Annotated in this window: 57 protein-coding genes (2 of these 57 running past the window's edge); 18 read left to right on the top strand and 39 right to left on the bottom strand. The window is 69.2% G+C overall.

The window, feature by feature from the left end; all coding sequences use genetic code 11:
* From infB to rimP, 4 genes are all read right to left on the bottom strand, one after another.
* Positions 1-2,084, bottom strand: partial view of a translation initiation factor IF-2 gene (infB, locus tag MLGJGCBP_RS26020; RefSeq protein ID WP_160098973.1) — the 5' portion only. The gene continues 841 nt to the left of window position 1, outside the view; 2,084 of the gene's 2,925 nt are visible here — the first part of the coding sequence; its start codon is at positions 2,082-2,084; its stop codon lies beyond the left edge, outside the window.
* A 105-nt stretch (positions 2,085-2,189) separates the two neighbouring features.
* Complete coding sequence (locus tag MLGJGCBP_RS26015; RefSeq protein WP_072937877.1) at positions 2,190-2,543, bottom strand: YlxR family protein; 354 nt, start codon at positions 2,541-2,543, stop codon at positions 2,190-2,192.
* 44 nt (positions 2,544-2,587) lie between these two features.
* Complete coding sequence (nusA, locus tag MLGJGCBP_RS26010) at positions 2,588-3,619, bottom strand: transcription termination factor NusA (RefSeq protein ID WP_072937876.1); 1,032 nt, start codon at positions 3,617-3,619, stop codon at positions 2,588-2,590.
* Positions 3,616-4,188: a ribosome maturation factor RimP gene (gene rimP, locus MLGJGCBP_RS26005; protein ID WP_160098971.1), complete on the bottom strand. Its 573-nt coding sequence runs from the start codon at positions 4,186-4,188 to the stop codon at positions 3,616-3,618. Before rimP ends, nusA begins: the two co-directional genes overlap by 4 nt.
* Positions 4,189-4,385: 197 nt before the next feature.
* Here rimP and MLGJGCBP_RS26000 point away from each other — a divergent pair, with 197 nt between their 5' ends.
* From MLGJGCBP_RS26000 to MLGJGCBP_RS25985, 4 genes are all read left to right on the top strand, one after another.
* Entirely contained in the window at positions 4,386-4,913 is a 528-nt protein-coding gene (locus MLGJGCBP_RS26000) for a hypothetical protein (protein WP_160098969.1), read from the top strand.
* Positions 4,910-5,353 carry a ferritin-like domain-containing protein gene (locus MLGJGCBP_RS25995; protein WP_160098967.1) on the top strand — a complete coding sequence of 148 codons (444 nt, stop codon included), beginning with the start codon at positions 4,910-4,912 and terminating at the stop codon, positions 5,351-5,353. The genes MLGJGCBP_RS26000 and MLGJGCBP_RS25995 overlap by 4 nt, the downstream gene beginning before the upstream one ends.
* Before the next feature lie 98 nt (positions 5,354-5,451).
* The gene (locus MLGJGCBP_RS25990) at positions 5,452-5,937 is read left to right on the top strand and encodes a nuclear transport factor 2 family protein (protein WP_160098965.1); all 486 of its coding nucleotides are present in this window, start codon (positions 5,452-5,454) and stop codon (positions 5,935-5,937) included.
* Positions 5,934-6,761, top strand: a complete 828-nt coding sequence (locus MLGJGCBP_RS25985) for an SDR family NAD(P)-dependent oxidoreductase (RefSeq protein ID WP_160098963.1) — start codon at positions 5,934-5,936, stop codon at positions 6,759-6,761. Before MLGJGCBP_RS25990 ends, MLGJGCBP_RS25985 begins: the two co-directional genes overlap by 4 nt.
* A 10-nt stretch (positions 6,762-6,771) precedes the next feature.
* On the opposite strand, the gene MLGJGCBP_RS25980 is transcribed toward MLGJGCBP_RS25985, so the two are convergent.
* The gene (locus tag MLGJGCBP_RS25980) at positions 6,772-7,620 is read right to left on the bottom strand and encodes an ABC transporter permease subunit (protein WP_160098960.1); all 849 of its coding nucleotides are present in this window, start codon (positions 7,618-7,620) and stop codon (positions 6,772-6,774) included.
* Positions 7,617-8,555, bottom strand: a complete 939-nt coding sequence (locus MLGJGCBP_RS25975; RefSeq protein WP_160098958.1) for an ABC transporter ATP-binding protein — start codon at positions 8,553-8,555, stop codon at positions 7,617-7,619. The genes MLGJGCBP_RS25980 and MLGJGCBP_RS25975 overlap by 4 nt, the downstream gene beginning before the upstream one ends.
* Before the next feature lie 73 nt (positions 8,556-8,628).
* Here MLGJGCBP_RS25975 and MLGJGCBP_RS25970 point away from each other — a divergent pair, with 73 nt between their 5' ends.
* Positions 8,629-9,846: a sensor histidine kinase gene (locus MLGJGCBP_RS25970; protein WP_236581362.1), complete on the top strand. Its 1,218-nt coding sequence runs from the start codon at positions 8,629-8,631 to the stop codon at positions 9,844-9,846.
* A complete protein-coding gene (locus MLGJGCBP_RS25965) occupies positions 9,843-10,511 on the top strand; it encodes a response regulator transcription factor (RefSeq protein WP_087555726.1) in 669 nt (222 codons plus the stop codon). The genes MLGJGCBP_RS25970 and MLGJGCBP_RS25965 overlap by 4 nt, the downstream gene beginning before the upstream one ends.
* Positions 10,512-10,540: 29 nt before the next feature.
* Here the strand turns inward: MLGJGCBP_RS25965 and MLGJGCBP_RS25960 are convergent, their stop codons facing one another.
* Positions 10,541-11,980 (bottom strand): MFS transporter, encoded by a 1,440-nt coding sequence (locus MLGJGCBP_RS25960; protein ID WP_160098956.1) that lies wholly within the window; start codon positions 11,978-11,980, stop codon positions 10,541-10,543.
* Positions 11,981-12,083: 103 nt separating this feature from the next.
* Between MLGJGCBP_RS25960 and MLGJGCBP_RS25955 the strand changes: the two genes are divergently transcribed.
* Together MLGJGCBP_RS25955 and MLGJGCBP_RS25950 are read left to right on the top strand one after the other, a co-directional pair.
* Positions 12,084-12,683: a TetR/AcrR family transcriptional regulator gene (locus tag MLGJGCBP_RS25955; RefSeq protein WP_160098954.1), complete on the top strand. Its 600-nt coding sequence runs from the start codon at positions 12,084-12,086 to the stop codon at positions 12,681-12,683.
* Positions 12,684-12,740: 57 nt separating this feature from the next.
* Positions 12,741-13,388 (top strand): FHA domain-containing protein, encoded by a 648-nt coding sequence (locus tag MLGJGCBP_RS25950; protein ID WP_087555723.1) that lies wholly within the window; start codon positions 12,741-12,743, stop codon positions 13,386-13,388.
* On the opposite strand, the gene MLGJGCBP_RS25945 is transcribed toward MLGJGCBP_RS25950, so the two are convergent.
* The 5 genes from MLGJGCBP_RS25945 to MLGJGCBP_RS25925 form a co-directional block, all read right to left on the bottom strand.
* Positions 13,389-14,351 (bottom strand): alpha/beta fold hydrolase, encoded by a 963-nt coding sequence (locus MLGJGCBP_RS25945; protein ID WP_087555722.1) that lies wholly within the window; start codon positions 14,349-14,351, stop codon positions 13,389-13,391.
* Positions 14,352-14,622: 271 nt separating this feature from the next.
* Complete coding sequence (locus tag MLGJGCBP_RS25940; protein ID WP_087555721.1) at positions 14,623-14,919, bottom strand: hypothetical protein; 297 nt, start codon at positions 14,917-14,919, stop codon at positions 14,623-14,625.
* Positions 14,920-15,017: 98 nt separating this feature from the next.
* Positions 15,018-15,419, bottom strand: a complete 402-nt coding sequence (locus tag MLGJGCBP_RS25935; protein WP_087555720.1) for a hypothetical protein — start codon at positions 15,417-15,419, stop codon at positions 15,018-15,020.
* Between the two features lie 135 nt (positions 15,420-15,554).
* Positions 15,555-17,285, bottom strand: a complete 1,731-nt coding sequence (locus MLGJGCBP_RS25930) for an acyl-CoA dehydrogenase family protein (RefSeq protein ID WP_160098952.1) — start codon at positions 17,283-17,285, stop codon at positions 15,555-15,557.
* 68 nt (positions 17,286-17,353) lie between these two features.
* On the bottom strand, positions 17,354-19,099 hold the full coding sequence (locus tag MLGJGCBP_RS25925; protein WP_160098950.1) for a proline--tRNA ligase: 1,746 nt from the start codon (positions 19,097-19,099) through the stop codon (positions 17,354-17,356).
* 56 nt (positions 19,100-19,155) lie between these two features.
* Between MLGJGCBP_RS25925 and yaaA the strand changes: the two genes are divergently transcribed.
* Positions 19,156-19,899: a peroxide stress protein YaaA gene (yaaA, locus tag MLGJGCBP_RS25920; RefSeq protein WP_160098948.1), complete on the top strand. Its 744-nt coding sequence runs from the start codon at positions 19,156-19,158 to the stop codon at positions 19,897-19,899.
* Positions 19,900-19,955: 56 nt separating this feature from the next.
* Here the strand turns inward: yaaA and MLGJGCBP_RS25915 are convergent, their stop codons facing one another.
* The 4 genes from MLGJGCBP_RS25915 to MLGJGCBP_RS25900 are packed head-to-tail and all read right to left on the bottom strand — an operon-like array spanning position 19,956 to position 23,425.
* Entirely contained in the window at positions 19,956-20,348 is a 393-nt protein-coding gene (locus MLGJGCBP_RS25915) for a universal stress protein (RefSeq protein ID WP_160098946.1), read from the bottom strand.
* Positions 20,345-21,904 (bottom strand): tripartite tricarboxylate transporter permease, encoded by a 1,560-nt coding sequence (locus MLGJGCBP_RS25910; protein ID WP_072937858.1) that lies wholly within the window; start codon positions 21,902-21,904, stop codon positions 20,345-20,347. Before MLGJGCBP_RS25910 ends, MLGJGCBP_RS25915 begins: the two co-directional genes overlap by 4 nt.
* A 1-nt stretch (position 21,905) precedes the next feature.
* The gene (locus tag MLGJGCBP_RS25905) at positions 21,906-22,439 is read right to left on the bottom strand and encodes a tripartite tricarboxylate transporter TctB family protein (protein WP_160098944.1); all 534 of its coding nucleotides are present in this window, start codon (positions 22,437-22,439) and stop codon (positions 21,906-21,908) included.
* Positions 22,436-23,425, bottom strand: a complete 990-nt coding sequence (locus MLGJGCBP_RS25900) for a Bug family tripartite tricarboxylate transporter substrate binding protein (RefSeq protein ID WP_160099049.1) — start codon at positions 23,423-23,425, stop codon at positions 22,436-22,438. The genes MLGJGCBP_RS25905 and MLGJGCBP_RS25900 overlap by 4 nt, the downstream gene beginning before the upstream one ends.
* A gap of 67 nt (positions 23,426-23,492) precedes the next feature.
* On the opposite strand from MLGJGCBP_RS25900, the gene MLGJGCBP_RS25895 reads away from it, so the two are divergent.
* Positions 23,493-25,109: a sensor histidine kinase gene (locus tag MLGJGCBP_RS25895; protein WP_160098942.1), complete on the top strand. Its 1,617-nt coding sequence runs from the start codon at positions 23,493-23,495 to the stop codon at positions 25,107-25,109.
* Positions 25,110-25,139: 30 nt separating this feature from the next.
* Positions 25,140-25,814, top strand: coding sequence for a response regulator (locus MLGJGCBP_RS25890; protein ID WP_160098940.1), 675 nt, complete (start codon positions 25,140-25,142; stop codon positions 25,812-25,814).
* A 33-nt stretch (positions 25,815-25,847) separates the two neighbouring features.
* On the opposite strand, the gene MLGJGCBP_RS25885 is transcribed toward MLGJGCBP_RS25890, so the two are convergent.
* The 10 genes from MLGJGCBP_RS25885 to mqo all read right to left on the bottom strand — a co-directional run bounded on the left by MLGJGCBP_RS25885 (position 25,848) and on the right by mqo (position 36,569).
* The gene (locus MLGJGCBP_RS25885; RefSeq protein ID WP_160098938.1) at positions 25,848-26,609 is read right to left on the bottom strand and encodes a trypsin-like serine peptidase; all 762 of its coding nucleotides are present in this window, start codon (positions 26,607-26,609) and stop codon (positions 25,848-25,850) included.
* 62 nt (positions 26,610-26,671) lie between these two features.
* On the bottom strand, positions 26,672-27,043 hold the full coding sequence (locus tag MLGJGCBP_RS25880) for a glyoxalase superfamily protein (protein ID WP_087555712.1): 372 nt from the start codon (positions 27,041-27,043) through the stop codon (positions 26,672-26,674).
* A 55-nt stretch (positions 27,044-27,098) separates the two neighbouring features.
* A complete protein-coding gene (locus MLGJGCBP_RS25875) occupies positions 27,099-28,532 on the bottom strand; it encodes an MFS transporter (protein ID WP_236581373.1) in 1,434 nt (477 codons plus the stop codon).
* A 101-nt stretch (positions 28,533-28,633) separates the two neighbouring features.
* Entirely contained in the window at positions 28,634-29,860 is a 1,227-nt protein-coding gene (cobA, locus tag MLGJGCBP_RS25870; protein ID WP_087555985.1) for a uroporphyrinogen-III C-methyltransferase, read from the bottom strand.
* A gap of 47 nt (positions 29,861-29,907) precedes the next feature.
* A complete protein-coding gene (locus MLGJGCBP_RS25865; protein ID WP_160098937.1) occupies positions 29,908-30,288 on the bottom strand; it encodes a cobalamin biosynthesis protein in 381 nt (126 codons plus the stop codon).
* Positions 30,281-31,681 (bottom strand): cobyrinate a,c-diamide synthase, encoded by a 1,401-nt coding sequence (locus MLGJGCBP_RS25860; protein WP_160098935.1) that lies wholly within the window; start codon positions 31,679-31,681, stop codon positions 30,281-30,283. The genes MLGJGCBP_RS25865 and MLGJGCBP_RS25860 overlap by 8 nt, the downstream gene beginning before the upstream one ends.
* Positions 31,675-32,289, bottom strand: a complete 615-nt coding sequence (gene cobO / locus MLGJGCBP_RS25855; RefSeq protein ID WP_124392813.1) for a cob(I)yrinic acid a,c-diamide adenosyltransferase — start codon at positions 32,287-32,289, stop codon at positions 31,675-31,677. Before cobO ends, MLGJGCBP_RS25860 begins: the two co-directional genes overlap by 7 nt.
* Before the next feature lie 36 nt (positions 32,290-32,325).
* Positions 32,326-34,239, bottom strand: coding sequence for a magnesium chelatase subunit D family protein (locus MLGJGCBP_RS25850; protein ID WP_160098933.1), 1,914 nt, complete (start codon positions 34,237-34,239; stop codon positions 32,326-32,328).
* Positions 34,240-34,450: 211 nt separating this feature from the next.
* Positions 34,451-34,960 (bottom strand): GNAT family N-acetyltransferase, encoded by a 510-nt coding sequence (locus tag MLGJGCBP_RS25845; protein ID WP_160098931.1) that lies wholly within the window; start codon positions 34,958-34,960, stop codon positions 34,451-34,453.
* Between the two features lie 64 nt (positions 34,961-35,024).
* Entirely contained in the window at positions 35,025-36,569 is a 1,545-nt protein-coding gene (mqo, locus tag MLGJGCBP_RS25840) for a malate dehydrogenase (quinone) (RefSeq protein ID WP_160098929.1), read from the bottom strand.
* 121 nt (positions 36,570-36,690) lie between these two features.
* Here mqo and MLGJGCBP_RS25835 point away from each other — a divergent pair, with 121 nt between their 5' ends.
* From MLGJGCBP_RS25835 to MLGJGCBP_RS25825, 3 genes are read left to right on the top strand one after another with little or no spacing between them, the layout of a single operon-like run.
* On the top strand, positions 36,691-37,701 hold the full coding sequence (locus MLGJGCBP_RS25835; protein ID WP_087555705.1) for an alpha/beta hydrolase: 1,011 nt from the start codon (positions 36,691-36,693) through the stop codon (positions 37,699-37,701).
* Entirely contained in the window at positions 37,698-39,083 is a 1,386-nt protein-coding gene (gene mtr, locus MLGJGCBP_RS25830) for a mycothione reductase (protein WP_160098927.1), read from the top strand. Before MLGJGCBP_RS25835 ends, mtr begins: the two co-directional genes overlap by 4 nt.
* Positions 39,080-39,409: a YnfA family protein gene (locus tag MLGJGCBP_RS25825; protein WP_087555703.1), complete on the top strand. Its 330-nt coding sequence runs from the start codon at positions 39,080-39,082 to the stop codon at positions 39,407-39,409. The genes mtr and MLGJGCBP_RS25825 overlap by 4 nt, the downstream gene beginning before the upstream one ends.
* 33 nt (positions 39,410-39,442) lie before the next feature.
* On the opposite strand, the gene MLGJGCBP_RS25820 is transcribed toward MLGJGCBP_RS25825, so the two are convergent.
* Positions 39,443-40,009, bottom strand: a complete 567-nt coding sequence (locus MLGJGCBP_RS25820; protein WP_095860754.1) for an alpha/beta fold hydrolase — start codon at positions 40,007-40,009, stop codon at positions 39,443-39,445.
* A 65-nt stretch (positions 40,010-40,074) separates the two neighbouring features.
* Between MLGJGCBP_RS25820 and MLGJGCBP_RS25815 the strand changes: the two genes are divergently transcribed.
* The gene (locus MLGJGCBP_RS25815; RefSeq protein ID WP_160098925.1) at positions 40,075-40,239 is read left to right on the top strand and encodes a hypothetical protein; all 165 of its coding nucleotides are present in this window, start codon (positions 40,075-40,077) and stop codon (positions 40,237-40,239) included.
* Here the strand turns inward: MLGJGCBP_RS25815 and MLGJGCBP_RS25810 are convergent.
* The 3 genes from MLGJGCBP_RS25810 to MLGJGCBP_RS25800 form a co-directional block, all read right to left on the bottom strand.
* Positions 40,236-41,774, bottom strand: coding sequence for a cobyric acid synthase (locus MLGJGCBP_RS25810; protein WP_160098923.1), 1,539 nt, complete (start codon positions 41,772-41,774; stop codon positions 40,236-40,238). The genes MLGJGCBP_RS25815 and MLGJGCBP_RS25810 overlap by 4 nt on opposite strands.
* Positions 41,771-42,628, bottom strand: coding sequence for a type I methionyl aminopeptidase (map, locus tag MLGJGCBP_RS25805; RefSeq protein WP_087555700.1), 858 nt, complete (start codon positions 42,626-42,628; stop codon positions 41,771-41,773). The genes MLGJGCBP_RS25810 and map overlap by 4 nt, the downstream gene beginning before the upstream one ends.
* A 117-nt stretch (positions 42,629-42,745) precedes the next feature.
* The gene (locus tag MLGJGCBP_RS25800) at positions 42,746-44,362 is read right to left on the bottom strand and encodes an AMP-binding protein (RefSeq protein WP_160098921.1); all 1,617 of its coding nucleotides are present in this window, start codon (positions 44,360-44,362) and stop codon (positions 42,746-42,748) included.
* Positions 44,363-44,478: 116 nt separating this feature from the next.
* On the opposite strand from MLGJGCBP_RS25800, the gene MLGJGCBP_RS25795 reads away from it, so the two are divergent.
* The gene (locus MLGJGCBP_RS25795) at positions 44,479-45,345 is read left to right on the top strand and encodes a helix-turn-helix transcriptional regulator (RefSeq protein WP_160098919.1); all 867 of its coding nucleotides are present in this window, start codon (positions 44,479-44,481) and stop codon (positions 45,343-45,345) included.
* Between the two features lie 53 nt (positions 45,346-45,398).
* On the top strand, positions 45,399-46,820 hold the full coding sequence (locus MLGJGCBP_RS25790) for an APC family permease (protein WP_160098917.1): 1,422 nt from the start codon (positions 45,399-45,401) through the stop codon (positions 46,818-46,820).
* A gap of 15 nt (positions 46,821-46,835) precedes the next feature.
* Here the strand turns inward: MLGJGCBP_RS25790 and MLGJGCBP_RS25785 are convergent, their stop codons facing one another.
* From MLGJGCBP_RS25785 to dxr, 8 genes are all read right to left on the bottom strand, one after another.
* The gene (locus MLGJGCBP_RS25785) at positions 46,836-47,264 is read right to left on the bottom strand and encodes an AraC family transcriptional regulator (RefSeq protein ID WP_160098915.1); all 429 of its coding nucleotides are present in this window, start codon (positions 47,262-47,264) and stop codon (positions 46,836-46,838) included.
* Positions 47,261-47,743, bottom strand: a complete 483-nt coding sequence (locus tag MLGJGCBP_RS25780) for a GyrI-like domain-containing protein (protein WP_160098913.1) — start codon at positions 47,741-47,743, stop codon at positions 47,261-47,263. Before MLGJGCBP_RS25780 ends, MLGJGCBP_RS25785 begins: the two co-directional genes overlap by 4 nt.
* Position 47,744: 1 nt before the next feature.
* Entirely contained in the window at positions 47,745-48,050 is a 306-nt protein-coding gene (locus MLGJGCBP_RS25775; protein ID WP_160098911.1) for a hypothetical protein, read from the bottom strand.
* Positions 48,051-48,207: 157 nt separating this feature from the next.
* Positions 48,208-50,022 carry a penicillin-binding transpeptidase domain-containing protein gene (locus tag MLGJGCBP_RS25770; protein ID WP_201453196.1) on the bottom strand — a complete coding sequence of 605 codons (1,815 nt, stop codon included), beginning with the start codon at positions 50,020-50,022 and terminating at the stop codon, positions 48,208-48,210.
* Between the two features lie 54 nt (positions 50,023-50,076).
* Entirely contained in the window at positions 50,077-50,913 is an 837-nt protein-coding gene (locus MLGJGCBP_RS25765; protein WP_087556520.1) for a GNAT family N-acetyltransferase, read from the bottom strand.
* Between the two features lie 94 nt (positions 50,914-51,007).
* Positions 51,008-52,165 carry a flavodoxin-dependent (E)-4-hydroxy-3-methylbut-2-enyl-diphosphate synthase gene (ispG, locus tag MLGJGCBP_RS25760; RefSeq protein WP_072937829.1) on the bottom strand — a complete coding sequence of 386 codons (1,158 nt, stop codon included), beginning with the start codon at positions 52,163-52,165 and terminating at the stop codon, positions 51,008-51,010.
* Between the two features lie 41 nt (positions 52,166-52,206).
* Entirely contained in the window at positions 52,207-53,427 is a 1,221-nt protein-coding gene (locus MLGJGCBP_RS25755; RefSeq protein ID WP_087556521.1) for a M50 family metallopeptidase, read from the bottom strand.
* A gap of 7 nt (positions 53,428-53,434) precedes the next feature.
* On the bottom strand, positions 53,435-54,592 hold the full coding sequence (dxr, locus tag MLGJGCBP_RS25750) for a 1-deoxy-D-xylulose-5-phosphate reductoisomerase (protein WP_160098909.1): 1,158 nt from the start codon (positions 54,590-54,592) through the stop codon (positions 53,435-53,437).
* A 120-nt stretch (positions 54,593-54,712) separates the two neighbouring features.
* Between dxr and MLGJGCBP_RS25745 the strand changes: the two genes are divergently transcribed.
* Positions 54,713-54,982: a DUF2631 domain-containing protein gene (locus MLGJGCBP_RS25745; protein ID WP_072937825.1), complete on the top strand. Its 270-nt coding sequence runs from the start codon at positions 54,713-54,715 to the stop codon at positions 54,980-54,982.
* A gap of 80 nt (positions 54,983-55,062) precedes the next feature.
* Here the strand turns inward: MLGJGCBP_RS25745 and rlmN are convergent, their stop codons facing one another.
* Positions 55,063-55,708, bottom strand: the 3' portion of a protein-coding gene (gene rlmN, locus MLGJGCBP_RS25740) for a 23S rRNA (adenine(2503)-C(2))-methyltransferase RlmN (protein WP_087556523.1). It continues 464 nt past the right edge of the window; the window shows 646 of its 1,110 coding nt (coding positions 465-1,110); its start codon lies beyond the right edge, outside the window; it ends in the stop codon at positions 55,063-55,065.

Genomic DNA, 55,708 nt, shown 5'->3' with positions numbered 1-55,708 from the left:
ATGCGGCGCACACGTCCGTATGCGTCGCCGGCCACGATCGAGTCGCCGACCCGCAGCGTTCCGCGCTGGATGAGCACGGTCGCGACGGGGCCGCGTCCACGGTCGAGGTGCGCCTCGATGGCGACACCCTGTGCGTCCATGTCCGGGTTGGCCCGCAGGTCCAGGGCAGCGTCCGCCGTCAGCAGCACCGCTTCGAGCAGCGCGTCGATGTTGGTGCCCTGCTTCGCCGAGATGTCGACGAACATGGTGTCTCCGCCGTATTCCTCGGCGACCAGTCCGTACTCGGTGAGCTGCTGCCGGATCTTGTCCGGGTTCGCGCCTTCCTTGTCGATCTTGTTCACCGCGACCACGATCGGCACGTCGGCCGCCTGGGCGTGGTTGATCGCTTCCACCGTCTGCGGCATGACGCCGTCGTCGGCGGCGACGACCAGGATCGCGAGGTCGGTGGCCTTGGCACCACGGGCACGCATGGCCGTGAAGGCCTCGTGACCGGGGGTGTCGATGAACGTCACGAGACGCTCGTTGCCGTCGAGCTCGGTCAGCACCTGGTAGGCACCGATGTGCTGCGTGATGCCGCCGGCCTCGCCCTCCCGGACGTTGGCCTTACGGATCGTGTCGAGCAGTCGGGTCTTACCGTGGTCGACGTGGCCCATGACGGTGACCACCGGCGGGCGGGACTCGAGGTCCTCTTCGCCGCCTTCGTCCTCGCCGTAGGTGAGGTCGAAGCTGTCGAGCAGCTCGCGGTCCTCGTCCTCCGGGCTGACGACCTGGACGACGTAGTTCATCTCGCCGCCGAGCAGTTCCAGCGTCTCGTCGTTGACCGACTGGGTCGCCGTCACCATCTCGCCGAGGTTGAACAGTGCCTGCACCAACGCTGCGGGGTTCGCGTCGATCTTCTCCGCGAAGTCCGACAGGGAAGCGCCGCGGGCGAGGCGAATGGTCTCGCCGTTGCCACGGGGCAACCGCACGCCGCCGACGGCGGGCGCCTGCATGGAATCGTATTCCTGGCGCTTCTGACGCTTCGACTTCCGACCACGACGCGGGGCGCCACCGGGACGACCGAAGGCACCTGCTGCCGCACCGCGCTGACCGGGGCGTCCACCGCCACCGGGACGACCGCGGAAACCACCTGCGGGTGCTCCGCCACCGGGCGCGCCTGCGCCGGCACCGGGGGCTCCGCCGCCGCGGTATCCACCGCCGCCGCCACCGGGACGACCGCCGGGGGCTCCGCCGGGACGACCGGGACGACCGCCGGGAGCGGGACGTGCCGAACGAGCAGGCATCGCGCCCGGGTTCGGGCGAGGAGGCATCGAGCCGGGGCTGGGACGGGGTCCACCCTGACCCGGTGCCGGACGGGGACCGCCCTGGCCGGGAGCCGGACGAGGTCCACCCTGGCCGGGAGCGGGACGGGGACCGCCCTGACCCGGTGCCGGACGAGGTCCACCCTGGCCGGGAGCCGGACGGGGTGCACCCGGACGCGGCGCGCCGGGAGCGGGACGGGGTGCCGGACGCTCGGCCGGAGCCGAGGAGTACGGGTTGTTACCGACGCGCGGGGGCTTCGGTCCGGGGCGGGGTCCGCCGGGCTTGGCGCCCGTGGACGGCGCCGCGGGGGCGCTGGCCGCCGCCGGGGCGGCCGGGGCTGCGGGTGCGGCCGGAGCTGGCTCAATCAGGCTGTGGCGACCGTGCTTGGGAGCGTTGCTCGCCGGTGCCGCCGGGGTGGCTGCGCTCGCTGCGGGTGCGACCGGTGCCGGGGCCTGAGCCTCGGGAGTGGGCGCGGGTGCTGCTGCAGCGGGTGCGGCCGGAGCCGGGGCTGCCGGCTTGGGGCCGGGACGGGGTCCGCCCGGCTTGGCCGAGGTCGCGGGGGCGCTCGGCGCGGGCGCGCCGGGTTTGGCAGCCGGACGGGCTGCGGAATCGGCCGACTTCGCCGACGGGAAGGACTCCCGCAGACGCCTGGCGACGGGCGCCTCCACGGTGGAGGACGCCGACTTCACGAACTCGCCCTGCTCCTTGAGCGTTGCGAGTAGTTCTTTACTTGTGACACCGAGTTCTTTAGCCAACTCGTGCACGCGGGCCTTGCCTGCCACTGCTCTCCTCACTGATGAGGTCGAGCAGGAGGCTCCCCTGAGAGGGGCCCGCACGACCTCGGGTTATCTCCGATGGACGATCATCGCTGGTGCTTCACGGTGTGCTCATGAGTGCTTGTGCCTGTTCTGTTCGAGAGGTACTGCTCTGGGTGGGTGCCCTGCGCGTACCCAGTGGTCGACTTCTGACGTGTCGACACTTCCGGACACTCGCAGCGCTCTGCCGAATGCTCGGCGTCGTTCCGCGAGACTCAGGCAAACCTCGACGGGGTGCAGCCACGCACCTCGACCGGGAAGCCTGCGCCTCGGGTCCGGGGCGAGAACATGACCTTGCGGCCCGCTCTCACTAACCACAACCCTGAGCAGATCGACAGCCAGCGCGCGCTCCCTACATCCTATGCATGTTCGGACCGGTGAACCGGTAGGAACGCGCGCGGAATCGGGATGCTCATGCTGAACCATTGACCACTCTACCGCCGACTTGCCCCGATCTCCGCATTCCCGGCTCAACGACTGGTCGCGGCGGGTCCGCCTGCCGACTCGGGAGCGGGTGCTGCGTCGCTGCGGATGTCGATGCGCCACCCGGTCAAGCGCGCAGCAAGACGGGCATTTTGCCCTTCCTTGCCGATGGCCAGGGACAGCTGGAAGTCGGGGACGACGACACGCGCGGCCCGAGCCTCGGGATCCACGACAGTGACGGAGACCACTTTCGACGGCGACAGCGCGTTGCCGACGAACCGGGCCGGATCGTCGTCGAAGTCGATGATGTCGATCTTCTCGCCGGCCAGCTCACTCATCACGTTGCGCACCCGCTGACCCATCGGCCCGATGCACGCACCCTTCGCGTTCAGACCCTGTACCCGCGACTGGACGGCGATCTTCGACCGGTGGCCTGCCTCGCGGGCGACGGCGATGATCTCGACCGAGCCGTCCGCGATTTCCGGGACCTCGAGCGCGAACAGTTTGCGCACGAGGTTCGGGTGGGTGCGCGACAACGTGATCTGCGGTCCGCGCTGCCCGCGGGCGACACCGACGACGTAGCACTTGAGCCGCTCGCCGTGTTCGTAGTTCTCCCCGGGCACCTGCTCGGCGGGCGGGATCAGGCCCTCGGCGCCGCTGGCCTCGCTCCCGATCCGCACCACGACCATGCCGCGCGAGTTCGCCCTCGTGTCGCGCTGGATCACGCCGCCGACGATCTCACCCTCGTGGGTGGAGTACTCGCCGAAGCTCCGCTCGTGCTCGGCGTCGCGCAGCCGCTGCAGGATGACCTGGCGCGCGGTGGTCGCCGCGATCCGGCCGAAACCTTCCGGGGTGTCGTCCCATTCCTCGCCGACCATGTTGCCGTCGGAGTCGACGTCGTGCGCCATCACCCGGACGATGCCGCTCTTGGTGTCGACGTCGATCCGGGCGTGCTGCTGATGCCCCTCGGTGTGCCGGTAGGCGGTGAGCAGCGCCGTCTGGATCGTCGAGATGACGGTCTCGATCGAGATGCCCTTGTCGGCTTCGATGGCGCGCAGCGCCGCAATGTCGATATTCACTTGTCCAGCCCCTCTACTACTTCTTCATCTTCCGACGCGTCCGCGTCCGCAGGTGCCACGCGACCCTCGGGTATTCCGCCCGCGAGTTCCAGCTCCCTCGGGTCGGGTTTCGAGAATTCCACCTGCACAACAGCTTTCTGAATGTCCGGAAGCGCGATGCGCCGAACGTCCGGACCGGTGCGCGAGCCGATCACCACCGCGACCGAGTCGTCGTCGAGGGCCCCGATCCGGCCCACGACGGTCTCGTGCGCGAGGTCGATGCGGGCCTTGCGTCCGCGGGCCCGGCGCCAGTGCCGCTCGTGCGTGAGCGGCCGGTCGATACCGGGAGAGGTGACCTCGAGCGTGTACGGGGACTCCCCGAAATCGGACACCGAATCGAAGACCTCGGAGATCGCGTGGCTCAGGTTCGCGACCGCGTCGAGTTCGAGTCCGGCGTCGCTGTCCACCATGATCCGGACCGCGCTGTGCTTACCCGCGAGGGTGACCGCAACATCCTCCACGTCGTAGCCCTGACGTTGCACCAGATCGGAGATGAGCTCCGTCACCCTCTCCTTGGATGGAACCGGCATCGGGGAAGCTCCTCGTTTCAGTTGTCGCTCGTCGTGTGTCGTGGTCTGCAGGTCATCGTGCCGCACAGGGCAGCGCCTCGAACCCGCCGGGACGGGTTCGAGCATCTAAGAGTAACGCCGATTCGAGGCGCCCGTGACCAGCCCCGGTGCTCGATTCCCGGGATCGCGGCCCGACCTGGCACCATGGACCGGTGCTCATGCCCACCGTCTCCCGGCCCCCGACTTCCGGTCCGGCCGTGTCCCGGCGCACCGCTCTCCGGTTCGCAGCAGCCTCCGCGTTCGGCGTCGCGAGCGTCCCCCTGCTGGCGGGATGCGCCGACGGCGAGGACGCCGATGTCGAGGTCGATTCACTGCTCGCGCAGTCGCGTCTGGCGCGTCGCGACGCCGCGGGCGCGGCGTCGACCATCGCACTGCTGCCCGACCGTGGCGCCGCACTCGAACTGGTGCGCGCCCAGCGGACCGCGCACGCCGACGCGTTGGACGCCGAAATCGCCAGGGCCGCAGGAACGTACCCGGACGGCACCGCACCGACGACGTCCGCTCCCTCGTCGGCGACACCGACCGCACCCGCACCTCCGCCCGGTCTCGAGCAGTTGCGGGCCGACCTGGCCGAGTCGCAGCGCAGTGCGGCCGACTCGGCCCGCGCGCTGACCGGGTACCGCGCGGGACTGTGTGCGTCGATCAGCGCCGCGTGCGGAACGTACCTGGCGGTGGTGCTGCCGTGACGACACCCACCGAAGCCGAGAGCAGGACCCTCGGCGACGCGCTGGCCGCCGAACATTCCGCGGTGTTCGCCTACGGGGTGGTCGCCGCCTTCTCGAATCCCACGCGTGCCGCGCAGGTGGCCACCGCCGCCGCGGCCCACCGGGCCCGCCGGGACGAACTCCTGGACACGCTGACCTCGGCGGGTCTGACGGCCCCGGCCGCCGAAGCGGGCTACACGCTGCCGTTCCCGGTCGCCGACCCGATCACCGCCGCGCAGCTCGCGGCCCAGGTCGAGGCCGACACCGCCGTCGCGTGGCGGGCGGTCGTCGAGCACGGCGAGACGCCGGACACCCGCACGCTCGGCGTGACCGCGCTGACCGACGCCGCCGTCCGGGAGGCCACCTGGCGGGTGGCCCTCGGCACCGATCCGGTGACCGACCCGCTTCCCGGCCAGCCCTGACGCGGAGGTTCCCGCCCACCGGGAATGTGCCCCCACCCGGCGCGTTCCCGGCCTGGCGTCTCTCCCGACACACTGAACGGCAACGGGAGGACGGCGGCGTGGACGAACGCTCGGTGGAGCAGCGTGTGGCGGACCTGGAGCGGGTGACCGCGATCAAGGCCCTCAAGTACCGCTACTGGCGAGCGTGCGACGGCAAGGATCCGGATGCGTTCCGTGCCTGCTTCGTCGCGTCCGGGGCGTCCGTCGACTTCGGTCCGCTCGGCCGGTTCGACGACGCCGACCGGCTCACGGACATCTTCCGCAGGATCGCGCTCCACGAGGTGGACGGCAAGCACGTGATTCTGGACATGCACCACGGCTTCCATCCGGACATCGTGCTGCACGGCGACACCGAGGCGACCGGTACGTGGACGCGGCAGTTCCGCCAGGTCGATCTGCTGAAGCGGACGGAGATGGTGTCCGCCGGCGAGTACGACGACGCCTACCGGTTCGAGGACGGCGTCTGGCGAATGTCGCGATGCCACTTCACCACTCGATGGTCGATCACCCGCCCGCTCACCGAGGACACGGTGGTCGTCCAGTGAGCGCCGGGGTAGCACTGGTCACCGGGGGAAGCCGCGGCGTCGGCAAGGGCGTCGCGACCGCGCTGGGAGCCGCCGGGTGGACCGTTTACGTCACCGGACGCGGCCCGGTGACCGCGGACAGCCCGCTGGCGGCGTCGGCGCGAGCAGTCACCGACGCCGGGGGCACCGGCGTCGCGGTGGCCTGCGATCACCGCGAAGACGAGGAGGTGCACACCCTGTTCACCCGGATCGCGGACGAGCAGGCGGGCCGACTCGACCTGCTGGTCAACAACGTGTGGGCCGCACCCGAGGGATTCGGCGGGTTCAGCACACCGTTCTGGGAACGGCCCCTCGACGACTGGGACTCGCTGATCGGCGTCGGACTGCGCGCCCACTACGTTGCGTCGGTGGAGGCAGCCCGGTTGATGGTGCCCCGGCGGTCCGGGTTGATCGCGAATATCTCGTCGTTCGGAACCCGGGGACACCTGCACTCGGTGCTCTACGGCATGTCCAAGGCCGGGTTGGACAAGATGGCCAGCGACATGGCTGCGGAGCTGGCGCCGCACGACGTCCGTGCGGTCTCACTGTGGCCGGGCATCGTGCGCACGGAGATGATCGTCGCCAGCGGGCTGGAGACCATCGCCGGCTTTCCCGTCGCGGACGCCGAGTCTCCGGAGTTCGTCGGCGAGGTGATCTGCGCCCTCACCGCGGACCCCACCCTGCCCGAGCGGAGCGGCCACACGTTCGTGACGGCGGAGCTGGCCGTCGAATACGGCATCACCGACACGCAGGGCCGCACCCCGCCGTCGCACCGGGAACCGTTCGGCGGCGGCCCCCTGTTCTGAGCAGTGTCCGTCAGTTCACGTCGCGGCGGCGGACGAGCCAGAGCGTGCCCACCGCAAATGCGGCGACGTAACCGGCCAGGACGAGTACCGACGTGCTGCCGTCGAGGATGTTCAGGACACCGGGGGTGGTGTCGCCGCCGAAGTCGCGGAGGGAGCCGGTCAGCGAGCCCGCGGCGGTGCCGGGGAGGAGGTCCGTCACCACCGACACGGGGTCGAGGATGGCGGCGACTCCGCGGAGCAGGTTTTCGACCACCAGCACCCACACGAGGCCGAGACCGACGGACAACGCGGGCCCCCGCGCGAGGGCGCCGACGAGGACACCGGCAGCGGTCCACATGGCGAGGATGAGCATCCCGGAGGCGAGCGCCTTCAGCATCGGTGAGGCGGCAGGCAGATTCGCCGGCTCCGATTCGACCGTGGCGATGACGGTGGCCACCCCGACGTCGACGGCCGCCACGGTGAGGACGAGTCCGATCACCACGGTCAGCAACGCGAGGAGCGTTCCGGCGAGTGCGGCCGATCGCGAAGGCCCCTGGGTGAACACGGTCTTCCACGTCCCCCACCCGTAGCCGCTGCCGATGGTGAGGGCGCCGAGGATGAGCATCAGCGCACCCCCGAACATGGCCATACCCTGGGTGAACACCTGGGGCACCGCCGCGGGCAGCATCTGCGCGAGCAGCACGTCCGGGGGCGCGGACGACGCCATGTCGGTAGTGCCGCCGGTCTTGAACGTGATGTAGTTGAACAGGTAGACGAAGACCAGGTTCAGCACGATCCACGCGGCGAGCAGCACCCACATGGACGGCCATTTCCGCAGTCGGAGAAGCTCGGCTCGGGTGCTGGCGATCACTGCATTCATGACATTCCCCTCGGATCGTTGCTTGCCGTGCGGTCGCCGGGACTGCCGTCCGACGTCATCGCGAAGAAGACGTCCTCGAGCGATCGCTCCCGCCGGGACAACTCGTGCAGGTCTATTCCCGCGTCGACGAGAACACGGGCCACCTTCGGCGCCAGTTCCGGCGACACGGCGACGGCGAGCGCGTCCCCCGCCGTGTCGACGACGTCGGGTCCCAGCAGCTCCTCGAGCACCACCGCCGCCCGTTCCCTCGGATCGGCGCGCACCAGCAGGCTGGTGCCACCGCGCAGTTCGGCGACGGTGGACTGCGCGATCAGCTCCCCGCGCGAGATCACGCCGACGCGATCGCAGATCTCCTGCACCTCGCTGAGCATGTGGCTGGAGAGCATCACGGAATGCCCGGAGTCCGCGAGTTCGACTATCAGTTCCCGCATCTCGGCCATCCCGGCCGGGTCGAGCCCGTTGGTGGGTTCGTCCAGGATCAGCAGGTCGGGTTCGCCGAGAAGTGCGGCCGCGACACCGAGACGTTGCTTCATCCCGAGCGAGTAGGTGCGGAAACGGTCGTGTCCGCGATCGCGCAGGCCCACCCGGTGCAGCGCGGATTCCACCGCGTCGTCCGGCACCCGGCGGTACCTGCTCAGTACCCGCAGGTTGTCGCGACCCGACAGGTAGGGGAAGAAGCCGGGGCCTTCGATCAGCACCCCGGTGCGGGCCGCCGCCGTGCTGTCACCGGGTGCGCACCCGAAGAGCGTCGCGGTCCCGGAGGTCGGCCGGACCAGGCCCGTGAGCATGCGCAGTGTGGTGGTCTTGCCTGCACCGTTCGGGCCGAGGAACCCGTACACCTCGCCCGCCCGCACGGTCAGGCTGACGGCGTCGACCGCCGTGTGTTCGCCGTAGCGTTTGGTCAACCTGTCTGTGACCACGATGTCGGAAGTCATGACTCCAGCCTCGACTCCGCGGACGACGCGCACATCCGCCTGCGCGCGTCACCTCACGTACGTGTCGCGGACGATGACAGCGTCGCCGGAACCGGTCTACGTTCGGGTGGTGCACACCGACCAAAGGGACACGTCGATCGCCCCGCGGGACGCCCTGATCGCGCTGGGTGTCGCAATCGTGCAGGTCGTCGGCAGTGTGGGCGCCAACCACAACCAGTCGTGGGCGACGCCGCTGGACGCGGCGGGCTTCGTGTTGCTGGTGTGCGGTCCGCTCGCGCTGCTCTTCCTGCGACGGTGGCCGGTCACGGTCCTGCTCGTCGTCCTGGCCGTCACGGTCCTGTACGTCGCCCAGGGTTACGGGTACGGCCCCGTGTTCCTGTCGCTCGTGGTCGCGTTTCTGAGCGCCGCGACGGCCGGGTCGCGCTGGCACACGTATCCGATCCTCGCGGTCGGTTACGTGCTGATCGTCTTCGCCGTGCCGGCGGTGTCCGCTTCTGAGGCCCCGTCGCTCCTCGCCCTCACCGGTATCGCAGCCTGGTTGCTGGTGCTCCTCGCCGCCGCCGAGATCATCCGTCAGCGCCGCGGGACGCTCGACGCCCGCAGGCAACGCGCCGAGGCGGCGCAACGCAGCACCCTGGACGAGCAGCGCCGCCGGGCCAGCGAGGAGCGGCTCGCGATCGCCCGTGAGCTGCACGATGTTCTGGCACACAGTCTTTCGCTCATCAACGTGCAGGCGTCGGTCGCACTCGAGCTGTGGGACAGCAGACCCGAACAGTCGCAGGAGGCACTGTCCGCGATCAAGGTCGCGAGCCGCGACGCGATCGGCGACGTCCACGCGCTGCTGGCGTCGCTGCGCGGCGGCGACGACAGCCCGCCCACCGCGCCCACCGCCGGGATCGGGGACCTGGACAGCGTGGTCGAGCGCGCCCGCGCCGCGGGTCTCGCGGTGACGACGGTCGTCGAGGGCGCACCGCGGCCGTTGCCCGCCGTGGTCGACGTCGCTGCGGCGCGCATCGTGCAGGAGTCGCTGACCAACGTGGCCCGCCACTCCGGCGGCTCGTCGGCCGATGTCACGGTGACGTACTCACCCACGTCCGTCCGCGTCCGGATCGACGACGACGGACGAGGCCCGGACGGCGCATCGACCGGTGGCGGCGGAAACGGCATCCCCGGCATGCGGGAACGCGCCCGCGCCCTCGGTGGTGAGCTGACCGCCGGGAGCGGACCGGGCGGCGGTTTCCGGGTGCAGGCGACGCTCCCCCTCGCCCACGACCCGGCGGGCCGGGCATGACGATTCGCGTCCTCGTCGCCGACGACCAGGCCCTCGTGCGGGCGGGTTTCGCCGCCCTGCTCGACGCCCAGCCGGACATCACCGTGGCCGGTCAGGCCGAGAACGGGGAGCAGGCGGTGAGCCTGACTCGCACACTGGTTCCCGACGTCGTCCTCATGGACATCCGGATGCCGGTGCTCGACGGACTGGAGGCGACCCGGCGGATCGCTTCTGATCCTGCGCTGTCCGGTGTGCGGGTGGTGGTGCTCACCACGTTCGAACTGGACGAGTACGTGTTCGAGGCCATGCGCGCGGGGGCGACGGGTTTTCTCGTCAAACACACCGAACCCGCCGAACTGGTGCGGGCGGTCCGCGTGGTGGCCGACGGGGATGCCCTGCTGTCGCCGTCCGTCACGCGGAAGCTGGTCGCGGAGTTCGCGACTCACGCCAAACGGCCGCCCCAGTCCAGTCGCCTCGACGACCTCACCGATCGTGAACGCGAGGTGATGATCCTGATCGCCGAGGGTCTCACCAACGCCGAGATCGGTTCGCGGCTGTTCCTGAGCCCCGCCACCGCCCGCACGCACGTCAGCCGGATTCTGCTGAAACTCGGTGCCAGGGACCGCACCCAACTGGTGGTCCTGGCGTACGAGTGGGGCCTGGTCCGGCCGGGCTGGCAGGACTGACGACCGGCCCGGCCCGCTCAGTGCGACTTTCACGTCGACGCCAGGACCGCCTTCGATCGTCCGGGCATGAGGGCGGCGGCGACGACCGCGACCGCCACGGATCCGGCTCCCACGTACAGGGCCGGCGCGAGGGCGTCGATGTACCCGGTCGGCGTGAGACTGCCGCCCGCCCCGAGGAACACCGCGGTCAGCAACGCGATCCCCAGCGCGACTCCGATCTCCCGGAGCGTCGCGTTGGTCGAACTGGCCGTGCCGTGGTCGGCCTCGGGCATGTCGGCCAGGACGGCGGTCGCGTTGGGGGCGAACGTCAGACCCATTCCCGCACCGGCCATCACGAACGCCGGCACCATGCTGGAGTAGGTGGCGCCGGGAACGATGAGCGACGCCATCCAGAGCAGTGACAGTCCCTGCAGCACCAGTCCGGTGACGAGGAGCGTCCGGACGCCCAGCCGAGGCGCGAGCAACCCTGCGATCGGCGCCACCACCATGGGGGCCGCCGTCCACGGGAGCGTCCGCAGGCCGGCCTCGAACGGGGTATACCCCATGACGATCTGGAGGTACTGCGACAGGAGGAAGACGGCACCCATCATTCCCAGCGTGAACGTCAGCCCGATCACGTTGGCCAGGGAGAACTGGCGGGACCGGAACAGCCGCAGCGGCATCACCGGAAACGGTGTGCGCAACTCGCGCACCACGAACGCCGCGAGCAGCACCACCGCCGCGACGAGGGCGCCGAGAACCGTGGCACTTGTCCAGCCGTCGCCGTTGCCGTGCACGATGCCCCAGACTCCGAGGAACACCGCGGCGCCGGCCAGCACGACGCCGAGCGGATCCAGTGGTTGCCGCTTCCCCTTCGACTCGCCGAGCGCATAGAGCGCCAACGGGATCGCGACCGCGGCGACGGGAACGTTGATCCAGAACACGGCCTGCCACGACACCCCGTCGACGACGGCGCCGCCGATCACCGGGCCGAGAGCGATTCCGAGGCCCGAGACGCCGCCCCAGATCCCGATGGCGAGGGCCCGCTTGGCGAGCGGCACGGCGCCGGCGAGCAGGGTGAGGGAGAGTGGCATGATCGCGGCCGCGCCGACGCCCTGGACGGCGCGCGCCGCGATCAGCATCTCGGAGGTGGTCGACAGCGCCGAGGCGATCGACGCTAGCGCGAAGAGCGCTATGCCCCAGAGGAACACACGACGACGTCCGAGGCGGTCGCCCAGCGCCGACAGCGTCAGCATCAAGGTCGCGAAGGCCAGCGTGTAGGCGTTCATGAACCACTGCAACTGCCCCACCGAAGCGCTCAGGTCGCGTTGGATCACCGGCAGGGCGCTGGTCATCACGAGGTTGTCGAGGGTGGCCATGAACATCGGGATCGAGGCGGCGGCGATCGCCAGCCATACCGGCACCGTTCGGCCGCGGCCCGGGGGCGGCGGCGCCGATTCGTGGTCGAGGCGTTCGGAGAGTGTCGTCATGACGGGACCTCACATCCGAGTCGTGGGTAGAGGAAAACAGAAGTTGTAAGCATCAGATGATTACTTATTTCGCAGACTAGTAATCAACTGATAACATGTCAACATGGCCCCGCCCGTGAAACAGACCCGCATGAGCGCTACGGAACGGCGCGAACTCGTACTGGCCGCCGCCTCCCGCGCGTTCGCCAGGGACGGCTATCACGGCACCAGCACCGACGCCGTCGCACGCGAGGCCGGCGTGTCGCAGCCGTACGTGGTCCGCATGTTCGGTTCGAAATCGCGGCTGTTCGCCGACGTCTTCGACCGCGCGATGTCGCGGATTCTCGACACCTTCGAACCCTGGTTCGACGGTGTCGCCGCCGACCCCGAGAACGACGAGTCGTGGCTCCCGATGGGCGTCGCGTACACCCAGTTGCTCGAGGACCGCGACCTCCTGCTCGTGATGATGCACGGCTTCACGTCCGGCGCGAACCCGGAGATCGGCGCACTGGCGCGCGACTGGATGTCCCGGCTCTACACGCAGATCCGCACACGCACCGCCTGCAGCCCCGAACGGGCCCGCATCTTCATCGCCAACGGAATGCTGCTCAACACCCTGCTCGCCATGCAGGTACCCGAGCATGCCGGGCAGGATCCGGCGCTCGAGGAACTCGCCGTGTGCGCATTCGGAAACACCCTGGACGCCGCAGGCTCCGAGAACTGATCCGTGATCGGCGATTTCCGCTCTTGATCTTGCTCATCGGACACACTGGAGGGCACGATGGAAGCGTGCGGAAGGGGTGTCCCCGTGGACCGAGCCGTTGAGTCTCGACTGAGCTATTCCGACAGGGAGGGTCACCACCACACCGTGGACCTCTCCCCCACTTCCGCGCGCGTCACGATCGGACGGTCGCCCGGCTCCGATCTCCTTCTCACGGAGGACGACGAGGTCTCGCGACTCCATGCCGTGCTCGAATGCGTCGGCTCGCATTGGACCATCCTCGACGACGGACTTTCCCGTAACGGCACGTTCGTCAACGGCGAGCGGCTCGCGGGCAGGCGGCGGCTCCGGCAGGGCGACAGCATCCGCATCGGCGGAACCAAGATCCGGTACCTGGAATTCGGTGGCGCTCTCGACGAGGCCACCCGAATGGGGACCGACATGCCCGACGTCCGGTCCCTCACCGACACCCAGCGGGCGGTCCTGACGGCGCTCTGCAGGCCGTACAAGCACGGCGCCGCGTTCGCGAATCCCGCCTCGAACCAGCAGATCGCGCAGGAACTGTTCCTCAGCGTCGACGCGATCAAGACTCACCTGCGCGCACTGTTCGCGAAGTTCGGCGTCGGCGATCTCCCGCAGAATCAGAAGCGGGTCAGCCTTGCCGAGCGGGCCATGCGCAGCGGCATCATCAACGAGCGCGATCTCTGATCAGCACGCGGCCATCAGCTCGCGGTCGCGCGCGGCCGTCTCACCATGGGCGATTCGCTCGACGAGTCCGATGATGGCGAGCGCGACGTCGGCCGCGCGGTCGAGGATCACCGAGTGTCCCGCGCCGTCGACGCTCACGAGTTCCGAAGCGGGGAGCTTCGAGGCCATCGCGACGGAATGCTGGAACGGGGTCAGCATGTCGACCGAGCCGCACAGGATCAGCGACGGAATGTGCGCGAGCGCCGTCAGGGAGTGCCGCTCGTCGAACCCGAGCAGGGACTCGAGGAAGCTCGACATGGTGACGACGGACGTCGTGTTGACCATGGCCGAGACCAGAGCCGCGAGCCGCGGATCGACGACCCGGTTGCGGGCGCTCGCCGCGCGGGCGATCGCCGTGCAGACGGTGCGACCCACCCGCTTCGATCCGTGCACGACCCGCGGTGCCCGCCGCACCGCGGTGCGGAACAGCGACACCGCCGGGCTGCGCAGGTGGCGACCGAGACCGGCCTCGGCGAGATCGCACGCCGCGGTGGAGATCAGGGCCATGCCCACGATCCGCGAGCCGATCGTGTGCGGGTTCTGCCGCGTGTAGGACAGTGCGGTCATCCCGCCCATCGAGTGCCCGACGAGGACGACCGGACCGTGCGGTGCGACGGCGTCCAGGACGGAGCCGAGGTCGCGGCCGAGCTGATCGATCGTGTAGGTGGCGGCCGGCGCCTCCCCCGACTCGCCGTGCCCCCGGTGATCGTAGAAGACCATGCGAACATCGTTGCGCCAGAAGCGGACCAGCTGTTCGCGCAGTGCCCACCAGGATTCGGTGCGCAGGCAGTGACCGTGGACGAACACCACCGTGGTGGCCGCGTCGGGCGAACCGAACTCGCGAACCGCGAGCGGGACCCCGTCGTCGGTCCTGACCGTGAGACGACGACCTTCGTGCTCATGTGCAACCGGGGTGTTCGTCATGATGGCCTCCTCGGTTTCTTCGCTCGCGGCTGGTGAAGCGTTACGTTCTTGCTTGTCCCCTACTCTGCCGCGCACCGTCGGCACCAACCAGAACCCCCAGTAGTGGCCTCCGCACCCGGAGGTGTCGCGCATTCCACCCCTGGGGTGGGTGGACACGGGCATGCCGGAAATCCCCCTCCGGCTCGCCCGCGGCTGGAGGGTGTTCTCTGCTGCCGATTCAGGATGCGGTGTCCGGACGGGCACCACCAGGCACCCCGGGGTGGGGAACCCGTCACCCCCAGGGTTGCCCCTGACCGCCGCCGAAGTCGTAGCCACCGACGCTCGCGCCGTTCGGCCCGGCATTGATGCCGTCGACGGCGATCACGGTGCCGACAGCCGCTCCGCCGATGGTCACGGTGCCGCCCTGGGGGCTCGGTCCGGGCGCCAGATTGCTCACGGAAGGATCGTCGGAGGGGGTGTCCGGGGCCGCGGACGCGATGCCTGCACCTGCGGCGAGGACGAAGAATGCGGCCGCGACGGTAGCACCCGTGCGTGTCAGAGCGGTGGAGAAGTCGAAGGACATCGACATGGAAGAACCTTTCGCAGTGCGAGATGGCGGGCCGAGGGGCCGGCACCTGGCGGTGGCGGCCCCTCGAACTTCAGGAAGATCGCGTAATCACAGCTCGGTCAGAAGCAGAAGACAAACGTGCAGTTTTCGGTGCTGTCCCCGGCTCCTGCGCCACCGTTGCCACCCGCACCACCGGTGGCCGGACCACCGTTGCCACCCGCGCCGCCGTTGGCGCTGCCTCCGTTGGCGTTGCCGCCGTTGCCGACGTTCGTGTTCACCGTTGCGCCGTCTCCCACTGCTGCGCCACCGATGATGACACCGCCCTGGTTGTTGACGTTGCCATCAGCAGAGCCGCCGTTGGCGCTGCCGCCTGCACCGCCGGCGCCGCCCTGCGAGCTACCCGGAGCTCCGGCGCCGCCGGCTCCGCCTGCGGGGTCGGCCGAGGCGATTCCTGCTCCGGCGGCGAGAGCGAAGCCCGCGATCGCGAGAGCGGAGAGGGTGCGCTTGAAGGTGTGTGCCATGTGTGGATCTTTCTGTGGGGGTGGGGTTTTGCTTGCCACATAAGAATGCGCTGAGAGCGCCCACCCGGACAGATACCCCAGGGGGCGCAAGCGGCACCCCGAGGGATGACGCCGCCCCACCCCGTGGAGCCGTGCCTACGGCCGCATTTCGTACGCCCCGTCGTAGCTCTCCACCTGCGCCCACACCCGCGAGAATCGTTCCGCGTCCACGACCGGCCTTCGGATCGCACCGAGTGCCCACTGCTGCTGAGCGTCGGTGGCGGACGATTTACCGTGCAGCGCAACGGCATAACGGGAGAAGTCGCGGATCTGGAAGTCGAAGATCTGGTCGATCAGGTCGCGGTCGATGCCGGCGATGTCGGCCTGCTCGAGAATCAGGTGCCCGTAGACCACGAGCGAGAACAGGTGCCCGAGGTCGAGCAGGAAGTCGAGGTCCTTCTGCTGGTCGGCGTCGGGCGGGGCGGTGGTGAGCAGTTCCCGCAACGCCGTCGCCTGCTCGTGGAACCGGGCCACGTTGGGGACGTCCGAATGCGCCTCGTACGCCTTCGTCCAGTCGTGGAACTGGATCTTGCCCGCGCCGCGGGTCGGTCCCTGCGCCCAGAAGAACGCGTCGTCGGCGGCGTCGAGCCTGGTGCCGATCTCCGGGTACTCCGCGGGGTTGAGCAAGTAGTTCGGCATGAACTTCAGGATCAGGCCGACGTTGACGTGCACCGTGCCCTCGAGCTTCGGCAGGGTGCCGATCAGCTGGGCGGCCTCCCGGAAGTAGGTGTTCTTCTCGTAGCCCTTCGCCGCGATCACGTCGTGCAGGAGCGCGATCACCTTCTCGCCCTCGGACGTGACCTTCGCCTTCGTCATCGGGTTGAACAGCAGGTACCGGCGGTCGTCGAGACTCGCGCTGCGGAAGTAGTCGACGGAGCGGGCGCTGAACAGCTTCATCGCGACCAGCCTGCTGTACGCGTCGACGAAGTTTCCGCGCACGTGCGGGAAGTCGGTGACGGGGTTTCCGTACAGAATCCTGTTGTGCGCGTGGGTGATCGATTCGTAGAACGCGTGCTCGGAGATACCGATGGAACCGGTGCACAGGTTGAACTTGCCGACGTTGACCGTGTTCAGCGCGGCCTCGAATGCGGCGACCCCGGTGTGCAGGATGTCCTCTTCCCGCACCGGGTAGTCCTCGAGCCGGAACGTGCTGACGTACATCTGGCCGTGCACCACGTTGCCCTGCAGGTGGTACGCCGGGTGGCGGCTGTCCGCGACGAAGAAGACGTAGCCGTCGCTGCCCTCGACGTCGGTGCGCCTGCCGAACACCGACACCATGCCCGCGACGTTGCCGTTTCCGATGTAGTACTTGTCGCCGCTCGCGGTGAACGCGAGATCCGGGTCGTCCCCGGCGGGGGTCAGCAGCATGTCCGTCGAGTAGACGTCCGCACCGTGTTCCCGTTCCGACAGACCGAACGCCAGCACACCGCCGTCGTCGAGGAGTTGCGCAGCGCGATCCTTCGCTGCCCGGTTGCCGCTCATCCAGATGGGGCCGAGGCCCAGGACCGTCACCTGCCACGCGTACCAGTACGCCAAGCCGTAGAACCCGAAGATCTCACTGAGCGCGGCGTTGCGTGCGGCGTCCCAGCGCTTGCCGGGATCGCCGTCCGCCGACTCGGCGGGCGTGAGGAACGTGGCGAACAGCTTCTCCCGTTTCACGAACTCCAGGAAGTCCTCGGGCCAGACCGCCTCGAGATCGTCCTCGATGAGCCGCTTCTTGCCCCGCGACTCGAACCACTCGATCAGCGCCCGCAGCAGTCTGCGCGTCTCCGGATCGAAATGCTCGGGATCGTAGGAGTTCGGATCGAACAGCAGGGAGTTCGTCACAGCAGGCCTTTCGTCCGGACGTGTCAGGCCAAGCTAACAGTCCGGACGAAAGGCGTGGGGCGGTTTGATCAGCCCCTGACGGTCTTGACGATCTCGCTCAGCGCCGACTCGGCGGCCACCTCGCGGCTCTCGCCGGTGAAGCGGTCCCGCACCTCCACCTTGCCCTCGCCCCAGCCGCGGCCGACGACCACGACCAGCGGGACACCGAGCAGTTCGGAGTCCTTGAACTTCACGCCCGGCGACGCCTTGCGATCGTCTAGGATGACCTCGAGACCGGCCTTGTCGAGGTCGGCGGCCAGTCCCTCGGCGCCCTCGCGAGCGGTGTCGTCCTTGTTGGCGATCACCACGTGCACGTCGGCGGGCGACACCTCGGCCGGCCAGCGCAGGCCCTTCTCGTCGTGGTGCTGTTCCGCGATCACGGCGACGAGGCGGGAGACACCGACGCCGTAGGACCCCATGGTGGGCCGGACCGGCTTGCCGTTCTCGCCGAGCACGTCCACGGAGAACACGTCCGTGTACTTGCGTCCCAGCTGGAAGACGTGACCGATCTCGATGCCCCGGGCAGCGACGAGTTCACCGGCACCGTCGGGTGACGGGTCGCCGCCACGGACCTCGGCGGCCTCGATGGTGCCGTCCGGGACGAAGTCGCGGCCCGCGACGAGCCCGACGACGTGCTTGCCCTTCTCGTCGGCTCCGGTGATCCAGCTGGTGCCGTCGACGATGCGGGGGTCGACGAGGTACCGGACACCGTTGGCCTGCAGCGCCTTCGGTCCGACGTATCCCTTGACCAGGAACGGGTTGGCCTCGAAGTCCGCTTCGGTGAGCAGTTCGAACTCCGCGGGCTCGAGCGAGGCGCCGAGGCGCTTGTCGTCCACCTCGCGGTCGCCGGGAACACCGATGGCGAGCAGTTCCCACTCGCCGCCGGGCTGCCGGGTCTTGACGAGGATGTTCTTCAGCGTGTCCGCGGCGGTGACGGTCCGGCCGAGGTCGGCGTCGTTCGCCCACGCGACGAGCGTCGCGATCGTGGGGGTGTCCGGGGTGTCGTACACCTTCGCGTCGGGCAGTCCGTCGAACGGAATGGGCTCGGGAGCCAGCGTCTTCACGGCCTCCACGTTGGCGGCGTAACCGGACTCGACGCAGCGGACATAGGTGTCCTCACCGATCTCGCTCTCGGCGAGGAACTCCTCCGACGCGCTGCCGCCCATCGCACCGGACGTCGCCGACACGATCACGTACTTGACGCCGAGCCGGGCGAAGATCCGCTCGTACGCGTCGCGGTGCGCCTGGTACGACTCGGTGAGGCCCTCGTCGGTGAGGTCGAAGGAGTACGAGTCCTTCATGACGAACTCGCGGCCACGGAGAATGCCTGCCCGCGGACGCTCCTCGTCGCGGTACTTGGTCTGCACCTGATACAGGGTGACCGGGAAATCCTTGTACGAGTTGTACTCGCCCTTGACGGTGAGCGCGAACAGTTCCTCGTGGGTGGGGCCGAGCAGGTAGTCGCCGCCCTTGCGGTCCTTCAGGCGGAACAGTCCGTCGCCGTACTCGGTCCAGCGGTTGGACGCCTCGTACGGTTCCCGCGGCAGCAGCGCGGGCAGGGAGATCTCCTGCGCACCGATGCCGTTCATCTCTTCCCGCACCACCCGCTCGACCTCGCGCAGCACGCGCAGACCCAGCGGCAGCCACGAGTAGACACCGGGCGCGACTCGACGCACGTAACCGGCGCGGACCAGCAGCTTGTGGCTGGGGACCTCGGCGTCGGCGGGGTCGTCGCGCAGCGTGCGGAGGAACAGGTGGGACAGGCGGGTAATCACGGGATACCAGAATAGTCGGCTGGGACGAGGCCGGGCGCGTCGGTAGGGTTTCCTGCGTGCTGGTGCTACTTCCTCCCTCCGAAACCAAGTCCGACGGCGGCGCCGACGCGCCCCTCGACCTGGCCGAGCTGTCCATGCCGCAGCTCACCGAAACCCGCGAAATGCTTGTCCAGGCGCTGGTAACGCTTGCGGCGGACGGGGAGGCGTCGCAGCTCGCGCTCGGCCTCGGCCCCACCCAGGCCGACGAGATCGAGCGCAACGCCAAACTGTGGGTCTCCCCCACCCGGCCCGCACTCGAGCGGTACACGGGTGTGCTGTTCGGCGCGCTCGACGCGAAATCGTTCACCAGGGCGCAGAAGTCCAAGGCGCTGACGCGGCTGGCGATGGGGTCCGCACTGTTCGGTGCGGTCCGCGCCGGTGACCTGATCCCCGCCTACCGGCTGTCGGGCGGATCGAAGCTACCCGGGCTGAGCACCCTCCGGGCGTTGTGGAAGCCGGAACTGTCCCGGGCGATCACCGCCGAGGCGGACGGACTCGTCGTCGACCTGCGGTCGGGGACGTACCAGCAGCTCGGGCCGATCCCCGAGGCCGTGATCGCCACGGTTCTCACCGAGAAGCCGGACGGCACCCGGAGCGTCGTCAGCCATTTCAACAAGCATCACAAGGGTCTGCTGGCGCGTGCGCTCACCGTGTCCCGCGCCGAACCCCAGGACGTTCGCGGGGTCGCCCGGGTGGCGGCGAAGGCCGGACTCCGCGTCGAGGTGGCGTCGGACCGCGAGCTGATCATCCTCACCGACTGACCCCCACCCGTGAGTACTTATCAACCGCCGGCGGTTAACAAGTACTCACGGGTGCGTCAGCGCTCGTCGGGCTTGACGGCCAGGACCGGTTTGCGGCAGGACAGCAGCAGTCGCTGGGCGGTGCTTCCCATCAACAGCTTCCCGACCGGGGTGCGGTCGCGGATGCCGATCACGAGTAGTTCCGCGTTCGGCGCCGTCATCGCCTCGAGGATCACGTCGACGGTCTCGTCCCCGACGATCTGCCGGACTTCGTGGTCGATCCCGCTCGCGGCCAGTTTGCCTTCGAGTTCCTGCAGGTGCGCGTTGTCGGCGAACGACTGATCGGCGAGGGAGTCGCCCTTCGAGGAGTTGATCACGAGCAGCGACGTTCCGCGCAGCTGTGCCTCCGCGACGCCGTGTTCGAGGGCCGCCCCTCCGAACTGGTCGGGGGTGTATCCAACGACGATCATGCGTGTGCCTTCTCTCTGGTGTCGGTCGAGTCGCCGCCGGCCGGTCCGTCAGGGAAATCGGGTGCCGCGACGGGGTAGTGCGCGCGGACGACCTTGGCGACGAGGGGTGCGATGAGGAGCACGGCGATCACGATGTAGACGATGATCGCGACGGGCTCGGTGAACAGGCTGCCCCAGTCGCCGCCGCCGAGTTGCAGGCTCTGCCGCAGTTGCCGTTCGATGCGCGGCCCGAGGATGACGCCGATGATCAGCGGCAGCACCGGGAGCCCGAACCTCCGCATCATCAGACCCAGCAACCCGAACGTCAGCAGCAGCGCCAGGTCGAGCCATTGGAGGTTGACCGCGAACGCGCCCAGGGCGGCGAAGAACAGGATGCCCGCGTACAGGTAGGGCCGCGGGGTGCGGAGCAGCTTCGCCCACAGCGGAGCGAGCGGAAGGTTGAGCACCAGCAGCAGGAAGTTGCCGATGAACAGGCTGGCGATCAGCGTCCAGATCAGCAGCGGTTCCTTCTCGAACAGGGTCGGTCCCGGCTGGATGCCGTACGACACGAAGGCCGTCAGCATGACCGCGGCGGTGGCGTTGGTGGGTAGCCCCAGCGAGAGCATCGGCACGAGTGTGCCTGCCGCCGAAGCGTTGTTGGCGGCCTCGGGGCCTGCGACACCTTCGATGGCGCCCTTGCCGAATTCGTCCTTGTGCTTCGACAGCTTCTTCTCGGTGATGTAGGAGAGGAATGTGGGCAGTTCGGCGCCGCCCGCGGGCAGCGCACCGAACGGGAACCCGTAGGCGGTGCCCCGCAGCCACGGCTTCCAGGACCGCTTCCAGTCGCTCTTGCCCATCCAGGGCCTGCCGACGGGGATGACCTCGGCCGGTTTGCGGCGGAGGTGCGCGGCGACCCAGAGGGCCTCACCGAGCGCGAACACGGCGACCGCGACGACGACGATGTCGATCCCGTCCGACAGTTGCGGGATGCCGAACGTGGCACGCGGCTGGCCGGTGAGGAAGTCGATGCCGACCAACCCGATCGCGAGACCGAGGAGCAGGGAGATGCATCCGCGGAGTTTGGAGGTTCCGAGGACCGCGGTGACGGCGACGAGGGCGAGCAGCATGATCGCGAGGTAGGACGGCGCACCGAGGGTGACCGCGAAACTCGAGACGGCAGGCGCGAAGAGCACCAGAAGCATCGTGCCGATGGACCCGGCGACGAACGACCCGATCGCGGCGGTCGCCAGGGCCTGCGCGGCCCTGCCGGCTCTCGCCATCTTGTTGCCTTCGATCGCCGTGATCACCGAGGACGACTCGCCCGGCGTGTTCAGCAGGATCGACGTCGTCGACCCGCCGTACATGCCGCCGTAGTAGATGCCGGCGAACATGATGAACGCGGCGCTCGGGCTGACGTTGTAGGTGACGGGCAGCAGCAGGGCGACGGTCATGGCCGGTCCGATGCCCGGGAGCACACCGACCGCCGTGCCGAGCAGAACGCCGATGCAGGCGTAGAGCAGGTTCATGGGGGTGGCCGCCTGCTCGAACCCCTGCAGCAGCCAGTTCAGATTGTCCATGTCAGAGAATTCCGTCCAGAATGCCTGCGGGCAGCGGTATTCCGAGCCCGACGTAGAACGCGTAGAAGCTGCCGAATCCGAGCACGGCCCCGATCGCGATGTTGCGCACCCAGTGTCGGCTTCCCAGAATGGTTGCGGCCCCGGCGAACAGGACGGTGCCGATGATCGCCCAGCCCAGGAAGTCGACGAGCGCGATGGTCAGCACGAACAACCCGACGAGCAGACCGACCGTCTTCCAGTCGCCCGGGGAGTCCGGGTCGACGTCCTCGCCGCTGTCGGCGTCCCCGGTGGAGCCGCGCAGGATCGCGACGGCGAACACCACCGACAACACCAGCAGTCCCCCACCGATGACGAGCGGGAACAGTCGCGGGCCCACCGGGTCGACCTTCGCGAAGCCCTCGCTGAGCGACAGCGCGTCGACGACGAGGAATACCCCGATCACGGCCAGCACCGCGCACACGACGAACTGCGCGTAGTCCCTCCGCTTCGGCGCCCTGTCCGCGGAGACGACGGACGGTTCTGCGGGCGCGGTCATGCCAGCCCCAATTCGGCCAGCGTGGACGAGACCCGCTCGTCCTGGTCCCGGAGGAACTGCTCGAACTCCGGTCCCGTCATGAAGGCGTCACTCCAACCGTTCTTCACCAGGGCCTCCTTCCATTCCGGTGTGTCGTGCAACTTTTGAAGCGCCTCGACCATGTCGGCCTTGGCGCCGTCGGACAGCCCGGGCGGAGCCAGGACGCCCCGCCAGTTGGTGAAGGTCAGGTCCACCCCGGCCTCGGTGAGCGTCGGCGCGTCGACACCTTCGACGCGCTCGTTTCCCGACACCGCGAGGACCCGGACCTGGCCGGCCTCGATCTGGTCCACGTACTCGCCGAGCCCCGACGTGCCCGCGGTGATCTTCTTGCCGAGCAGGGCCGTCAGCAGGTCGCCGCCGCCGTCGTAGGACACGTAGTTCACCGCGTTCGGGTCCACTCCCACCGCGCGTGCCGTCTCCATCGGGAACAGGTGGTCGGGGCCGCCGGGCGAGGAACCGCCGCCGATGGTGATCGACGCCGGGTCGGCGCGCCAGGCGGCCACGAAGTCGTCGACGGTCTGCAGCGGTGAATCCGCGGGCACGAGAATGCCCTCCTGCTCCTCGACCACCTTGGCCAGCGCGGTGGCATCGGAGACACGGGCGGTGGAGCCGTTGGTGTAGCCGGCGCCGACGACGCCGAGGCCCATCATCATCATGAGGTCGTCGTTGCCGGCCTCGTTCATCAACCGGGCCATCGCCACCGTTCCACCTGCGCCGATCACGTTGAAGACCTCGACGCGGCCGGTGATGTCCTCGTCTTCCATGATCTTCACCGCGGTCCGCGCCGTGAGGTCGTAGCCGCCGCCCGGACTGTTCGGAACCATCATCCGCACCCTGTGCAGGCCCTCGTCCTCGCCGCGGGTGACCCCGCAGCCGGCCACTAGGAGGCCTACGAGCGCGAGCAGGAGCAGCGCGCGTACCCTGCTCCCGCTACCTGTTCTCGACATCGTTCCCCATTTCGCCATGAATGTGATCTTCCGCAATACTGAACCTCGGGCGTGATGCACGTCACCTATGCGAACGAAACGGAACTTAAGTTCATTGTGGTCACCACTTCATCCCCGCGTTCGTAGCCTCGCGGGCCAGGTCCTGCTCCTCCAGCTCGTCGTCGTCGGCGTCGTGCTGCTCGCGGTGGCCGCGGTGTCGGTCCACCAGTCGACCGTGGAATTCCGCGACCTCCAGGGGCAGCGCATGATCGCGGTGGCCGAGAACGTAGCGTCGACGCCGGTGGTGCGCGACCAGCTGTCGGACCGCTCCGTCGAGCGGGTGCTGGCACCGGAGGTCGATCGCGCCGTCAACCTGTCGGGCGCCACGCTCGCCGAGATCGTCGCGCCGAACGGGGGGGTCACCGTGTCGTCGGACCCGACCCGGCTCGGGGTTCCCGCGGAACTCGGCGCCAGCGACGTGATGACCGGACGCGCCTGGTCGGGCGACGTGGACGTCGACGGACGCCACGCCATCGTCGGACACGTCCCGATCCTGTCCGCCACCGGGGACGTCCTCGCGGTCGTCTCCGTCAGCGACGACTACCCGTCCATCTGGGACCTGCTCAGCAGCGCGGGGGCGCGCCTGCTCCTGTATCTCGGAATCGGCGCCGGTCTGGGGCTGCTCGGCTCGTGGCTGCTGTCGCGCCGGATCAAGACCCACACCCGCGGACTCGAAATCGCCGATATCGCAAGCCTCGCCGACCATCGCGAGGCCCTGCTGCACAGCATCCGCGAGGGGGTGGTCGCGGTGAACCCCGACGGAGTGATCACCGTGCTCAACGACAGCGCCCAGGAACTACTCGACCTCACCAGCGACGCCGTCGGCAGGCACGTCGACGACGTCGCGCTCGACCCCGCTGTGCGGCAGTATCTCCTCACCGGGGAGGACGGCCGCGACGTGGTGCTGTCGACGTCGTCGCGGATGCTCGCGCTGAGCCGCCGCGCCGCGACCAGCCAGGGCCACAAGATCGGCACCGTCACCACGATGCGCGACAGCACCGAACTGGCGTCGATGCAGAGCCAGCTGTCTTCGCACAAAAGTGTCACCGACACCCTGCGGGCGCAGACGCACGAGTTCGCCAATCAGCTGCACACGATCTCGGGGCTGACACAGCTCGGCGACTACGACGCGGTCACCGAGTTCGTCGGCACCCTCACCCGCCGCCGGGCGGAGATCAGTGATGCTGTCACGCAACGTATCTCGGATCCGGCCGTGGCCGCGCTGCTGATCGCGAAGACGTCGCTCGCCGCGGAGACCGGAGTGGCACTGACGCTGGAACCGGACTCGCACCTGCACGCCCTCGACCCCGAACTCGCCACCGACGTGATCACCGTGCTAGGCAACCTCATCGACAACGCCGTCGACGTGTCCGAGGGCGGCCGGGACGCGCGGATCTCGATCCGGATCACCGACGACGACGGCATTCTCATCGAGGTCGCCGATTCCGGCCCCGGAGTTCCCGAGACGATGCGGGAGGAGATCTTCTCCCGCGGGGTCACCTCGAAACCCGGCACACCCGGCGGCCGCGGAATCGGTCTCGCCCTGGTCCGTCTCGTCAGCTCCCAGCACGGCGGGTCCGCGGCCGTCTCGGACGCACCCGGCACCGGTGGTGCCTTGTTCACCGTCCACGTGCCGCGTAGCTAGACTCTCCGACCATGACGGGACGGCGTGGCGATGTATGAGGTCCTGGTCGTCGACGACGACTTCATGGTCGCGGAGATCCACCGCCGATTCGTCGACAAGACACCGGGGTTCACCACCGTCGGGGTGGCGCGGACCGCCGCGGAGGCCCTCGAATCGGTGCGCACCGGCAACCCCGACCTCGTGCTCCTGGACGTGTATTTGCCGGACATGTCCGGCCTCGACGTCCTGCAGCGACTGCGCGCCGAGGGCAATGCCGTCGGCGTCATCATGATCACCGCCGCCCGGGAGATCGACACCGTCAGCCGGGCACTGCACGGCGGCGCCTCCGACTATCTGGTCAAGCCGTTCGACTACACGCAGCTGCAGGAGAAGCTCGAGAACTTCCGGCGCCGCGCCCGCGCCCTCGAATCACAGTCCGGCGCAGACCAATCACTGATCGACTCCCTCTTCGGCGGCAAGGGCAGGAATCCGGAGCCGAGCAGGCTCCCGAAGGGACTCAGCGTCGAAACCGGCCGCCTCGTGCTCGACATCCTGCGGTCGAAGGGCGAACTGTCGTCGACCGAGTGCGCCGAACTCGCCGGACTCTCCCGGGTCAGTGTGCGCCGCTATCTCGAGCACTATCTGTCCGAGGGACTGCTGGAGGTCCGCCTCGAGTACGGGGGTGCGGGCAGGCCCGTGCGCCGGTACCGTCCCGCACCCCGCTGACCCCGGACTCCGGACTCCGGACTCCGGACTCCGTCAGGATCGGGTGCAGGTGCCGGGCAGCGCGAACGGTGTCGAGTCGCCCGCGCCGCGGCTCTCCGCGCGCTGCAGCAGGTCGAGCGTCGCGGCGCCGAAGGCCGGCGAGTAGGACACCGAGTCGGTGCACCCGCCGTGGTCCAGGCCCCCGACGAGGGCGACGACCCGCGGACCCGCCACCCACGGGCCACCGCTCGTTCCGTCGCCGAGACCGTTGCAGACCACCGTCGGAAAGCTGTCCGTCGACGTGGTCGCGGCCGTGCACGACACCGGACTGTCGCCCAGCGTCGGATAGCCGGTGACCGCCACCGTGGTCTCGGCTGCCGGGGCGGGTGCCAGTTCGAAGCCGCCACCGACCACCGATTCGATGGAGGCGGGCACGGTGGTTCCACTCGGCGCCACGCGGAGGACGGCGTAGTCGTGCTGGGGATCCTGCGACTCCAGCCAGGCCGGGTCGACGTAGATCTGGGACACCGTCCACACACCGAACGGGGCCACGCCGCGGTCGTATCCGGGCGCGAACGACAGGGCGCCGCCGGACCCCGCGATGCAGTGCGCGGCGGTGAGCACGAGGTCGCCGTCCGTGCTGTCCAGTACAGAGCCGGTGCAGACATGGATCGGCGTGCCGGCCAGGAACAGCGGACCGACGCGTGGGTCCGGTGCGGCGGGCGCGGCGGTGGCCGGGACCCCGGCCACCCAGGCAGCCAGCAGAAGGACCGCTGCGACTGCCCCCGTGCCGAACGAGCGGGAGGGTGTGAGCACAGGACCATCATGCTCCGCCCGGCGTGCGCGGGCGGGCCGATTTCTGCTGCCCGCCGTACGGGTCAGCCGCGTTGCGGAAGCTGCTGCAGCGCCCACTGGTTGCCGTCGGGATCGGCGAAGTACACGAAACGCCCCCACGCCAGATCCTGAACCTCGCTGACGGGAACACCGCGGGACGACAGTTCCGCGTGGGCGGCATCGGCGTCGTCGATGACGATCTGCAACCCGTGCACCGAGCCGGGCGGCGTGTCGACCAGGCCCTCGCCGACGGCGATCGAGCACGCCGAACCGGGCGGGGTGAGCTGGACGAACCGCACATTCTCGTCCACGCGGTGATCGTGGTCGACGACGAAGCCGACCTGGTCGGCGTAGAACGCCTTGGCCCGGTCCACGTCGGACACCGGCAGGATGATCAGCTCGATTTTGAAGTCCATGACCGGATGCTAGCGACGGTCTCCGACAACCGGGCCGAAACTGGCCGGCCCACGCTCACGCCTGCTGCGCGGCCTTCTCGGCGGCCTGCGCCTGCGCGACCTGTTGCGGGGTGAAGCGGATGAACAGCGCGGCGAATCCGGCGATGAGGGCGCAACCGGCGCTGCCGACGAGGGCGAAGGTGTAGCCGTTGCCCAGTGCCTCGAGTTGCGCCGGGTTCATGTCCGCGACCTTGCCGGAGATGCCGCCGAGCGACAGGGTGCGCGAGGTGGCCATCGCCCCGATGACGGCGAGGGCGAGGGGGCCTCCGAGCGTCTGCGCCACCTGCGCGATGGCGGCGAGTGGACCGATCTCGGTTTCCGACACTCCGGCGATGGCGCACAGCGGGAGCGGGACGACGGCGAGTCCGACGCCGAACCCGATCCCGATGACCGGTACGAACAGGTTGGCCAGGTAGGTGGCGGAACTGTCGAGGGTCGACCCGTACAGCAGCCCGACCACCATGATCGCGGCGCCGGCGACCACCAGCCATCGCGGCTGGATCCGCACGGCGAGCTTGGACGCCACCGCGGCGGCGCTGCCGAGGCCGAACGCGAACGGGATGAACGCGAGCCCCGCTTCGAGGGGGCTGTAGCCGAGGATGTCCTGGACGAACAACGCCACGAACGCGGCGACCGTGAACATGACGGCACCGGCGAAGAAGATCGCGACGAGCGTCGCCACCCGGTTCTTGTCGTGGAACAGCGAGAACGGCAGCAGCGGGTTGTCGGCGGTCCGTTCGACGTAGAGGAACGCGCCGAACAGCAGCAGTCCGGCGACGAGCGCGCCGACCACGTACGGACTGCCCCAGCCGAGTTCCGGGCCCTCGGTGAGCGCGAACACGACCCCCGTCGCGGCGACCGTCGCGAGGACCGCCCCGGGAACGTCGAGAGCCAGGCGTTCGCCCGCGGTCTCCTTGAGCGCCACGAACGCGCACCCCACGATGACGACCCCGATGGGCACGTTGATGAGGAAGATCAGGCGCCACGACACCTCGGTGAGGGCGCCGCCGATGATCAGGCCCGCGATCGACCCGATGCCCGTCATGGCCGCGAAAATCGCGATGGCCTGGTTACGCGCGGGTCCGGCCGCGAACGTGGTCGCGACCAGGGCCAGCGCCGTCGGCGACGCCACCGCGGCGCCGACGCCTTGCAGGAACCGGGCCGCGATCAGCATGAACTCGCCCACCGCGAGGCCGCACAACAGTGAGGCGACGGTGAACAGGGCGACACCGCCGACGAACATCTTCTTCCGGCCGAACGCGTCACCGAGCCGTCCGCCCAGCAGCATGAGGCCACCGAACGCGAGCGCGTACGACGTGAGCACCCAGTTGCGACCGCTGTCGCTCAGACCCAGGTCGGCCTGCAGCGGCGCGAGCGCCAGGTTGGCGACGGTGCCGTCGAGGACCACCATCATCTGCAGCCCGCTCAGCACGACGATCGCCAGCCCCATCACGCGGGTGGCGGCGGGCGGATTCACCGCGGTTCTCGCCGCAGACGGGTTCGACGACGGCGCGCCTTCGGGTACTCGGGATTCAGACACGGGGGTTCACGTTACCCAGCGTCCACAGAAAACCCGGCCACGGGCCCGATGACCACGATGGCGGGGGGACGGATCTGCTCTTCCTTGACCCGCGCGGCGACGGTCTGGAGATCGGCCCGGAGGGTGCGCTGCGTCCGGAGGGTTCCCTCCTGGATCACCGTGACCGGGGTGTCCACGGGACGCCCGCCGTCCATCAGGACCGTCGCGAACGCCTCGATGCGTTCGACGGCCATCAGCAACACGATCGTGCCCTTCAACCGGGCCAGCGCCGACCAGTCGACGAGTGAATCCGGGTGGTCGGGGGCGACGTGACCGCTGACGACGACGAACTCGTGGGTGACGCCTCGATGCGTGACCGGGATGCCTGCGGCCGAGGGCACGGAGATGGCGCTGGTGATGCCGGGGACGACCGTGACGGGCACACCCGCGGCGGCGCACGCCTCCAGTTCCTCGTAGCCGCGCCCGAACACGTACGGGTCGCCGCCCTTGAGTCGCACCACGAACTTGCCGGCCTTCGCGCCGTCGATGAGGGCGGCGTTGATCGCCTCCTGCGCCATCGCGCGGCCGTAGGGAATCTTCGCGGCGTCGATGACCTCGACGTCCGAGCCCAGTTCGGCGAGCAGTTCCGGCGGGGCGAGGCGGTCGGCGACCACCACGTCGGCACGGGCGAGCAGTCGGCGGCCGCGCACGGTGATGAGGTCGGGGTCGCCCGGGCCGCCGCCGACCAGTGCGACGCCGGCCGCGGGCGACTCGGCCGTGTCGGCGACCGCACCGGACTGCAACCCCTCGACGAGGGCGGTGCGCACGGCCGCGGACCGGCGGTGGTCGCCGCCCGCCAGCACACCGATGCTCATCCCGTCGTAGCTCGCGCTCGCCGGGGTGACGGCCGTCCCGTAGCGGGCGTTGTCGGCGCGCACGCAGAACACGCGGTTCCGTTCGGCCTCGGCGACGATCGCGGCGTTGGTGTCCGGTTCGTCGGTGCACGCGATGGCGTACCAGGCGTCGGCGAGGTCGCCGTCCCGGTATTCGCGAAGTTCCACTGTGATCTGTCCCGCAGTCGCCATGCCCTCGACCGCCGGTGTGACCTCGCGGCTGATCAGATGCACCCGCGCGCCCGACGCGATCAGGAGCCCGAGCCTGCGCTGTGCCACCGTTCCGCCACCGACCACGACCACACGACGATCGGCCAAATTGAGTCCGACCAGGTAGTTGGTCTCGTCTCCGGTGGCAGCAGTCACGCGCTCTCCCCGTTTCTCCTGAAATTCCTGCACGGCTTGTCTCGAACCTACGAAACTTTACGGGCTGCCGCGACGACGACGCCATTCGCGGACCACTTGGTCACGATCAGCGGCCCACCGCCCGCGCCGAGCACGGCCGCCGCTTCCGCGACGCTCGGCGATCCCGTCGCCGAGTGCACCCGGTCCGACGGGTTGGCCACCTCGACGGCGGCGAGTTCGCCCGCCGCGAATCCGCGGACGGGGACGCCCAACTCCGACGCGGCGTCCAGGAGGGCCGGTTCCGCTGCCTTGCGGTCGAGGGTGCACAGGCAGTGCAGCGCCGCGTCCGAACCGTGGTGCGCAGACGCCAGCACGTGCCGGACGGCGGCGACGATGTCGGCGCGGCCTGCTGCCGCGCGGAAGCCGACGCCGACGCAGACGTCAGCCATGAGCGGAGAACGTGCGCGCCGCGGCAACGAAACGGGCGACCGCCTGCGGGTGACCGGCGGGATGGGTGTGCAGGTACGAGGCGTGCACACCGCCGCGCACGAAGCCCTCGCGCGCCGGGGGGCCGTCCCAGGGGCGCCATCCCCACGCCGGCGCGAAGCCGTCCGCCTCCGCCGCGGCGAGCCACGTGCGATGGAAGTGGACGCCGACCACCCGCTCACCCGCCGCAAAGAGGATGGAGTCCGTCACGGCCACCGCTTCGCGGTAACCGAGCGTCAGGCGAGACCCGAACATGGCGTCCACCCCGACCACCGAGGCCATCTCGTGGCCGTCGAGGGTGCGCGCGAGGTAGAGAAGACCGGCGCATTCGGCGTGGATCGGCGCCCCCGCGGTGGCGAGTTCGCGGATCTGCGCCAGGAGCGCGGCGTTCCCGGCGAGCGCGACGGCATGCTCCTCGGGGAAACCGCCGGGCAGCACCACGCCGCTCGTACCGGGCGGCAACGGATCGTGCAGGGGGTCGAACGTGGTCACGTCCGCACCGGCCGCGCCCAGGAGTTCGCGGTGCTCGGCGTACCCGAACGTGAACGCGCGCCCCCCGGCGATCGCCACGGTGGGTCGCGGGCCGGGCGGTGGTGATCCGACCTCGGCGACGGGGTCCCACACCGGGCCGTCGACCGTCGAGGACGCGAGCGCGCGGATCGCCGGAAGGTCGAGGTGGCGGGCGGCGAGGCGGGTCATCGCGTCGACGGCGTTGACCGCGTCGGCGCCGTGTTCGGCGGCCGGGATCAGCCCGAGGTGGCGTGAGGGGACTTCCAGTTCGGCCATCCGCGGCACGGCGCCGAGCACGGGGAGCCCGACGCGGTCGCACGCCTGCCGCAGCACCTGTTCGTGCCGCGGGCTGCCCACCCGGTTGAGAATCACTCCGCCGATGCGGACACCGGAGTCGTACGTCGAGAAGCCGTGCAGGACCGCCGCGAGGCTCTGACTGTGGCCGCGGGCGTCCACCACGAGCACCACGGGCGCACCGAGCAGCGCGGCCACCTGGGCGGTCGATCCCTCGGCCGACGGCTCGTGGGACGCGGCGTCGATCTTGCCGTCGAACAGGCCCATGACGCCCTCGACAACCGCGAGGTCGCACCCCGAACTCCCGTGCCGGTACAGCGGGGCGATCCGCTCCGCGCCGACCATGACCGGGTCGAGGTTGCGTCCCGGACGTCCCGCCGCGAGCCCGTGGTAGCCGGGGTCGATGTAGTCGGGGCCGACCTTGAACGGCGCCACCGCACAGCCGGACTCCCGCAGCGCTCCCACCAAACCGGTTGCGACGGTGGTCTTTCCGCTGCCCGACGCGGGTGCGGCGATGACCACCGCGGGCACCGTCGGGAGGGTGATCACCACTCGATGCCTCGCTGGCCCTTCCGGCCGGCGTCCATCGGATGCTTGATCTTGGTCATCTCCGTCACCAGATCCGCCGCGTCGATCAGCGCCTGCGGGGCGTCGCGGCCCGTGATCACCACGTGCTGGTTACCCGGCCGGTTCCGCAGGACCTCGACCACCTCGTCGACGTCCACCCACCCCCACTTCAGGGGATACGTGAACTCGTCGAGCACGTAGAAGCGGTGCTCCTCGGCGCCCAGCCTGCGCGCGATCTCGGTCCACCCTTCGGCGGCCGCGGCGGCGTGGTCTTCCTCGCTGCCGTGCTTACGCGTCCACGACCAGCCCTCGCCCATCTTGTGCCACTGCACCGCGCCGCCGACACCGGTGTCGTCGTGCAGTTGGCCGAGCGCGCGGAAGGCCGCTTCCTCCCCCACCTTCCACTTGGCGCTCTTGACGAACTGGAACACCCCGACGTCGAATCCCTGATTCCAGGCGCGCAGCGCCATGCCGAACGCGGCCGTCGACTTCCCCTTGCCCGGTCCGGTGTGGACCGCGAGCACGGGAGCGTTGCGCCGCTGACGCGTGGTGAGGCCGTCGTTCGGAACGTTCTCGGGAACACCCTTGGGCATGTGTCTTCTCTCTCCCTACCGAATTCCGTGTCCGGGTCAGGCCGCGGCGCGGACGACGCCCGCGACCTGCTGCGCGGACAATTCGCCGAGCCGGACGTAACCACCCCGCAGCAGGCGGGACAGCTCCGCGGCCAGCCCGAGCCGGACCATCCCGGTCTCGCAGTCGACGACCACCGACGCGACCGCGCTGTCGGCGAGCAGCCCCGCGGCCACCTTCGCCCGGTGCAGTGCATCCTTGCCGCCGGTCGCCCGACCGTCGGTCAGCGCGACGACGAGGGCGCGGCGCTGCGGGTCGCGGAGCCGTTCCCGCAACACGACCTCGCGCGCGCGCAGAAATCCTTCTGCCAGTGGCGATTTGCCGCCCGTCTTCATTCCCTGCAGACGGCGGACGGCGATGTCGACCGATGAGGTGGGCGGCAGGACGAGTTCCGCGGCACGCCCGCGGACCGTGATCACCGCAACCTTGTCACGGCGCTGGTAGGCGTCGCGGAGCAGTGAGACGACGGCGCCGGTCACGGCCGACAACCGGTCACGGGCCGCCATCGACCCGGACGCGTCCACCACGAACACCACGAGGTTGCCCTCACGGCCTTCGCGGATCGCTCCGCGCAGATCGACGGAATCGAGGATCATCCGCCCGGCGGTCCGGCCCCGGGCCACCTGCTGCCCGGCGGCGGCGAACAGCGTACCGACCAGGTGGAGTCCGTGCCCCGACTCGGCGGTCGAGCGCACCGCGCGACCGCGAGACGAGCGGGAACGGGAACGCCTGCCGGGCGCGCCCTCGCCGACCCCGGGTACCTCGAGCAACTTGGTGGTGAACTGGGTGCCGGTCGGCCCGGCCGGGCGCTCCGGCGGTGCCGGTGCGCCGCCTCCGGGCCCGTCGGGATCGTCGGGTCCCTCGGGGTCGGTGTTCGTGCCGTCCGCCGCGGGCGGTGCGCCGGGCGGAGATCCGGGTTCCTGCTCCGGCGGTTCCCCGGCGCCGGACCGCGCGTCCTCGTCGGCCTGCCGGAGAGCGTCGTCGAGTTGCTGTTCGTCGAGACCGGGTTCGTCGAACGGATCCCGTCGGCGACGGTGCGGCAGGGTCAGTTCGGCGGCCACCCGCACGTCCTCCGCCTCGACGGCCCCCGCGCCCCGCCACGCGGCGTGCGCGGTCGCGGTGCGGGCGAGAACGAGATCGGCGCGCATGCCGTCCACATCGAACGACGCACAGAGAGAAGCGATTCGGCGCAACTCGACGTCGTCGAGCACGACGGCGTCGAGCCGGTCGCGGGCCTCGAGGATGGCGGCGGCGAGGGCGGCGTCCTGCTCGGCGTAGCGCTCGACGAACCCTGCGGGATCGCGTTCGAAGTCCAGACGACGCCGGACCACCTCCATGCGCACGTCCACCTCCCGCGACGCCGCGACGTCGACGGCGAGCCCGAACCGGTCGAGGAGCTGCGGCCGGAGTTCGCCCTCCTCCGGATTCATCGTGCCGACCATGACGAACCGGGCGGCGTGCGAATGCGAGATGCCGTCCCGCTCGACGTGGACGCGGCCCATCGCCGCCGCGTCGAGGAGCACGTCCACCAGGTGGTCGTGCAGGAGATTGACCTCGTCGACGTAGAGCACACCCTGATGAGCGGCCGACAACAGTCCGGGTTGGAACGCGCGCTCACCGTCGCGCAGCACCTTCTCGAGATCGAGGGAACCGACGACGCGGTCTTCCGTGGCTCCGACGGGCAACTCGATCAGCCGCGCCGGGCGGGTGCCGTTCTCGTCCTGCACCGCCGGCAACAGGGCGGTCAGAGCGCGGACGACCGTCGACTTGGCCGTCCCCTTCTCACCGCGGACGAGGACGCCGCCGATACCGGGATGGACAGCGCAGAGGACGAGCGCCAGCCGCAACCGGTCCTGCCCGACCACCGCACTGAACGGAAATCCCCACGAAAAGTCGGGTCGAACCTGGTCCACTTCACGATCCGTACGCACGCTGCATCCCTTCACGTCCCGGTTTCCTCGCCGAGAGCTTTGGCCGGTACGAACGCCGCGGCAATCTGGCTGGGAGACCGGATCGGCAACCAGGGTGGTGGCAGCCGGTCAGAGATCCGTCACAGTGGCGGGACCGCGCCTGATTCGAACAGGACTTCCCCGCGGACATTCACCTGACGACCCTAGTCGGCGCTCACTTCCCGGCGCTCGACGGGGCCGCCTCCGCCACCTCGTACGCCTGGGCCACAGCACCGCCGCCGCGACGCATGGGGACGTGCGGAATGCCGTCCTCGACGAACTCTTCGCCGTCCGGCCGGAAACCGTGCTTGGCGTACATGTCCACCAGGTACGTCTGCGCGTTGATGCGGCACGGCGCGTCACCGACCTCGGCGAGCGCGGCGCGCAGCAGACGCGTGGTGTGTCCCTGACCGCGCGCAGGCCGCGCCGTGCACAGCCGGCCGATGCGGAACGACTTGTTGCCGTCGGCGTGCTCCTCGAGGAGGCGGAGCGTGCAGACCACCTGACCGTCCTGCTCCAGCCAGAAGTGGCGCGTCTCGGCCAGCAGGTCCCGGCCGTCGAGTTCCGGGTACGGGCACGCCTGCTCGACGACGAAGACCTCTACGCGGAGCTGGAGCAACTCGTAGAGCGTCTTGTTGTCGAGATCGAGTGCCCACGAACGCTTGAGTGCTGCAGTTGCCGTCATGACAGGCAACTATCGCACAGCGCCCGCGAGTGTGCGCGCCCGTGGACCTCGGCCGGGCGGTCGGTCAGACCGCGACCGACGCGTCCTCGACCTTGCTGGTGTCGAGCTGGAGCACCTTCGACGTCCAATCCCACACCTGCGAGAACAGGCCGGTGTCTTCGGAGAGCTTGATGCCGAGCGAGGGCACCATTTCCTGGAGCTTCGGCTTCCACGACTCGTACTGGGTCGGGAAGCAGCGCTGCAGCACGTCGAGCATGGCGGGCACCGCGGTGGACGCACCGGGCGACGCGCCGAGCAGGCCCGCGATGCTGCCGTCGCCGGCGTTGACGACGGCGGTGCCGAATTCGAGGACGCCACCCTTGCCCTTGGCCCGGCGGATGACCTGGACGCGCTGGCCCGCGGTGATCAGCTCCCAGTCCTTGCCGAGCGCCTTCGGGACGAACTCCCGGAGGGTCTCGATGCGGCCGGCCTCGGACATCGCGAGCTCACTGATCAGGTACTTGACGAGACCGAGTTCGCTGACGCCGACGCCGAGCATCGACAGCAGGTTGTTCGGCTTGACCGAGCTGGGCAGGTCGGTGACGCGGCCCTGCTTGAGGAACTTGGGCGACCAGCCGGCGTACGGACCGAACAGCAGTCCCGGCTTGTTGCCGATCACGCGGGTGTCGAGGTGCGGAACCGACATGGGGGGCGCTCCGACGGCGGCCTTGCCGTAGACCTTGGCGCGGTGCTGGTCGATGAGCTCCGGGTTGGTGCAGCGCAGGAACGCGCCGCTGACGGGGAACCCACCGAAGCCCTTGGCCTCCTCGATGCCGGACTTCTGCAGCAGGTGCAGTGCACCGCCGCCGGCGCCGACGAACACGAACTTGGCGCGCACGACCTTCTTCGCACCGTTGCGGCGGTTGGTGACCTTGACCACCCAGCTGCCGTCGGACTGCTTGGTGAGGTCGGTGACCTCGTGCCCGAAGTGGACGACGCCGCCGGACGCGCCGACGTAACCGAGGAGCTGCTTGGTGAGGGCGCCGAAGTCGACGTCGGTGCCGTCCTGGGTCCAGTTGAGGGCGATCGGATCGCTGAAGTCGCGGCCCTTCGCCATCAACGGCAGGCGACGGGTGAACTCGTCGGGGGCGTCGATGTACTCCATGCCCGCGAACAGGGGGTGGCCGGCGAGGGCGTCGTAGCGGGCCCGCAGGTACTTCGCGTTGGCCTCGCCGTGCACGAAGCTCACGTGCGGGATGGGGTTGATGAACTCCTTGGGCTGCGTCAGCACACCGGTCTCGACGCCGTGCGCCCAGAACTGCCGCGACACCTGGAACTGCTCGTTCACGTTGACGGCCTTCGTGATGTCCACGCTGCCGTCGGCGTTCTGCGGGGTGTAATTGAGCTCACACAGTGCGGAGTGCCCGGTGCCCGCGTTGTTCCACGGGTCGCTGCTCTCGGCGGCTACTGCGTCGAGCCGCTCGAATGTGGTGATCGACCAATCGGGCTGCACCTGACGCAGGATCGCCCCCAGCGTCGCGCTCATGATGCCCGCGCCAACCAGCACTACATCCGTTTTCGTCTCTACCGCATTCTGATCTGACACTGGAGTATCGACTTCCTTGTCCATAGCCGTACGCGCATACGCCTGCCGTGTTCGCCGGATAGGTTACCCGCGCGTATGAGCGAAAATCACCTGCCCCAATTGTGCGCCTCCCCGCACCCCCGAAACGCACATTAGATTGTGATCTGTGACTACTTGGGCTCCCGACGTTCTCGGCGACGGTTATCAACAGCTGACCATCCCTCTCGGTACCGACCCCGACGGCGAGGGCGAGGTGAAGGCGACACTGATCCGCTACCAGCCCGCGCAGGAAACGAAGAAGACCGGCCGTGCCGTGCTCTACGTCCACGGATTCACCGATTACTTCTTCCAGAAGCACCTGGCCGAGCACTTCGCCGAACAGGGTTATGCGTTCTTCGCACTCGATCTGCGCAAGTGCGGGCGCTCGCTCGAACCGGGACAGACGCCGCACTTCGTCTCCGATCTGAGCCTCTACGACGCCGAACTGGACGAGGCGTTGCGCCAGGTCCGGGAACAGACCGCCGACGGCGAGGTTCTGCTGGTCGCGCATTCGACGGGCGGCCTGGTGCTGCCGTTGTGGCTGCACCGCCTGCAGCGCAAGGCGGGCGGCACCGCGGCCCTCGGCATCAGCGGGGTCATCCTCAACAGCCCGTGGTTCGATCTGCAGGGTCCGTCGTACCTGCGGAACGTCGGGACGGTGGCCGTCGACGCGGTCGGGCGGGTCAAGCGCAAGTCGATCATCCCGAAGACCGGGCTCGACACGTACGGCGTGAGCCTGCACGTCGAGGGCAACGGCATCTGGAACTACAACCTCGACTGGAAGCCGCTGAGCGGTTTCCCCGTCACGTTCGGGTGGCTGCGCGCGGTGCGCCGCGGGCACGCGCAGTTGCACCGGGGACTCGACATCGGGGTTCCGGCCCTGATCCTGCGTTCCAAGGCGTCGTACTTCGCGCCGCGATACGACCCCCGGGTCGACACGGCGGACGCCGTCCTCGACGTCCGGCAGATCGCACGCTGGGCGGGGTGCCTGGGCGACCGCACGACGATCGTGCCGATCGCGGGCGCCCGGCACGACGTGTTCCTGTCCGCCGACCAGCCCCGCGCCGAGGCATTCGCCGAGGTGGACCTGTGGCTCGAGTGGCTGCACGGCCACAACGCGGCGGAGGCGAACCGGTGACCCATTTCGATCTGGCGATCATCGGCTCGGGGTCCGGCAACTCGCTGCCCGACGAACGGTTCGCGGACATGAAGGTCGCGATCCTGGAGGAGGGCACGTACGGCGGGACGTGCCTGAACGTGGGCTGCATCCCGACGAAGATGTTCGTCTACGCCGCGGAAGTGGCGCGCACGGTCACCGGTTCCGCCAAGTACGGCGTCGACGCGCAACTCGAGGGTGTGCGCTGGCCGGACATCGTCAAACGGGTCTTCGGCCGCATCGACCCGATCTCGGCCGGCGGGGAACGCTACCGCGCCGAGGACAGCCCGAACACGACGCTGTTCCGCGGGCACGCGACGTTCGTGGGTCCGCGGACCCTCGACACCGGGACCGGAGAGGTGATCACGGCCGATCAGGTGGTGATCGCCGCGGGATCGCGGCCGATCATCCCCGACGTCGTCCACGAATCGGGTGTGCCGTTTTACACGAACAACGACATCATGCGGCTGCCGGAACTGCCCGAGCGGATGGTGATCATCGGCGCGGGATTCATCGCCGCCGAGTTCGCGCACGTGTTCTCCGCGCTGGGCACCCGGGTGTCGCTGATCGCACGCAGTCCCCGCCTGCTGCGCCACCTCGACGAGGACGTCTCCCGCCGATTCACGGATCTCGCCGAGCAGAAATGGGACGTGCACCGCGGGCACGCCGTGGCGGCCGTGCGCCGGGACGGTGACGGCGTCGCCGTCGAACTCGCGGATGGCACCGTCGTCACGGGCGACGTTCTGCTGGTGGCCACCGGCCGGCAGTCGAACGGGGACGCCGTCGGGGCCGCCGCCGGTGGCGTCGACCTCGACGACGAGGGACGCGTCGTGGTCGACGAATTCCAACGGACCAGTGCCGAAGGTGTTTTCGCGCTCGGGGACGTCTCCTCGCCGTACCAGCTCAAGCATGTCGCCAACCACGAGGCCCGGGTCGTTCAGCACAATCTGCTGCAGGACGCGTGGAAGGACACGTCGGGGCTGCGCGCCTCGGACCACCGGTTCGTTCCCGCCGCCGTGTTCACCGACCCGCAGATCGCGCACGTCGGGCTGACCGAGGCCGAGGCCCGGGAGGCCGGCTGGGACGTCACGGTCAAGGTGCAGGCGTACGGCGACGTCGCGTACGGGTGGGCGATGGAGGACGACGAGGGTCTCTGCAAGGTCGTCGCCGAACGGGGCACCGGGCGTCTGCTGGGGGCCCACGTGATCGGCGCCCAGGCGCCGACAGTGATCCAGCCGCTGATCCAGGCGATGAGCTTCGGTTTGACGGCGCAGCAGATGGCACGCGGACAGTATTGGATCCACCCGGCGATGCCCGAAGTGGTCGAGAACGCTCTCCTCGGCCTCGACGTGCCGTTCGAGTGACGGTTGCCAGATCCGTCGCGCTGTTCGCCGTCGCGGCACTGTTCGAGATCGGCGGCGCGTGGCTGGTGTGGCAGGGCGTTCGCGAGCACCGGGGCTGGATCTGGATCGGGGCCGGTGTCGCGGCGCTCGGAGCGTACGGGTTCGTCGCGACGATGCAGCCGGATGCAAACTTCGGCCGCATCCTCGCCGCCTACGGCGGGGTGTTCGTCGCGGGCTCGCTGATCTGGGGCATGGTGGCCGACGGTTTCCGCCCGGACCGCTGGGACGTCTCGGGCGCCCTCATCTGCCTGCTGGGCATGGCTGTCATCATGTACGCCCCACGCTGAGCCCGGCCGGGCTCGGCGTGGGGCCGCACCGGTCTACCAGGGGCTGGTGCGGAGCACGATCTCGGTCGCGAGCTCCGCCGCCGCGGCCGCCGGGACGTTGCTGACACCGTCGAGTTGGACGACGCGGAAGTCGGAGTAGACGAAGCGTCCGCTGGCGTCCGCCTCGGCACGCCGATCGGGGTCCCCGACCATCACAGTCGTGGGGAGTTCGACCGCCGGACAGTCGGATCCGCGCACCGCGCCCGCCGCGTCGGGCGCCGCCGGATGCCCCCGGTCGGCGACGACGAGACTCGCGAAGCGCCCGAACTGGCGCGCCGCCAGCGACCAGGCCAGTTCGGCCCCTTCCCGGCTGCCGACGAGGTTGACCCACCCGACCTTCAGCTCGTCGAGCAGGCCCATGACCGCTGCTTCGTCGAGACCGGTGATGTCCTCGGGCACGATCGTGCGCAGGTCCGAATTGTGCAGGCGCTCGCAGACACCGTCATAGACATCCGGCCCGTCGCCGGCCCCCGGTAGCAGGAGAACGGTGTGTTTGCTCTCCGGTCCGTCGATCCGGACCGTGCAGTTTCCATTTCCCACCGCCACGTGCGTCAGTTCCATGGGCTAAAAACTACGCGATCGGGGACCCCTCGCGCTCGAACCGCCCTGGTTCGCTGGTTCGCCACATGCCAGGAGTTCCCGACCTCGGGCACGGTCGAGGTCTGCGGGCAGGCGCCGCACGAGAATGCCCGGGTGCTCGCGCTGCATCACCGGTGGTGGTCGGCCTGTTCACACTCAGCGTCGGCACGCTCCTCACCGCGTGGCCGGTCGTCCGCCGCGCGACGGCCTAGCGCAGCAGGGACGACGCGATGGCCGGCAGCCCGGTCGGGGCGCCCGCGCCGAGCAGCGCCTCGAGGGCGTGCAGATCGAGGTTCTGCTCCACCAGGTCCGCCAGCAGATCGAGTTGAGCGGTCCGGATCGCGGCGACGTCCGTGTCCGGGGCGGTGACGAAACCGGTTCTCCCCGCATGCTCGGCCACGTCGTCCAGCAGAAGCCGGCGGAAGCGGTCGGTCTCGAGCAGACCGTGCCAGTGCGTGCCGTACACGGCGCCGCGGATACTGCCCTCCGCGGCGCCGCTGCTCGCGTGGAGCAGCGGCGGATCACCGTTGCGGCGCACCCGCCCGTGATGGATCTCGTACCCGGACACCGGAACTCCGTGGGCGTCGCCGCGGACCTGGGCGAGCACCTTGTCCGGGGCGAACTCCACCTCGAGGTCGAGCAGTCCCAGGCCGGGCACCGCACCGCGGCCGGATTCGACGTCGTCGACGATGCCGGACCCGAGCATCTGGTAGCCGCCGCAGACACCGAGAACCGGGCCGCCGCGTTTCGCATGCACGGTGATCGCGTCCGCGATGCCGGTGCGGCGCAACCACTCCAGATCCGACACGGTCGACTTGCTGCCGGGCAGCACGATCAGGTCGGCGTCCTCGAGCCGCGACGGATCGCTGACCCAGCGCACCGACACCCCCGGTTCGCACGCGAGCGCCTCGACGTCCGTCGAATTGGAGATGCGGGGCAGTCGGATCGCCGCCACGCGCAGCCAGTCGTCGCCGACCGGTGGTGCCGGACGCCCGACCGGCGCGTCCCCCACCACACCAAGCGAATCCTCCGCGTCGAGCCACAGGTCCTCGGCGAAGGGAATCACCCCGAACGTCGGGCGACCCGTCATCGCCGTCAACTGCTCCAGACCCGGCGCGAGCAACGACACGTCGCCGCGGAACTTGTTGATCACGAAACCCGCGATCAGCGCCTGATCCTCCGGTGCGAGGACCGCTACCGTGCCGAACAGGTGAGCCAGCACCCCACCGCGGTCGATGTCGCCGACGACGAGCACCGGGAGGTCCGCCGCGCGGGCGAGGCCCATGTTCGCGAGGTCCGTGGCCCGCAGGTTGATCTCGGCGGGAGACCCCGCTCCCTCGCACAGCACGACGTCGTAGTCGGCGCGCAGCGATTCCAGTTCCTCGGCCACCACCGCGCGCAGGTGCTGCCGGTGCTCGATGTAGTCGCGGGCCCCGACCGTCGTGACGGCACGCCCGCGCACCACCAGTTGCGACGTGCGGTCGCTGCCCGGTTTCAGCAGCACCGGGTTGAAGCGGACGCTCGGCTCGAGTCCGCAGGCCGCGGCCTGCAGGGCCTGCGCCCGGCCGATCTCGCCGCCGTCCAGCGTGACAACGGAGTTGTTCGACATGTTCTGCGCCTTGAACGGCGCCACCCGGACACCCCGCCGCGCCAGCATCCGGCACAGTCCGGCCACGAGCACACTCTTGCCCGCGTCGGACGTGGTGCCGGCGACGAGCAGGGCGCCCCTCCACCGACTCTCGCTCAAGGCAGGGTGAGGATCTCGTTGCCGGTCTCGGTGACCACGATGGTGTGCTCGAACTGGGCCGTCCACTTGCGGTCCTTGGTGACCACGGTCCAGTCGTCGTCCCACATGTCCCAGCCGATGTCACCGAGGTTGATCATCGGTTCGATCGTGAACACCATGCCGGGTTCGATGACCGTGTCCACGGAAGGCTCGTCGTAGTGGAGGATGACGAGGCCGTTGTGGAACGTGGTGCCGATGCCGTGCCCGGTGAAGTCGCGGACCACGCCGTATCCGAAGCGGTGCGCGTACGACTCGATGACGCGGCCGACGACGTTGAGTGCCCGGCCCGGCTTGACGGCCTTGATGGCGCGCATCGTCGCCTCGTGGGTCCGCTCCACCAGCAACCGGTTCTCCTCGGCGACGTCGCCGGCGAGGAACGTGGCGTTGGTGTCTCCGTGCACGCCGCCGATGTAGGCGGTGACGTCGATGTTGACGATGTCACCGTCCTGGATCACCGTCGAATCCGGGATACCGTGGCAGATCACCTCGTTCAGCGAGGTGCAGCACGACTTGGGGAATCCCTTGTAGCCGAGCGTCGACGGGTAGGCGCCGTGATCGATCATGTACTCGTGGGCGATGCGGTCGAGTTCGTCGGTGGTGACGCCCGGCGCCACCGCCTTACCGGCCTCCTGCAGGGCCTGCGCGGCGATCTTGCTCGCCACCCGCATGGCCTCGATGGTCTCCGGGGTCTGGACCCACGGCTCGTTGCCTTCCTTCGCCGTGGGCTTCCACGCGTACTCGGGACGCTCGATCCCCGCCGGTACGGCGAGGACGGGAGACACGATTCCGGGGCTCAGTGCTGTGCGGACAGACATGGGTACCAGGTTAGACCCGCACCTGGCCGGGGCGCCCCGGGACCCGCCGCGCTGACGCACCCGTGCGCCTTTCTGGTAGCGGGAGCAACCGGAAAGGCGCACGAGCGGCGGAGCCGCCTACTTCTGGCGGAGCAGGTACCGCTGGACCTTGCCGCTGGGGGTCTTCGGCAGGCTCGGGACGAAGTGCACGGCGCGCGGGTAGGCGTGCGCGGCGAACTTCTTCTTCACCAGGGTCTGCAGTTCGACCTCGAGTTCGCCGGACCCGTCGACGCCGTCGCGCAGGACGACGAACGCCTCGAGGACCTCACCGCGCAGTTCGTCGGGCATCCCGACGACCGCCGCCTCGACGACGTGGTCGTGCATGACGAGCACGCTCTCGACGTCGAAGGGCCCGATCCGGTAGCCGGCCATGATGATCACGTCGTCGTCGCGGGCGGAGAAGAAGTAGAAGCCGTCCTCGTCGGTCTGGCCGGCGTCGCCGGTGAGGTACCAGCGACCGTCGGCGGTGAACCGCTGCGCAGTCTTCTCCGGAGCGTCGACGTAGCCGGTGAACCACATCAGCGGGCTGTGGGTATCGATGGCGACCCGCCCCGGGGTGCGCGGCGGGGCGACGGCGTCGGAATCGTCCGCGAGGACGGCGCACGCCCACCCCGGCAGCGGCTTGCCCATGGACCCCTCGCGCACCTCGTCCTGCAGCCCGTCGGCCCAGGCGTTGGCGATGAACATGCCGTGTTCGGTCTGGCCGTAATGGTCGCGGACGAACACGTTCAGGTTGGCCTCGGCCCACGAGATCACGTCGGGGGTGAGGGGTTCACCCGCCGACGACGCGCGCCGCAGCGACACCGTCTCGGGGATCGGCGTGGGGTCGGCGCGCAGGCTGCGGTAGACGGTCGGCGCGGCGGCGAAGTTGGTGACGCCGAACCGCTCCATCACCTGCCACGTGAGGGGTGCGGAGAATCCGGCGTGCAGCAGAATGCTGCGGGTGCCCGCGGCGAGCGGCCCGAGCAGCGCGTAATAGAGGCCGTACGCCCACCCGGGGTCGGCGGCGTTCCAGAACACGTCGTCCTTGCGGACGTCGAGGCCGAACTCCTGGTAGGCGTGGAACGACGCGAGTGCGCGCAGGGGCACCGGCACGCCCTTCGGGGTTCCGGTCGTGCCGCTGGTGAACAACTGCACGAGGGGTCCCGCTCCCCCGACCGTGACGGCCGCACCCTTCGCGTCCGTGGCGTCGTGCGAGTCCACGAGCGTCGCGAAGTCGAGCGCGCCGGAGCCGCCACCCACGACGACGACCTGCCACGACGCATCCGCGGGAATGTCCTCCCCGGGGGCCAGCTTCTCGACCTGATTGGCGTCGGAGACGACGACCTTCGCGCCGCTGGCACCGAGCCGGAACGCGATCGCCGGCGGCGCGAACGCGGTGAACAGGGGGACGTGGACGGCGCCCCGGCGCCAGATCCCGAGCAGCGCGACCACCAGTTCCGCCGACTTGCCCATCAGCGTCGCGACGTGATCCCCCGGCTCCACCCCGAGGTCCGCGAGTGCTGCGGCGAACCGAGACGACTGCTCGCGCAGGTAGCCGTAGGTGAGGTCCGTCGACGACAGGTCGGATTCGACGACGGTGAACGCAACGTCGTCGGCGGGGTGTCGATCACACAGCAGTTCCGCGGCGGACGCCGTCGGCGTGTCGTACTGGTCCAGCAGTTCACGCACGCGTGCGGCGGGATCGGTGGTCATGCGGTACTCCTCGTGTTCTCATGGCCAGGTAAAGAGGTCGGGCCGTCGCCCGAACCCACTACGGTTATGATCTAGCTCACAGACCGCTGTGACTACCCCCGGAAAGGGGTGACGACTTGGTTGCTCGAGCACCGTCGCTGCTGCGCCCTCGGGACGGGGACGCACTGCGCGGTGAGCTGCGCGCCATCGCAGCTCACGGCGTTGCGCCGGTCCTGTTCGGCGGCGAGGTCCAGGACGACACCCTCCACCTCAGCGAGTTCGTCGGCACCCGCACCAACAACCTCAAGGGGCTCGCCATCCCGGCGCGTTCCGGACTGGGCGGTCGCGTGGTCGTCCAGCGCTCACCCGCGTCGGTCAACGACTACGGCAGAGCCTCGACCATCACGCACCACTACGACCGGCCCGTCCTCAGCGAGGGACTCCGGTCCATCCTGGCGGTGCCCGTCATGGTGCAGGGCAGTTCGCGCGCGGTGCTGTACGCCGCCATCCGCGATTGCGCGCCGATCGGCGACCGCACCGCGGACATCGTCGTCGCGGCGTCGCGGCGCCTCGGTACCGAAATCGCCATCCGGGACGAGGTCGACCGCCGCCTCGAGATGATGAAGACACTCGAGGGCAACGGTGCAGGCGGCGCCAACACCGAGGAACTCCGGGACATCCACGCGGAACTGCGGAGTGTCGCGCAGACCGTCACCGACACCTCGCTGCAGGCCCGCCTCCGCGGGCTGTCGCAGCGACTGGCCGGGATCCTGCGCCCGGACGCCGGTGGCGACGACGAGGACCCCGGCGTCCACCTCACGCCGCGCGAGATCGACGTCCTGTCCCACGTCGCCCTTGGTTGCACCAACGGTGAAGCGGCACAGCGACTCTCGGTCGGGCCCGAGACGGTGAAGAGTTATCTGCGCAGCGCCATGAGCAAACTCGACGCACGATCGCGGCACGAGGCGGTGGTCACCGCGCGCAGGCTCGGGCTGCTCCCCTAGCGAACGCGTCTCCTCGAACGAGGGACGCAGGCGGTAGCGAAAGGCGGTGGATCATGGGATCGACAACGGACGCCACGAATTCGAACGCACCTGGTTCGAATTCACCCGAACAGCCGAGCCTCAAACGGGTCATGGGCCCGGGGCTGCTCCTGTTGTTCATCGTCGGCGACATCCTCGGCACCGGCATCTACGCGCTCACCGGCAAGGTGGCCAATCAGGTCGGGGGCGCGGTGTGGCTGCCGTTCCTGGTGGCGTTCCTCGTCGCGATCATCACGGCGTTCAGCTACCTGGAGTTGGTCACGAAGTACCCGAAGGCCGCAGGCGCCGCGCTCTACACGCACAAGGCGTTCGGTGTGCATTTCCTCACGTACATGGTGGCGTTCGCCGTGATGTGCTCGGGAATCACGTCCGCCTCGACGGCGTCGCGGGCGTTCGCGGCCAACTTCGTCGAGGCGTTCCATCTCGACTTCTCCACCGGAATCGGCATCACCCTGCTCGGTATCGGCTTCATGACGCTGGTGGGTCTCGTCAACTTCCGCGGCGTCAGCGAGAGCGTCAAGACCAACGTCGTACTCACCTGCGTCGAACTGTCCGGACTCCTGATCATCATCATGATCGGGCTGTGGGCCCTCGGCGTCGGCGACGGCGACTTCTCACGGGTCACCACGTTCGACACCGGCGACCGATCGGCACTCGGCGCGGTCGTCGCCGGGACCGCCCTCGCCTTCTTCGCGATGGTCGGGTTCGAGGACTCGGTCAACATGGCGGAAGAATGCAAGGAACCGAGCCGCATCTTCCCGAAGGTCCTGCTGACCGGTCTCATCATCACCGGCTGCATCTACGTGTTCGTGTCGATCACCGCGATCGCGCTGGTGCCGGTGAGCGAACTCGGCGAGGGCGACACTCCGCTGCTGAAGGTCGTTCAGGCCGGCGCGCCCGCCTTCCCGATCGGAATCTTCGCGTTCATCACCATGTTCGCCGTCGCCAACACGGCGCTGATCAACATGCTGATGGCGAGCCGGTTGCTGTACGGCATGAGCCGGGAGGGCGTCCTGCCGCCCCCGCTCGGCCGCGTGCACTCCACCAGGCGCACCCCGTACGTCGCGATCGTCTTCACGACACTGCTCGCGTTCGGCCTCATCACGTTCGTCGGTGAGGTCCCCGAACTGGGCGGCACGACGGCGCTGCTGCTGCTGGGCGTGTTCACCATCGTCAACATCACCGTGCTCGTCCTGCGCAGGCAACCGGTGGAGCACAAGCATTTCCGGGTACCGACCATCCTGCCGATCATCGGCGCCCTCACGTGCGGCTTCCTCGTCACTCCCTTCGCCGACCGCCCCGCCGTGCAGTATCAGATCGCGGGCATCCTCCTCGGAATCGGTGTCGTGCTGTGGGCCGGGACCGTCGTCGTGAACAAGCGGCTCGGCAAGGGCGGGCCCGAGATCGACCCCGAGAAACTCGCCGAGCACGAGTGACCCGCCCGTCCGCCCTCAGTACAGCGAGAGGAACAGTTCGACCGACCCGTCCGGATGATGCACCTCCAGATCCTCGGTGAAAGCGCGTTCGATCCTGCCGCGCGCCGCCGCGTAGTCGGCGACGCACCACGTCTCGGCCAGCGCGTCCGGTTCCGATTCGTCCTCGCACCGGAATCGGGCGAAGTAGCCGGACCGTACGCCGACCAGGACGTCGCCGGGCTCCATCTTGTCGGTCGAATCGCACGGGTATCCGACGACGACCGTGAACGTGCGCGGCGGCGGGGATGCCGCGTACACGACGAAGATCTCGGAGATCCCCCGATCCCTGATCCGCTCCACCGTGAAGTCGACGAGTTCCCGGCCCGGCCCGGGACGTCCGGGTCTTCCTTCGGGAATGGTCAGGCCCACAAACGATTCGGCCTGCCTCTTGACGATCTCGATCATCGCATCTCACCTGTTGCCGTCGACGGTCCGGCGGACTCGTCCACGCGGATCGGGATGTACAGGTCGACGGCGTAGGCGTGCGGATACGCCTCGAGGTCGCCGGTGTACGTCCGCTCGATGTCGCCGTGCGCCTCCGCCTCGCTGACCTGCGCCCACAACCGCAGCATCACGTCCGGGAACATGCCCCGCGAGGTGAACTTCGCGTACGTGCCGGGCGGGATCCGTGAAATGACGTGCCCCCGCGTGGCGTCGTCCACCGTCGCGCATTCGTACCCGACGATCTGGGTGTAATACGACTCGACGTCGGGCGCGAAGTCGATGTAGGTGGACGCGAGCGGCCCACCGACCTCGTGGTGGAGCACCCTCGTCCAGGCGCGGTCGAGACGAGGGTCGCTCAGCTTTCCCAGTGCCCGCTTGGGGCTGCGCACGGGCAGCCCGGCCACCAGGGTTTCGCCGCGCTCGATGATCTCGAAGGCCATGTCAGATCGCGTCCTGGAGCACGTGTGCGTCGCGAACGCCGACGCAGGGCACCCCTCGAGCCCGCGCCAGCTGCATCGCCATCGCATCGGATGGTGAACAGAGTCCGTCCAGAACGTCCTCGGTCGCGATCGCGCAGACGACGTCGCCCTCACATTCGGTGATCGATTCGATTCCGCGGTCGGAAGCCCACTGCCGCAACGCAACCCACCGCGTCAGCTCGGTGCCGGCGCCGGGACGCCCGACGAACAGCACCCGCCGGGTGCGGCTCGCTGTCTCCACGCAATTCACTTCTGCACTGATGGTCATGGTCCGACTTCCTGTCCACGTTGGCTTTTCGATCCCGGCTGTGCGGGTTCTTCCGTCTGCAACCAACTATGGACGGCGCCGACGGTGACGTCTGTCCGCCGATCAGCCCTCGAACAGGATGAATTCCGCGTCCCCCGATCGGTGGACAGCGGCGGGGTCAGTACCCCTCGGGCAGGGCCGCGAACATGTCGCGGGTGACGGCGACGGCGTTGTCGGAACTGCCGCCGCGCACCACCAGCGTCGCGAACGCCAGATCGCCACGGTATCCGACGAACCAGGCGTGCGAGCCGCCCTCGACCTCGGCCTCACCGGTCTTGCCGTACACCTCGCCCTGATCTTCGATCCGCTCGGCGGTACCGCTCGTCACCACGAGGCGCATCATGCCGCGCAGCCCGTCGACCATCTCCGGGCTGATCGGCGGATGCTCCCCGTCGATCTTGGTTTCCCGCCCCGCGATCAACCGCGGCACGGGGGTCGTACCGTGTGCGATGGTCGCCGCGGCCAACGCCATCCCGAACGGACTGACCACCACCTTGCCCTGCCCGAACCCGTCCTCTGTTCGCTGCACCAGGTCTTCGGCCGGCGGCACCGAACCCGAGTCGGTGGGCAGGCCGACCACTTCGTAGTCGGGCCCGATTCCGTACTGCGACGCCGCGACCGTCAGCGCGTCGGGCCGCATCTCGCTGGCGAGTTTCGCGAACGACGTGTTGCACGAACGAGCGAACGCCGTCGCCATGGGCACGGTGCCGAGCGCGAATTCGTTGTAGTTGGGGACGCTGCGTTCACCGATCTCGATGCGCCCGGGGCACGGCACCATCGTGTCGGGTGTCGCGATGCCCGAGGAGATCGCGGCGCCCGCGGTGATGATCTTGAACGTCGAACCGGGCGGATACAGGCCGGTCAGCGCAACCGGTCCGTCCTTGTCCGCCGCCTTGTTCTGCGCGACGGCCAGCACGTCGCCGGTCGACGGCTGGATGACGACCATCATGGTCTGGTCGGTGCGGGCATTGACGGCGTTCTGCGCGGCGATCTGGATGGGACGGTCCAGGCTGATCGAGAACGACGGGGAGGTCTGCGGCGCCGTCTCGGTGAGCACGTCCGTGTCCACCCCGTTCTGGTTGACCGTCACCACGCTCCAGCCCGCCTTGCCGTCGACCTCGTCGATCACGGTCTTCTTCACCTGACCGACCAGATCCGGTGCGAAGTTCCGGTCGGTGGCCACGAGGTCCGCCTCGTCGGACACGCTCACTCCGGGAATGGCGCCGAGCACACCGGCGACCTGTTCGTAGTCGTCCGACCGCAATCGGGTGACGAGGTAGTCGCCCTTGACCGCCGTCGCCGATTCGGCGATCGACTGCGCGGTGAGCGTGTTGTCGAACGTGACGAGCGCCGACGCGAGCGACTGGGCGCTGCCGATCACGTTGCCCGACTGCGCCGCATCGAACTTCACCCGGTACACCACGCCGGGGACGAGGACGTCCGAACCGGAGTGCTCGTTGACCCGAGCCCGAGGGGCGGCGGTGGACCGCAGCGACATCGTCTGCCGGTCCCCCAGCCGGGGATGGACGTTGGTGGAACTCCACCGCACGGCCCAGTCGCCGCCGCGCCGCCCCATCTGCAGTTCACCCGAATACGTCCAGACCCGGTTCTTCGGCAGGTGCCATTCGTAGGTGTACCCGACAGTCGCCGTGTCCCCGCTGACGTCGACGTCCGTCGTCCGGGCGTCGAGCGATTCGGCCTGGAGCGACGTCCACGCGGACTGGAGGGCGGGGCGGGCGGCGTCCGGGCGATCCGACAGGTCGGCGGCCTGCTCCGAATCCTGTTCGGCGAACGCCGTCAGAAACGCCTGCGCGGCCGGTTCCGGACCGTCCGGTCTCGGTGTGCACGCGACGAGACCCACCGTCAGCACAGCGGCGCCGCAGAGGGCGATCGACTGGACGACGCGGGAGCGAGAGTGTGGCCGCAGGTTCATCGCCGCCCATGCTATGTCGACGGACGCTGCCGACACGGTAGGCGAGCCAGCGCGTCAGTCCAGGAGAATTGTGGCGAACGTCGCGACCTGCCTGAAGCCGATGCGTGCGTACGCGCTGCGGGCCGCCGTGTTGAAACTGTTGACGTAGAGACTGGCGATGCGGCCCTCCGCGATGACGGCCTCCGCGACCGTCGCGGTGCCTGCCGCACCGAACCCGTGTCCGCGGTACATCGGGTGCACCCAGACTCCCTGGATCTGCCCGACCCGCGCGGACACCGAACCGACCTCGGCCTTGAACACCACCTGATCGTCCTCGAATCTCGCCCACGCGCGGCCGGCGGCGATGAGATTGGCGACGCGGCGCCGGTACCCTCGACCGCCGTCGTTGGCGCGGGGGTCGATGCCGACCTCCTCGATGAACATCGCGACCGCGGCAGGCAGATACTGCTCGAGTTCGTGCATCCGCACCTGCCGGACCAACGGATCCGGGCGGCACTGCGGGGTACTCGCCAGCGCCAGCAGCGGCTGATCGGCCCGGACCTCGCGGGCAGGCCCCCAATCCAGCTCGAGCATCTCCCACAACGGCAACGTCAACTCGGCCCGCCCGACCAGCGACGAGCACATGCGCGGCGTGCGACAGGCGCGGTCGGCGAACGCCCGCATGTCGTCGATGCTGCCGCGCAGCGGCACGAAATTCGCACCGGAGAAGCACAACGATTCGAGCGGCCCGCCCCGACTCCACAACTCTCCGTGGATCATCCGGGGATCGATACCGCCCTCTTCTACGCGAGCGGCAACCATGCAGGCGGCGACAGGATCGGCGTCGAGAACGCGGAGCACGTGTGCTGCGTCCCGACTGCTCAACTGTTTGGCACCGAGGAGCTTGAGCATCTACCCAACCTTGTCAGCTAGTGGACCTGCCCACCAGATTGCCACGAACTCGCCGGAAACGGGAGACGTTTCATTGCCCGCTGCGGGCGCCGGGTCAGCTGACCGTCACCACGGGAGATCCGGACGTCGCATCGCCCTCCATCTCCTCGGCGATTCGCATCGCTTCCTCGATCAACGTTTCGACGATCTGCGCTTCCGGCACCGTCTTGATGACCTTGCCCTTGACGAAGATCTGGCCTTTGCCGTTGCCGGACGCGACACCCAGATCGGCCTCGCGGGCCTCACCGGGACCGTTGACGACACAACCCATGACCGCCACGCGCAGCGGGATCTCCATGCCCTCGAGTCCGGCGGTCACCTCGTCGGCCAACGTGTACACGTCGACCTGGGCGCGCCCGCACGACGGGCAGGACACGATCTCGAGCTTCCGGGGCCGCAGGTTCAGCGACTGCAGGATCTGCGTGCCGACCTTGATCTCCTCGGCGGGCGGGGCGGACAGCGACACCCGGATGGTGTCGCCGATGCCGTCGGCCAGCAGTGCGCCGAACGCCACCGCCGATTTGATCGTGCCCTGGAACGCGGGACCGGCCTCGGTCACCCCCAGGTGCAGCGGGTAGTCGCACTGCGCCGCGAGCTGCCGGTAGGCCTCGACCATGATCACCGGGTCGTTGTGCTTCACCGAGATCTTGATGTCGCCGAACCCGTGTTCCTCGAACAGTCCCGCCTCCCACAGCGCGGACTCGACGAGCGCCTCCGGCGTGGCCTTGCCGTACTTCTGCATCAGCCGCGGGTCGAGGGATCCGGCGTTGACGCCGATGCGGATCGGGATGCCTGCGTCGCCTGCCGCCTTCGCGACCTCCTTGACGCGTCCGTCGAACTCCTTGATGTTGCCGGGGTTCACGCGGACGGCCGCGCAGCCCGCTTCGATGGCCGCGAAGATGTACCGCGGCTGGAAGTGGATATCGGCGATGACCGGGATCTGGCTCTTCTTCGCGATCGTCGCGAGCGCGTCGGCGTCCTCCTGCCGCGGGCAGGCGACGCGCACGATGTCGCAACCGGACGCCGTGAGCTCGGCGATCTGCTGCAGCGTGGCGTTGACGTCGTGGGTCTTGGTGGTGCACATCGACTGCACGGATACCGGGAAGTCGCTGCCGACGCCGACAGATCCGACCTGGAGTTGGCGAGTCTTGCGGCGAGGTGCGAGAACGGCGGCCGGGCCTTCGGGCATACCCAATCCGACAGGGCTGGTCACGTGGGTGCCTTCTTTCGTAGCTTCAAGTCCGAGTTTAACGATCACTGGAAGAGCTTGATCGGGTTGACGATGTCTGCGGTCAGCGTGAGGAGCATGTATGCGCCGCCTATGACGATCACCACATAGGTGACGGGCAGAAGCTTCATGTAGTCGACGGGTCCGCCGCGCGGAAGTCCACGCCTGCTGCGGAACCAGTCCCGGACCCGCTCGTAGATCGTGACCGCCATGTGTCCGCCGTCGAGCGGCAGCAGCGGCAGGAGGTTGAACATTCCGAGGAAGAAGTTCAGGCTCGCGAGCAGCAGCACGAACGCTTCCCAGATGCCCTGTTCGGCGATCTGACCGCCGATGACGCTGGCGCCGTACACGGAGATCGGGGTCTCCGGGTCCCGTTCGCCGCCGGTCACGGCGTGCCACAGGTCGACCGCCTTGCTCGGCATCTGCACCATCCGCTCGGCGGTCATCGCGAACATGTCGCCGGTGAACTCGAACGACGCGGGAACCGCGGAGAGGGCCGAGTGCTCGACGACGCTCGGGGTCGCGCCGATGCCGATCGCACCGACCGTCGCCTCGTGCGGTTCGGTCTCGCCCTTCTCCTGCACCCAGCGCTGCACCTGCTGGACCGGGACGACGATCGTCAGTTCCTCGCCGTCCCGCTCGATCGTGAAGTCGACGGGACCGGACAGCGAACGGGTCGCGGCGGCCACGTCGGCGAATGTGGGTGTGTCCTTGCCGTCGACCGCGGTGATGACGTCGCCGGTCCTGACACCCGCCTGCTCGGCGGGGCCCGGGCCGCTGCACTCGGACAGGGCGTAGTCGGGGCCGGGACCCTGAGTCGGCGCCGCGCACCCGACCGACCCGACGACCGCGTCGGTGGACCGGTTCAGATCGGGCAGCCCCCAGCCGACGGCGAGGACGTAGACCAGCACGAGGCCGAGGACGAAGTTCATGCCGATGCCGCCGGACATCACCGCGAGGCGCTTCCAGGTCGGCTTCTTGTACATGGCCCGGTCTTCTTCGTCCGGTTCGAGTTCGTCCAGCGCCGTCATTCCGGCGATGTCGCAGAACCCGCCGAGCGGGAGCGCCTTGAGCCCGTACTCGGTCTCACCGCGGCGGAAGGAGAAGATCTTGGGTCCGAAGCCGATGAAGTACCGGCGGACCTTCATGCCGGTGGCCTGCGCCACCCACATGTGCCCCGCTTCGTGAAGTGCGATCGACAACGCGATCCCGAGGGCGAAGAGAACAACGCCCACTGCGAACACCATGCAGTTCTTAGCCTTCCTGCTTCACGAGCTGACGTGCTCGCTCACGTGCCCAGCCGTCGGCGGCCAGTACGTCTTCCACGGTAGCCGGTGGCGCCGACCACTCGTCCGCCTCGGACAGCACGGAGGCGACGGTGCGGACGATGCGCGGGAACCGGATGATCCCGTCCAAGAATGCCTGAGCCGCGACCTCGTTCGCAGCGTTGTACACGGCGGTGAGGCATCCCCCACCCTTGCCTGCCTCGCGGGCGAGGTCGACGGCAGGGAAAACCTGCGAGTCGAGTGGCTCGAACTCCCAGGTGGACGCGGTGCTGAAGTCGCAGGCCGCGGCGGCGCCCGCGACCCGGTGCGGCCAGCCGAGGGCCAGCGCGATCGGGAGCTTCATGTCGGGTGGGCTGGCCTGCGCGAGCGTCGAGCCGTCGGTGAACGTGACCATCGAGTGCACGATGGACTGCGGGTGGACGGTGACGTCGATCCGGTTGTAGTCGACACCGAACAGGAGGTGGGTCTCGATCAGTTCGAGCCCCTTGTTGACGAGGGTCGCCGAGTTCAGCGTGTTCATCGGCCCCATCGACCACGTGGGGTGGGCGCCGGCCTGCTCGGGTGTCACCGATTCCAGCCGCTCGGCCGTCCAGCCGCGGAACGGCCCGCCCGAGGCGGTGAGGACCAGGCGGTCCACCTCGCCCGCGCTGCCGCCACGCAGGCACTGGGCCAGCGCGGAGTGCTCGGAGTCGACCGGCACGATCTGCCCCGGCGCCGCGGCCGCCGTCACGAGGGGTCCGCCTGCGACGAGCGACTCCTTGTTGGCCAGCGCGAGCCGCGCACCGGACTCGAGCGCGGCCAGGGTCGGCTCCAGGCCCAGCGAACCGACCAGTGCATTGAGCACGACATCCGCTTCCGTGGTCCGCACGAGTTCGGTGACGGCGTCCGGTCCGCTCAGCACCCCGGGCCGATCCAGCGCGGCGGCCGCGCGCGGATCCGCGACTGCGACGGACGACACACCCGTCTCGCGAATCTGCCGGGCCAACAATTCGACGTTTCCGCCGCCGGCGGCGAGCCCCACCACCGTGAACTTGTCCGGGTTGGCGGCCACCACCTCCAACGCCTGGGTGCCGATCGAACCTGTGCTGCCGAGCAGCAGGACGCGGGTGGGCCTGTTTTCATCCACCCACCCATTGTTCCTGATGAAATGCGGACCGCCCGCCACGGATGGGCCCACTACATACGACGGGCGGTCGTATGTCACGATATGTCGAGTAGCGCAACCGAATCTGCAGGAGGATCGATCGTGGCCGGTACCCAGTTGGAGCCCTCGTCCAGTGACCCCATCGTGGCCGCACACATCGACACCGCGGAGGTCCCGTCGGCAGCATGGGGCTGGAGCGGTGAGGCGCCGAAGACGTTCCGGTTCTTCGGATGGTTCTTCGCCGTGTTCCTGCTGCTCATGATCATCGGAAACCACAGGGGTTTCGTCGAGGACCTGTGGCTGATCGGCTGCGCAGCCGTGATGTTCTTCATCCTCATTCGTGACATCGTCCTGCGGCGCAAGCCCCGGTAGCACCGGACCACGAACGAAACCCCTCGTCCCGATCACTCGGGGACGAGGGGTTTCGTCGTATCGGCCTGCGCGGCGGACGCTCAGTTCTCGGCGGCGAGCTGCCCGCAGGCGGCGGCGATCTCCTGGCCGCGGGTGTCGCGCACCGTGCAGGACACCCCCTGAGCCAGCACGCGCCGGACGAATTCCTTCTCCACCGGCTTCGGGCTCGCATCCCACTCACTGCCCGGTGTGGGGTTCAGCGGGATCAGATTCACGTGTACCAGCGGTCCGAGCGCCTTGCGCAGTTTCTTGCCCAGCAGGTCGGCGCGCCACGGCTGATCGTTCACGTCCCGGATCAGCGCGTACTCGATGGAGACCCGGCGGCCGGACTTGTCCGCGTAGTAGCGGGCGGCGTCGAGGACCTCCGCCACCGACCAGCGGTTGTTGACGGGGACCAGGGTGTCGCGCAGTTCGTCGTCCGGGGTGTGCAGGGACACGGCGAGCGTCACGCTGAGGTCCTCGTCCGCGAGCTTGCGGATGGCGGGCGCCAGCCCCACCGTCGACACCGTCACGGAGCGTTGCGACAACCCGAGACCGTCGGGGGCGGGCGAGGTGATGCGGCGGACGGCGGCGACCACGCGCTTGTAGTTGGCGAGCGGCTCCCCCATGCCCATGAACACGACGTTCGACAACCGGCCGGGGCCGCCGTGGACGTCGCCGTCGCGCAGCGCGGCCGCGGCGGCACGC

It is taken from the genome of Rhodococcus sp. T7 (genome assembly GCF_009872365.1).
GTDB lineage: Bacteria > Actinomycetota > Actinomycetes > Mycobacteriales > Mycobacteriaceae > Rhodococcus_F.
This window is presented reverse-complemented; position numbering and strand designations above follow the sequence as displayed.

Coding starts and splice junctions, on each gene's coding strand:
- MLGJGCBP_RS26015 (WP_072937877.1), bottom strand. CDS start 2,543: ATGGTTCAGCATGAGCATCCCGATTCCGCGCGCGTTCCTACCGGTTCA.
- rimP (WP_160098971.1), bottom strand. CDS start 4,188: ATGCCGGTTCCATCCAAGGAGAGGGTGACGGAGCTCATCTCCGATCTG.
- MLGJGCBP_RS26000 (WP_160098969.1), top strand. CDS start 4,386: ATGCCCACCGTCTCCCGGCCCCCGACTTCCGGTCCGGCCGTGTCCCGG.
- MLGJGCBP_RS25980 (WP_160098960.1), bottom strand. CDS start 7,620: ATGAATGCAGTGATCGCCAGCACCCGAGCCGAGCTTCTCCGACTGCGG.
- MLGJGCBP_RS25975 (WP_160098958.1), bottom strand. CDS start 8,555: ATGACTTCCGACATCGTGGTCACAGACAGGTTGACCAAACGCTACGGC.
- MLGJGCBP_RS25970 (WP_236581362.1), top strand. CDS start 8,629: ATGACAGCGTCGCCGGAACCGGTCTACGTTCGGGTGGTGCACACCGAC.
- MLGJGCBP_RS25965 (WP_087555726.1), top strand. CDS start 9,843: ATGACGATTCGCGTCCTCGTCGCCGACGACCAGGCCCTCGTGCGGGCG.
- MLGJGCBP_RS25960 (WP_160098956.1), bottom strand. CDS start 11,980: ATGACGACACTCTCCGAACGCCTCGACCACGAATCGGCGCCGCCGCCC.
- MLGJGCBP_RS25955 (WP_160098954.1), top strand. CDS start 12,084: ATGGCCCCGCCCGTGAAACAGACCCGCATGAGCGCTACGGAACGGCGC.
- MLGJGCBP_RS25950 (WP_087555723.1), top strand. CDS start 12,741: ATGGAAGCGTGCGGAAGGGGTGTCCCCGTGGACCGAGCCGTTGAGTCT.
- MLGJGCBP_RS25945 (WP_087555722.1), bottom strand. CDS start 14,351: ATGACGAACACCCCGGTTGCACATGAGCACGAAGGTCGTCGTCTCACG.
- MLGJGCBP_RS25940 (WP_087555721.1), bottom strand. CDS start 14,919: ATGTCGATGTCCTTCGACTTCTCCACCGCTCTGACACGCACGGGTGCT.
- MLGJGCBP_RS25935 (WP_087555720.1), bottom strand. CDS start 15,419: ATGGCACACACCTTCAAGCGCACCCTCTCCGCTCTCGCGATCGCGGGC.
- MLGJGCBP_RS25915 (WP_160098946.1), bottom strand. CDS start 20,348: ATGATCGTCGTTGGATACACCCCCGACCAGTTCGGAGGGGCGGCCCTC.
- MLGJGCBP_RS25910 (WP_072937858.1), bottom strand. CDS start 21,904: ATGGACAATCTGAACTGGCTGCTGCAGGGGTTCGAGCAGGCGGCCACC.
- MLGJGCBP_RS25905 (WP_160098944.1), bottom strand. CDS start 22,439: ATGACCGCGCCCGCAGAACCGTCCGTCGTCTCCGCGGACAGGGCGCCG.
- MLGJGCBP_RS25900 (WP_160099049.1), bottom strand. CDS start 23,425: ATGTCGAGAACAGGTAGCGGGAGCAGGGTACGCGCGCTGCTCCTGCTC.
- MLGJGCBP_RS25895 (WP_160098942.1), top strand. CDS start 23,493: ATGCGAACGAAACGGAACTTAAGTTCATTGTGGTCACCACTTCATCCC.
- MLGJGCBP_RS25890 (WP_160098940.1), top strand. CDS start 25,140: ATGTATGAGGTCCTGGTCGTCGACGACGACTTCATGGTCGCGGAGATC.
- MLGJGCBP_RS25880 (WP_087555712.1), bottom strand. CDS start 27,043: ATGGACTTCAAAATCGAGCTGATCATCCTGCCGGTGTCCGACGTGGAC.
- MLGJGCBP_RS25875 (WP_236581373.1), bottom strand. CDS start 28,532: ATGGGGCTGGCGATCGTCGTGCTGAGCGGGCTGCAGATGATGGTGGTC.
- MLGJGCBP_RS25865 (WP_160098937.1), bottom strand. CDS start 30,288: ATGGCTGACGTCTGCGTCGGCGTCGGCTTCCGCGCGGCAGCAGGCCGC.
- cobO (WP_124392813.1), bottom strand. CDS start 32,289: ATGCCCAAGGGTGTTCCCGAGAACGTTCCGAACGACGGCCTCACCACG.
- MLGJGCBP_RS25845 (WP_160098931.1), bottom strand. CDS start 34,960: ATGACGGCAACTGCAGCACTCAAGCGTTCGTGGGCACTCGATCTCGAC.
- mqo (WP_160098929.1), bottom strand. CDS start 36,569: ATGGACAAGGAAGTCGATACTCCAGTGTCAGATCAGAATGCGGTAGAG.
- MLGJGCBP_RS25820 (WP_095860754.1), bottom strand. CDS start 40,009: ATGGAACTGACGCACGTGGCGGTGGGAAATGGAAACTGCACGGTCCGG.
- MLGJGCBP_RS25815 (WP_160098925.1), top strand. CDS start 40,075: ATGCCAGGAGTTCCCGACCTCGGGCACGGTCGAGGTCTGCGGGCAGGC.
- map (WP_087555700.1), bottom strand. CDS start 42,628: ATGTCTGTCCGCACAGCACTGAGCCCCGGAATCGTGTCTCCCGTCCTC.
- MLGJGCBP_RS25800 (WP_160098921.1), bottom strand. CDS start 44,362: ATGACCACCGATCCCGCCGCACGCGTGCGTGAACTGCTGGACCAGTAC.
- MLGJGCBP_RS25790 (WP_160098917.1), top strand. CDS start 45,399: ATGGGATCGACAACGGACGCCACGAATTCGAACGCACCTGGTTCGAAT.
- MLGJGCBP_RS25785 (WP_160098915.1), bottom strand. CDS start 47,264: ATGATCGAGATCGTCAAGAGGCAGGCCGAATCGTTTGTGGGCCTGACC.
- MLGJGCBP_RS25780 (WP_160098913.1), bottom strand. CDS start 47,743: ATGGCCTTCGAGATCATCGAGCGCGGCGAAACCCTGGTGGCCGGGCTG.
- MLGJGCBP_RS25775 (WP_160098911.1), bottom strand. CDS start 48,050: ATGACCATCAGTGCAGAAGTGAATTGCGTGGAGACAGCGAGCCGCACC.
- MLGJGCBP_RS25770 (WP_201453196.1), bottom strand. CDS start 50,022: ATGAACCTGCGGCCACACTCTCGCTCCCGCGTCGTCCAGTCGATCGCC.
- MLGJGCBP_RS25765 (WP_087556520.1), bottom strand. CDS start 50,913: ATGCTCAAGCTCCTCGGTGCCAAACAGTTGAGCAGTCGGGACGCAGCA.
- MLGJGCBP_RS25755 (WP_087556521.1), bottom strand. CDS start 53,427: ATGGTGTTCGCAGTGGGCGTTGTTCTCTTCGCCCTCGGGATCGCGTTG.